This window comes from Enterobacter cloacae complex sp. P16RS2 (assembly GCF_014982155.1).
In the GTDB taxonomy this organism is placed as follows: Bacteria; Pseudomonadota; Gammaproteobacteria; order Enterobacterales; family Enterobacteriaceae; genus Enterobacter; species Enterobacter cloacae_M.
Genome location: NZ_JADCKW010000043.1, coordinates 1 through 49,342, shown reverse-complemented (window position 1 = coordinate 49,342; position 49,342 = coordinate 1). Strand labels below are relative to the sequence as shown.

Genomic DNA, 49,342 nt, shown 5'->3' with positions numbered 1-49,342 from the left:
ATATTTCGTTGATAAAACCAAAGATCTCATTACCTCAAATAACCTCAAGGACTTAGCTTTAGCTGCAAGATACTACGATTTCATCATAAGCCAAAACCGAAACAACAAAGCTCTGATTAAAGTATTCAAAAAAAATTTAGCAGATATATTCGATTATCATAATTTCATTACCAAAACCGTTGGCTACGATGCCTATGATTTATGTAGTGCATCTAAAACCAGAAGCTGCCCTTATTGCAATCAATCATACGCATTCACAATCAGGGCACAAAAAAAAGAATTTAGGCCAACATTAGACCATTTCTTCCCGAAAGAGAGTTATCCCCATCTGGCATTAAGTTTATATAATCTCGTACCATCTTGTTCTATTTGCAACTCTAGCTTAAAAGGTCGAATTAATTTCTCAAAAACACCTCACCTACATCCATTGTTTGACAACGAAAGCATTGAGTTCTCACTTGAAACAACAAAATCCCGAAAAGAAATTGTTGGATTGGTGGACATCAACACCAAGGACTTCAAAATTAAAATCGCACACAACAATGATGCCAAATCAATTAATTCCGTAAATACCTTCATAATAGCAGAGCGTTATGAAAGCTTTATTTTCGAAGCAGTAAACTTTGCACGATGCAAAATTTACTATGATGAACTGAAAGGTAATAACCAAATAGACATAGTTAATGATATTGATGAAAGTTCGGCATTGATGTTTAATCATCATGCCTATCAAAACCAACTTCTTGGCAAGCTACTTAAAGGTATTTACAAACAATATTCACAGCAAACTTAGTCAATTACCACCAGAGCTGAAAACCATTAAAATCAGCCTCCAAAATAACATGGAGGCTGACTTTCACATTCAGCCATCAATTTCATGCCACGACCACAAACATCTTGTGCAACTATTAAAATAATATTTACACCTGCACTAGATACTCAGCAATTAATCCTTCAATTAGCAGCTCATTCTTTCTATTAATGCCAAGTAACTGACGTTTAGGATATTGAATATCCTCACTATGCGGATTTGGCCTGTCCTTAAGCCCAAACTGATGCACCTGACCTGCTCCCCGTTCGTTAACACATAGCAACGTTAGTAACGCATCATGCGCGGTAATAACAATTGCGAGCTTCCGTTCCTCGCTCTGAGCAGACGCTCTAAGCATGACCAATGTGAGAAGCAAGACTAATCGTTCCGTAACATAACCAAAACTAAAAGCCCCGCATGTGCGGGGCTTCTCGTATCGATGTGGTCAATGTGTGGACGTGACCTGAAACAAATCCTTTTATTTCAGTACCTTGAAGACAAAAAATAAGCCCGCGTAAGGGAGATTACGCAGGCTAAGGAGGTGGTTCCTGGTACAGCTAGCATTTATGGGTTATGTTTTTCAGCGGGGGGATAATACCCGTATTGAACGAAGCGGTATGTGATCCGATTCTAAGAATTATCCCAGCGCGAAAAAATTTCCCTGATTAACTATTTGCCGTGTGGGTTTCGGGTGCTTTCACCGTTGAAGTTACGCATCAGCAGCGCAAACTTCAGCTCCACCTCTTCCGGAACCGGCAGCCAGACGGTATGACCATCACCCGGCGCCACGTCAATCGCCTCGCCTTTGCCGTTTTCCAGATGCTCCAGCGTGAAGTTCATGTTGCCCTGCGGGGTCATCAGCTCCAGGCTGTCGCCTTTGGTGAATTTGTTTTTCACCGCCACGGCCGCCAGCGCGCCTTTGCGCTCGCCGGTGAAGTCGCCAACAAACTGCTGGCGCTCGGAAACGGAGTAGCCGTGCTCGTAGTTCTGGTAGTCATCGTGGGTATGACGACGCAGGAAGCCTTCGGTATAGCCGCGGTGCGCCAGGCCTTCCAGAGTTTCCAGCAGGCTGGTATCGAACGGTTTACCGGCCGCCGCATCGTCGATGGCTTTGCGGTACACCTGCGCGGTGCGCGCGCAGTAGTAATAGGATTTGGTGCGGCCTTCAATCTTCAGGGAGTGCACGCCCATCTGGGTAAGACGCTCAACGTGGGCGATGGCGCGCAGATCTTTCGAGTTCATGATGTAGGTGCCGTGCTCGTCTTCAAAGGCGGTCATGTACTCGCCCGGGCGTTTGGCTTCTTCAATCATAAACACGCTGTCGGTTGGCGCGCCGATGCCCAGCGTCGGCTCAACGTTGGTTACCGGAATCGGCTCGTGCTTGTGGACGATGTTGCCGATGTCATCCTCTTTGCCTTCCTGAACGTTATATTCCCAGCGGCAGGCGTTGGTGCAGGTGCCCTGGTTCGGGTCGCGCTTGTTGATATAGCCTGAGAGCAGGCAGCGGCCGGAGTAGGCCATGCACAGCGCGCCGTGAACGAAGATTTCGATTTCCATATCCGGCACCTGGGTGCGGATCTCTTCGATCTCTTCCAGAGACAGTTCGCGGGACAGGATGACGCGAGTCAGCCCCATCTGCTTCCAGAACTTCACCGTCGCCCAGTTGACGGCGTTAGCCTGGACGGAGAGGTGAATATCCATCTCCGGGAAGTTCTCCCGAACCAGCATGATTAAACCCGGGTCCGACATGATCAGCGCGTCCGGCCCCATATCCACCACCGGCTTCAGGTCGCGGATGAACGTTTTCAGCTTGGCGTTGTGCGGCGCGATGTTCACGACCACGTAGAATTTCTTGCCCAGGGCATGCGCTTCGTTGATGCCGAGCTGCAGGTTCTCGTGGTTGAATTCGTTGTTACGCACGCGCAGCGAGTAGCGCGGCTGGCCCGCATAAACGGCGTCGGCACCATAGGCGAAAGCGTAACGCATATTTTGCAGCGTTCCCGCCGGGGAAAGGAGTTCCGGTTTAAACATGTTTGTTCTCGTTCTGATGACAGGTCAGATCCGCGTGCACAAGGTGCAGCGGTAAGGGGAGATCCCCCACTTTAAGGGCGGGCATTGTAGCGCTGCGGGGCAGGGAGGTAAAGTTATTGTGCCGGGTGGCGGCTTCGCCTTACCCGGCCTAAATTGACCCGCGGATAACTACGCAATCCTGCACGCATCCGCTTCCCAGCGATACCCCACGCCGTACACCGCGCGAATAAACGACTGTTCGGCGTCCAGCGCCTCCAGCTTGCGGCGCAGGTTTTTGATGTGGCTGTCGATGGTGCGGTCAGTCACGACGCGGTAATCGTCATACAGGTGGTTCAGCAGCTGCTCGCGGGAGAAGACTTTCCCCGGCTCGTGGGAGAGGGTTTTCAGCAGGCGGAACTCCGCAGGCGTCAGGTCCAGCAGCTTGCTGCGCCAGCTCGCCTGGAAGCGGCTTTCGTCGACAATCAGCGGGCTTTCGGCATCGAGCACCTGAAGCTCGCGCTGTGGCCTGCAGCGGCGCAGTATGGTTTTCACGCGGGCGACCACTTCACGCGGGCTATAGGGCTTGCAGATGTAATCGTCCGCGCCAATTTCGAGCCCCAGCAGGCGATCAATCTCTTCAATTTTGGCGGTGACCATGACGATCGGCACGTCGGAGAAGCGACGAATTTCCCGGCACAGGGTCAGACCGTCAACGCCTGGCAGCATTAAATCAAGCAGGATCAGATCCGGCGGGGTCTGGCGCACGTATGGCAGCACCTGGTCGCCGTGGCTGATTAGCGATGGAGCGTAGCTGGCCGCACGTAAATAGTCGATCAGCAGCTGCCCAAGCTTCGGCTCGTCTTCCACGATCAAAATGCGCGGCGTGTTTTCGTCAATCGGTAACTCGGTCATACTTCTCTCGATAAATCCCGTTCCAGAGGTAACTCTACTGTAATGCTAACCCCGCCAAAAGGCGAATGGGCGGCGCGGATCGTGCCATTATGCGCCTCAACGATGTTAACGCAAATCGCCAGCCCCAGGCCGGAACCGCCGCTGGCGCGGTTGCGGGAGCCTTCGGTACGGTAGAAACGTTCAAACAGTTTTTCCAGCTGCGCGTCCTGCACGCCGGGGGCGGAATCCGCGAAGGTGAGGGCAAAGCGTCCGTTTTCCTGCCTGCCGGAGATATGCAGCCCGCCGCCGCTGTCGGTGTAGCGCAGGCTGTTTTCCAGCAGGTTGTTGAACAGCTGCATCAGCCGGTCTTTGTCGCCAAACACCACCGCGCTGTCCGGCAGGGAGAGGTCGATTTTCAGGTTGCGGCTGGCAAACCGCTCGCGGAACGCGCCGCTGATCACTTCCAGAATGTTAATCACGTCTACCGGCGCCTTCTGGTAGGCCAGCGCGCCTTCGTCGGACATGGAGAGCTGGTGGAGATCGTCCACCAGCTTGGTGAGCGTGCCCACCTCCGCCTGCAGAGAGGCCACCGATTCGGGCGTAAACTGACGCACGCCGTCCTGAATGGCCTCCAGCTCGCCGCGCAGCACCGCCAGCGGAGTGCGCAGCTCGTGGGAGATATCGGCCATAAAGTCGCGGCGCATCTGCTGGTTCTTCTCCAGCGTGCTGGCGAGCTGGTTAAAATCCTGCGCCAGCTTGCCCAGTTCGTCCTGGCTGCGGGTATCGACGCGGGTGGTGAAATCCCCGGCGGCCAGCTTGTGCGTGCCTTCCACCAGCCGTTTCACCGGGGCGAGCAGGCCGCGCGCCAGCGGGAAGGTGGCGAGCGCGGCGAGCAGGGTGGAGAGGGCGACAATCAGCCAGCTTGTCCGGCGCTGCTGGCGGTCAAAGTTGATGTCGGTGTTGCGCGTCAGGCGCTCCACAGGAGAGGCGATAACCCAGCCGACTGTCGCATTGTTGACTTTGATCGCCCGACGGGTGCCGTCCGGCGGTATCGGCGCACGCGGACCCACCAGCGTGCGCATGTCCTGGTCAATCACCCAGAACTGGGTGCGCCAGCCGTGCGGCGGCATGCCCGGCCCCGGGCGATCGTCACCGGTATCGTGCTCCAGCGATCGCAGGATCTGGAAAATAAAGCGGTCGTTATTGCGCAGAAAACGCCAGTTGCCGTGCTGGGCGTACTGTTCACTCAGCGCATCGCTTAAGCCCTGTAAACGCTGTTCATTGCCATGCTTGATGTAATCAATAAAACCGCGCTCGAAGCTGATCCGCACCGCCCAGTGCATGGTGATCAGCAGGACGATACAGGTGGCAAATATCGCCACGAAGAGCTTGCCGGTAATGCCCGGACGCCAGAATTTCATGAACCACTCCTTTTACCGCGCCTAATCACGACGTTCTTGCTGGTATCATCCGGCACTCTGGCGAAGATGAAAGCGGGCAGGGCGATGATGACCGCCATGCTGAGATAGGTATACAAAAAGACCTGATGCGCCACCGGCGTGTCGACGCTGAGGTGGTGCTGGCCGTACATGCCGAGCAGTAAGCCCGCGATGGTCACCCCGACGCTCATCGAGAGCTGCATGATCATCGACAGCAGGCTGTTGCCGCTGCTCGCCAGATCGTCCGGCAGGTCCTTCAGCGTCAGGGTATTCATCGACGAGAAGCGCATGGAGTTGACGATCCCCTGGCAGAACAGCACCAGCGGCAGAACGTAGTACCAGCCCATCAGCGCCACGGCCATAAACAGAAGACTCACCAGCGCCAGCCCCAGCGTGGCGGTCACCAGCACGTGACGGTAGCCAAAGCGGTTCACCACCTGTACCACGATGCGCTTCATTCCCATGCTGCCGAGCACCATCGGGATCATCATCAGGCCCGCGTGGAACGGCGAAAATCCCATTCCGATTTGCAGGAAAACGGGCGTCATAAACGGCAGCATGCCGCTGCCGACGCGCCCGGCGAAGCTGCCGAACAGGCCAAGGCGATAGGTAGGGTTTTTAAACAAGTTCAGGCTGAACAGCGCCTTATCGTTACCTCTGGCATGCTGCAGATACCACAGTATGGCGGTAACGCCGAGCGCGATCGGGAGCCCAAGCGTCAGGGGCGAAATCCCCAGCCCTTTTTGCCCGTCGAGCGCCAGGGTAAGCGTGGCCATGCCCGCCGCCAGCAGGATAAAGCCGAAGAAATCAAAGCGCCGGGTCTGCATTTTGTAGTTCGGCATCAGCGTCAGGGTGGCGATGGCGCCGATGATGCCAACAGGAAGATTGATTAAGAAGATCCAGTGCCAGGAGGCGTACTCCACCAGAATGCCGCCGAGCGCCGGGCCCAGGAGCGGCCCCACCTGACCGGGCAGGGTCACAAAGGTCATCGCCGCCATGTACTGCTCGCGCGGCACGATCTTCATCACCGTTAGCCGCCCGACAGGGACCATCATCGCCCCGCCGACGCCCTGCAGCACGCGCGCCATCACCAGCTGGTCGAGCGTGTTGGCCTGGGCGCAAAACAGCGATCCGGTGGTAAACAGCACGATGGCGGTAAAGAAGATGTTCCGCACGCCCACTTTGTCCGCCAGCCAGCCGCTGGCAGGCAGCATGACGGCTACCGTCAGCACGTAGGAGACAATCACCATATGCATATGCAGCGGGCTCTCCCCCAGGCTTTTTGCCATGGAGGGGAGGGCGGTGTTGACGATGGTCGTATCCAGCGACTGCATAAAGAAGCCGAAAGCGACTATCCATAGCTGCCAGCGAACGTTAGCGGGGAGATCGGTCATTTACTCGGTCACCGTGGTTCTGTTTTTACGCGAGATGCGCAGCCGCAGGCGGTCGAAGAACAGATAGACCACCGGCGTGGTGTACAGCGTCAGCAGCTGGCTCATGACCAGGCCGCCGACAATGGTGATCCCAAGCGGCTGGCGCAGCTCTGAGCCGTCGCCGCCCGAGATAACCAGCGGCAGCGCGCCAAACAGCGCCGCCAGGGTGGTCATCATGATCGGACGAAAACGCAGCAGGCAGGCCTGGAAGATGGCCTCTTCCGGCGAGAGGTTGCCGTTGCGCTGGGCGTCCAGCGCGAAGTCCACCATCATGATGGCGTTTTTCTTCACGATGCCGATCAATAGCATGATCCCGATGAGCGCGATAAGGCTGAACGGCGCGCCAAAGAGCTCCAGCGCCAGCAGCGCCCCCACGCCCGCGGACGGCAGCGTCGAGAGGATGGTCAGCGGGTGCACGTAGCTCTCATACAGCACGCCCAGCACAATATAGACCGTGGCGATGGCGGCCAGAATCAAAATCACCTGCGAATTCATCGTCTCCTGGAATACCTGCGCGGTCCCGGCGAAGCTGCCGCGCACGGTGGACGGCACGCCAAGCTGGGTCATCGCGCGGTTGATTGCATCGCTGGCCTCAGACAGTGACGAACCGGCGGGCAGGTTAAAGGAGATGGTCGACGCCGCCGACAGCCCCTGATGGTTCACCGACAGCGGCGCGTTGGCTGGCTGCCAGCTGGCAAAGTACGAGAGCGGAATCGCCTTGCCGTCGTTGTTAATCACAAACATTTTGTCCAGGGCGCTGATGTCCTGGGTGTAGCGCGGGTCAACTTCCATCACCACCTTATACTGGTTCATCGGCTGGTAGATGGTGGAGATCTCGCGCTGGCCGAAGGCGTTGTTCAGCAGGCTATTGGCGGCTTCAACGTTAATGCCCAGCCGCGACATGGTTTCGCGGTCGTAGGTCAGGGCCATCTCGGCGCCGTTATCCTGCTGATCGGAGTTGACGTCCGCCAGCTGCGGCAGGGCGGCCAGCGCCTTGCGGATCTTCGGCTCCCACTCGCGCAGGGCGGCTAAATCGTCCGAGAGCAACGTGTACTGATAGCTGGCGTTCGCCTGACGGCCGCCGACGCGGATATCCTGAACGGCCATCAAAAACAGGTTTGCCCCCGGCTCTTTGGCGAGCTTCACCCGCAGGCGGTCAATCACCTGCTGGGCGGTTTCGTTGCGCTCGCCGCGCGGTTTCAGGGTAATAAACATCATCCCGCTGTTGACGCGTGACCCGCCGGTAAAGCCGGTGACGTTATCCACGGCTTTGTCTTCACGAATGATCTTCATGAAGTCCTGCAGCTTGCCGCGCATCGCCTGGAACGAAATGCTCTGGTCCGCCTGAATCCCCCCCATCAGCACGCCGGTGTCCTGCTCCGGGAAGAAAGTTTTCGGGATGGTGATGTACATCCAGACGTTGAGCCCAATGGTGGCGATAAGCACCAGCCCAACCAGCCGCGTATGGTTCAGCACCCACTTCAGCGATTTGCCGTAGCCTTCCTGCATCGCCATCAGGAAGCGACCAAAGCCTTTGCGGCGCGGCTGCGAATGGGGCTTGCTGCGCTTGAGCATCCAGCCGCACATCATCGGCGTCAGCGTTAGGGAGATAACCAGCGAAATCCCGATGGCGACGGAGAGGGTGACGGCAAACTCGCGCAGCAGCCGGCCCGGCAGCCCGCCCATCAGCAGCAGCGGCAGGAATACCGCCACCAGTGACAGGCTCATGGAGAGCACCGTAAAGCCCACCTCGCGCGTGCCCTGCAGGGCGGCCTGCAGCGGCTTCACGCCCGCTTCCAGGTGGCGGGAAATGTTTTCCAGCACCACGATGGCGTCATCCACCACGAAGCCCGTCGCTATCGTCAGGGCCATCAGCGACAGGTTGTTGAGGCTAAATCCGCACAGGTACATGGCGGCAAAGGTACCGATCAGCGAGACCGGCACGGCCACCGCCGGAATAAGCGTCGCGCGTCCGGATCGCAGGAACAGGAAGACCACCAGGATCACCAGCGCGACGGAGATAATCAGCGTTTGCTCCACCTCTTCAAGCGAGGCGCGAATGGTCGGGGAGCGATCCTGGGCAATTTGCAGATCGATTGCTGCCGGGATGGTCTCCTGCAGGTCCGGAAGACGGGCGCGAATGCTGTTCACCGTCTCAATAATATTCGCTTCCGGCAGCTTGCGGATCATCAGCAGAATGGCCGGTTTCGCGTTGGTCATCCCGGCGTTGCGCACGTCCTGCACCGAGTCGGTGACGCTGGCAACGTCGCTCAAGCGCACCGCGGCGCCGTTGTTGTAGTGAATAATGAGCGGCTGATATTCCGCGGCGGTTTTCAGCTCGTCGTTAGTGTGGATCTGCCAGCGGTGGCTGCCGTCCTCAATCGCCCCCTGCGGTTTGCGGACGTTGGCCGTGCTGATGGCGGAGCGCACGTCATCCAGCGACACGCCCTGGTTGAACAGCGCCTGCGGGTTTAGGCCGACGCGCACGGCGGGCAGGGAGCTCCCGCCGACGCTCACGTCACCGACGCCGTTAATTTGTGAGATTGTCTGCGCCAGCTGGGTAGACGCAAAGTCGTAAAGCTGCCCCTGCGAGTACGTATCCGAGGTCAGCGTCAGAATCATGATCGGCGCATCGGACGGGTTGGCCTTGCGGTAGGTTGGGCGGCTCGGCATCCCGCTCGGCAGCAGGCTTTGCGCGGCGTTGATGGCCGCCTGCACGTCGCGCGCCGCACCGTTAATATCCCGGTCGAAGCTGAACTCCAGAATGATGCGCGTGCTGCCCAGCGAGCTGCTGGAGGTCATCTCGTTGACCCCCGCAATCCGCCCAAGGGAACGCTCCAGCGGCGTGGCAACCGACGAGGCCATGGTCTCCGGAGATGCACCCGGCAGCGAGGCGCTGACCATGATCACCGGGAAATCCACCTGCGGCAGCGGCGCTACCGGCAGCAGCCGGAAGCCCAGCACGCCGCAGAGGGTAATGGCGAGCGAGATTAATATCGTCGCCACCGGGCGATAAATGAAGAGGGCGAAAAACTTCACTTATGCCTCCTCTTCACGTTTCGGGAAACGGCTTTTGGTCCACAGCGCCAGACGGTCAAACAGCAGGTAGATCACCGGCGTAGTGAAGAGGGTCAGCACCTGGCTCACCAGCAGACCGCCGACCATGCCGATACCCAGCGGACGGCGCAGCTCCGCGCCGACGCCCGTGCTGAGCATCAGCGGCAGCGCGCCCAGCAGGGCGGCCAGCGTGGTCATCAGGATCGGACGGAAGCGCAGCAGACAGGCCTGGAAGATGGCGTCGCGCGGCGACATGCCCTGCTCGCGCTCGGCGGCCAGGGCGAAGTCGATCATCATGATGGCGTTTTTCTTCACGATCCCGATAAGCAGGATAATGCCGATGATGGCAATGACGTCCAGCTCGCTGCCCGCCAGCATCAGCGCCAGCAGCGCTCCCACGCCCGCCGTCGGCAGGGTAGAGAGGATGGTGATCGGGTGGATAAAGCTTTCGTACAGCACGCCAAGCACGATGTACATCGCCACGACCGCCGCGACGATAAGCCAGATGGTGTTACCCAGCGCGGCCTGAAACGCCAGCGTGCTGCCCTGGAACTGGGTCTGAATATCGGACGGGAAGCTGAGCTCTTTTTCAGCCGCCTGAATGGCCTCCACCGCTTCGCCGAGAGAATAATTGTCCGGCACGTTGAAGGAAATGGTGGTGGACGGGAACTGATCCAGATGGTTGATCGACAGCGGGGTGTAGCGTTCTTCCACCGTGGCGATAGCGCTCAGCGGCACAATGCCGCCGTCTTTGCTGGTCAGGCGCACCGAGTCCAGCCCCGCCAGGCCAGGCGTGTTGTCCGTGTTGTGCTCCAGTACCACGCGATACTGGTTGGCCTGAGTGTAGATGGTGGAGATCAGGCGCTGACCGAAGGCGTTGTACAGGGCGTTGTCCACGTCCGACATGGTAATGCCCAGACGGCTGGCGGTATCGCGGTTGACGTTCACGTACGCCGCCAGCCCTTTGTCCTGCCAGTCGCTGCTGACGTCGGCGAGCTGCGGCAGGGTGTTAAGCTTGTTCACCAGCTGCGGCACCCAGGTGCTGAGCGCGTCCAGCGAGGTGGCCTGCAGCGTGAACTGGTACTGCGTGCGGCTGACCTGAGTATCAATGGTCAAATCCTGAATCGGCTGCAGGTAAAGTTCAACGCCCGGCACCCGCGCGACGGCGTTTTGCAGACGCTCAATGACGGCGTTGACGCGATCGTCGCGTTCATCCAGCGGCTTAAGGTTGATCTGCAGACGCGCGCTGTTGAGCGACGGGTTGGTGCCGTCGACGCCCACGTAGGAGGTCAGGCTCTCGACCGCCGGATCTTTCATAACGATCTCAGACACCTGCTGCTGGCGCTGGGCCATACTGGCGAAGGAGACCGACTGCGGGGCCTGAAGCGTGCCCTGAATAATGCCGTTGTCCTGGATCGGGAAGAAACCTTTCGGAATGAAAATCCACAGCATCACGCTGAGCGCCAGGGTTCCCAGCGCCACGCCGAGCGTGGCCCACGGATGGTTCAGAACTTTCGCCAGCACGCGGCCGTAGGCGGCAATAATCCGCTCGAACATGCGCTCGGAGGCGCGCGAGAAGCGGTTTTGCTTGCGCAGGGACTCGTGGCTCAGCATGCGGGCGCACATCATTGGCGTCAGGGTCAGCGACACCACGGCGGAGATCAAAATGGCGACCGCCAGCGTCACGGCAAACTCGCGGAACAGACGTCCGACGATATCGCCCATAAACAGCAGCGGGATCAGCACCGCAATCAGCGAGAAGGTCAGCGAGATAATGGTAAAGCCGATCTCACCCGCACCTTTTAGCGCGGCCGCCAGCGGTTTTTCCCCTTTCTCGATATAGCGCGAGATGTTCTCGATGACCACGATGGCATCATCCACCACGAACCCGGTGGCGATGGTGAGCGCCATCAGCGTCAGGTTATTGATCGAGAAATCAAGGAACACCATCACCGCAAAGGTCCCGACCAGCGAGAGCGGCACGGCGACGGCGGGAATAATGGTTGCCGGGACGTTACGCAGGAACAGATAGATGATCATGACCACCAGCGCAATCGCCAGCATCAGCTCGAACTGGGTGTCGGTGACCGACGCGCGAATATTCGTGGTACGGTCGGAAAGCACTTTTACGTTGACCGATTTCGGCAGGCTTTCGATCAGCTGTGGCAGCATGGTGCGAATACTGTCGGCGGTTTCAATGATGTTTGCGCCCGGCTGGCGCTGGACGTTCATCACGATCGCCTGCTGTTTGTTCGCCCAGGCACCGAGCCAGCTGTTTTCCGCCCCTTGTTCGACGGTCGCCACATCACCCAGACGCACCGGCGCACCGTTCTGGTAAGCAATAATCAGCTGACGGTATTCATCGGCGGACTGCATCTGATCGTTGGCAGAGAGCGTCACGGCGCGGGTAGGGCCGTCCAGCGAGCCTTTTGCCGAGTTAACGTTGGCGCTGCTGATGGCGGTGCGGATGGTTTCGCTGGTCAGGCCCAGCGCGGCAATCGCCTGCGCATTAAGCTTCACGCGCACGGCGGGGCGCTGGCCGCCCGCCAGCGTGACGAGGCCGACGCCGGAGACCTGTGAAATTTTCTGCGCCACGCGCGTTTCGACCATGTCTTCGACCTGGGTCATCGGCATGGCGGAGGAGGTGACGGCAAGCGTCATGATCGGCGGATCCGCCGGGTTCACCTTGCTGTAGACCGGCGGGTTAGGCAGGTCGGACGGCAGCAGATTGGTGGCGGCGTTGATGGCGGCCTGCACCTCCTGCTCGGCGACGTCCAGAGACAGCGTTAGCTGGAACTGCAGCGTCACGACGGATGCCCCGCCGGAACTCTGGGAGGACATCTGTTTTAACCCCGACATCTGGCCGAACTGGCGTTCCAGCGGGGCGGTAATGGCGGATGTCACCACGTCCGGGCTGGCGCCTGGATAGAGAGTGACAACCTGAATCGTTGGGTAATCCACCTCCGGCAGCGCCGACACGGGCAGGAAGCGATAGCCGATAATCCCGGCGAGCAGGATCGCGACCATCAGCAGCGTGGTAGCGACAGGACGGAGGATAAACAGGCGTGACGGCCCGCCTGTAGAGCCTGGGGGCATCACCTGCATCAGGATTTCTCTCCCTGTTTCGCAGGTTCAACTACTTCCACTTTGGCCCCTTCGGTCAGACGGTCAATGCCGTCGGTGACCACGCGGTCGCCTGCGGAAAGGCCGGCGGCGATGACCACCGTCTGGCTGTCCTGGATACCGGTTTTCACCAGGTGCTTGCTGACCTTATTGTCGCCGTTAAGTACCCAGACGAAATTACCTTCGTTACCCATCTGCAGCGCAGCTGTGGGGATCACTACCGCGTTCTCTTCGGTCGCGACCAGCATACGCGCGTTGACGAACTGGTTCGGGAAGAGGGCATCGTCCTGATTGTTAAAGCGCGCCTTCAGCTTGATGGTGCCGGTGGTGGTGTCGATCTGGTTATCCAGACTGAGCAGAGAACCTTCGCTCAGCTTCTGCTTGTTGCTGCGGTCCCAGGCTTCCACCACCAGCCCCTTCCCGGATTTTTGCGCCTGCACCACGGTCGCAATGTCGCTTTCCGGTAGGGTAAAGACTAAATCAATCGGGTGGGTCTGGGTGATGACCACGATGCCCGTGGTGTCGCCGCTGGAGATCTGGTTGCCGATATCGACCTGCTTCAGGCCCACGCGTCCGTCAATCGGCGCGGTGATGCGGCTCCAGTCCAGCTGCAGCTGGGCGCTGGCCACGGCGGCCTCGTCGGCTTTGATGGTGCCCTGCGTTTCGCTGACCAGCGACTGCTGGGTGTCCAGCTCCTGACGAGATACGAGGTTGGTTTTCACAAGCTGCTGGTAGCGGGCCAGATCGCGGCGGGCGTTGGCGAGCGTGGCTTTGTCTTTCGCGAGCTGCCCCTGCGCCTGGGCGAGGGCGACCTTAAACTGGCTCGGGTCTATTTCGGCCAGCAGATCGCCCGCTTTAACCTGCTGACCTTCCTGGAAGTGAATGGCCATCAGCTGGCCGTCGACGCGGCTGCGCACCGTCACGGTGTTGGCGGCGGTAATGGTCCCAAGGCCAGTAAGATAGCGAGGAACGGCTTTATTCACTGCCGTCGCCGCCTGTACCGGCGCCAGCGCGCCGCCGCGCATGCCGTGACGCCCTCCGCCTGCCGGGCGCTGTGCCTGACTATTTGCACCGGCGGGAGCAGCGGAGTTCGCGGATTGACTGTGCCAGTACCAGGCGGCGGCAAGGACCACCACAATGATGCCAGCGGCGATTGCCCAGCGGGATTTGTTACTGCCTTTCATCGTTATACGTTCTCATCCTGAAGACTTCGGGGAATGATACTAGTTTAGTCAGCTAACACAGCGGAAAAATGGAGGAAATATGGAAGACTGTCAGGAATGGTCTGAATGGAGGTAAACGCAAAACGGCAACATCCGTTGCCGTTTTTGGTGTTTTCGCCCTCTGCCTGTGGGAGAGGGCCGGGGTGAGGGCACCAGACCGCACCGCAACAATGCTAGCTAAACATCACCTGCGCCCAGCGTGCCAGGCCTGCGGTGACGGAGCCAAAGTCATCCCCACCGGCAATCGGAATGCCAGGCAGCTGTTCCGCCAGCGCTTTCTTGATCAGCGGCGAGCGGGCGCTTCCCCCGGTCAGGTAAATCACGTCCGGCTTATCTTTGCCGTTCTCCAGCGCCAGCTGTACCTGCTCCAGAATACGCTGCAGCGGCTGCGCGAGCGCCGTCTCCAGCCCGTCCTGCGAAATCGCGGTGGCCAGATCGTCGCTGATAAACGGCAAGGAGACCGCATGCTCAGCACGGTCGGAAAGGGCTATTTTGCTCTCTTCGGCAGTGCGCACCACGCGGTAGCTCAGGCGCTGACGCCACACTTTATACAGCAGGGCGACTTTTTCGGCGTCCTGCGCGTCGCGCACCAGATCGTTAAGGAAGCGGCCGTTGGCGGTGCTGTAAAAATCACTCTGCGCAGGCACGTCGTTAATGGCAATCGCGTTCCACCACGGCAGGATCGGCAGGGCGATGCCTTTTTCGGTTTGCCCGCCCATGCCGAGCAGCGGCATCAGGCTCTTGAATGCCAGCGCGATATCGAGATCGTTACCGCCTACGCGACAGCCGCTGTGCCCGAGCAGGCTATTTTCACGATCGCGTCGGTTATGCCACTGCGGCCCCATCAGCAGCAGCGAGCAGTCCGTTGTGCCCCCGCCGATATCCACGACTAATACGCGCTTCTCTTCCGTCAGCGTGGCTTCAAAATCCAGCCCCGCGGCAACCGGCTCGTACTGGAACACCACGTCGCGGAAGCCTGCGCGGTGCGCCGCGCGTTCAAGGATCCCCTGCGCCTGCTGGTTGGCCTCGTCGCCGCCCAGCCCCTGGAAGTTGATCGGGCGGCCAATGACCGCCTGGGTAATCGCATCGGAGACCTGCGTCTGCGCCTGATTGCGAATATGCAGCATCATCGCGCACACCAGGTCTTCGAACATCGCCACCTGCTGCGGCTTCAGTCCGCTGGCGCCGAGGAAGGATTTTGGCGACTTAACGAAGTAAACCTCTTCAGGATCTTCAATGTAGTGCCCGAGCGAAGAGAGGCCGAACTGCACGCTGGACGGCGTAACGTCAATATCTTCCTCACGGTTAAAGCTGACCGCCCGGCGCAGCAGCGCCTGGGTCTCCGCCGCCGTGGCCGGAACCTGATGGTGGCGGAACAGCCATTCGCTTACCGCTTCACGCGTCGGCGCACAAAGCATTGACGGCAGCAGCGTGCTCTCTTTTTCCATTTTCAGATGCTGTGGCTGTCCGTTTTGCATAATCGCAACCGAGCAGTTTGCCGTACCGTAGTCGAATCCAATAAACACGATGAATCCCCATGCCAGTGAGAAGGGGCGAGACTTTAACGAAATGTCTTCATGGCGACAACAGGAATATGAAAGCAAGGCGAAACTGGACCTTTCCGTTTATGCTGTGGAGAACCCAAAGGAGAGACGATGTACACCCTGAACTGGCAACCCCCTTACGACTGGCAGTGGATGTTTGGCTTTCTCGGCGCGCGTGCTGTGACGGGCATTGAAACCGTCACACGCGACTACTACGAGCGCAGTTTTGCCTGTGAAGGGCATCAGGGGATATTTCGCGTAACGCCGGATATCGCCACCCATACGCTGACCGTGACGCTCAGTCCGGAGTTAGTTCCGGTTGCGCAGACGTGCCTTGAACGCATAGAGCGCCTGTTCGATCTCGCCTGCAACCCGCAGCACATCGCGGATACGCTGGGCGATCTCGGTGCTGCCCGGCCAGGCTTGCGTTTGCCGGGGGCGATGGACGCGTACGAGCAGGGCGTACGGGCGATCCTCGGGCAGCTGGTGAGCGTGGCGATGGCGGCGAAACTGACGTCGCGCGTGGTGGCGCTGTGCGGTGAGCCGATCGCGGATTGTCCGGGGTATCTCTGTTTCCCCACGCCGGACGCGCTGGCAGCAGCGGACCCGCTGGCGCTGAAAGCGTTGGGCATGCCGGTAAAACGCGCGGAGTCGTTAATTCATCTGGCGCAGTCGGTCATCGACGGGACGTTTCCGCTTTTCCCGCCCGAGAATATTGAGGCCGGGATGAAGGCGCTACAGCAGCGGCCGGGGATAGGGCGCTGGACGGCAAACTACCTGGCCCTGCGCGGCTGGCAGGCGAAAGATGTCTTTCTGCCGGATGATTATCTGATTAAGCAACGCTTTGCCGGGATGACGCCCGCGCAAATTCGGCGTTATGCCGAGCGCTGGCAGCCGTGGCGCTCTTACGCGCTGCTGCACATCTGGTACACCGACGGCTGGGCACCGTCAGTTGATGGCGAAATAGCTGGTGTTGAGCAGTAGATCCAGCGGCTGCGGCTCGGCGATGGTGTCGCCATAGATAAAATCAATGCCGATGCCGGAGAGCGTATCCATCATGATGGGCTGATTGCACGGGCCCGCGATGGTTTTCATCCCCAGACGCTGGGCGTGGCCCTGCACAATGGTCACCATCATCTCATCCATCAGGTTGCCATACACGTTGCTTACCACCTCCGCGTCCAGCATCAGATAGTCGGCCATATTGGCGGTCAGGTGGGTGAAGACGTTCATGTCGCGACCCACCTGGCTGAAGATCACTCGGCAGCCCGCCTGGCGAAGCTTTTGCAGACTCCGCTGCAGGTTTTTATCCGGGCTGCACACCACGTCGGCAGAGATAACCAGATGCAGGAGACGGCCCGGCATCGGGCTTTTATCCAGCAGGTCGAGAAGTTCATCGACCAGCGTTACGCTGGCTAAACCGGCCTCAGAGAGCGGCAGCGCCACTCCCATGCCTTTACTGGCGATCTGGGCGGCTGAGGTGCGGAAAAACTCGCTAAAGATCCGTCTGTCGAGGGCATGTAAAAGCTCAGGCTCTGCCAGGCCCGAGCGGAAGGCATGCTCCTCCTGGACTTCGCCCTGGCTGGTCCACAGGCGTAACGAGAGCAGCCAGAAATTACTGCTTTCCGGGATGCGCGGGGAGGCGACGCTGCGGGCAATCATCATCAGGTGATTGTCTTTAATCATGTGCCACTGTTCATCAAGCGACATCATGCTGCGCGTGTTGTGATCCCGCTCCTGCTGGGGTTCGTAAACCGTCACCATGCCGCGCCCGCTGTTTTTCGAGGCATAACAGGCTATATCCGCCTGCGACATCACCTCCGACGCCTGATGGTTATTTTCATCAATCAGCGTGATGCCTGCGCTGGCGCCGATCCGATGCAGGCGGCCTTCCCACATAAAGTGATAGTCATTGACCGTGTGGATCAGGCGCCCGGCGATATAGCGCGCGCTTTCAATATTGCAGTCCGGCAGCAGTAATCCGAACTCATCCCCACCCAGACGCGCCAGCACGTCGCTGGAGCGGAGCATGGTCAACATCAGGGAAGAGAGTTCCCGCAGCAGGGCATCGCCCGCCGCATGGCCTGCCGTATCGTTGACGGCTTTGAAGCGATCGAGATCGATAAAGACCAGGGCATGGCGCTGGCGCGTTTCGCGAACGGTCTGCAGGAGTCGTTTAAGATGATTTTCGAAGCTGACCCGGTTTGCCAGGTGGGTCAGGGCGTCGTGGGAGGCGCTGTAGCTCAGCTGTCGCAGCATTTTGCGCGACTCGGTCACGTCCTGAATCACGATAACCGAGCCTATATTCTGCCCGTCCAGCGTGCTGAGCGGCGTAATACTGTAGTGAATATCAAAATTACCGCCGGTACGGCAGTTCAGCACCACGTCCTGATCGATATCGGAGCGGGACATATCGCCGCTGTGAATATTTTCCATCAGCGGCCCTTTTTCACCAAAGGTGATGTGCAACACCTTCAGGATCGGCTGGCCGATAGCCTCGGTCTGCAGCCAGCCGCTCATTTTCTCGGCCACCGGGTTCATAAAGGTGACGTTCATGTTGATATCGGTACACAGTACCGCTTCACCGATGGAGTCGAGGGTGATGTGCAGACGCTCTTTTTCCTGGAAGAGGGCCTCGTTGAGCTGCTTAACCTCGGTCATATCCATGTTGATCCCGAGCAGCCGTTCGACTTCACCCTGCTTATTGAGCACCCGGTTCGCCAGGGAGCGAATATGGCGCACGCCTTCCTTCACGCGGATGCGGAATTCCAGCTTAAACGGCAGGCGGGAAATCAGCGAGTCCCGCAGCACCTGCTCGGCGTGGGCACGATCTTCCGGCAGCATCGTGTCGTGCCAGAGCTGCCAGGTAGGCTTGATGTGCGGCGGGATTTCATATAGCTCAAACATCCGCTTGTCCCAGCTGATAATGTCTGGCTCCAGATCCCACTCCCAGATGCCGATGCCGCCCGCTTCGTTAGCCAGCGTAATGCGCTCCATCAGGCGTTTGTTGACCCACTCGGTCTGCTTCAGGTCGTTAATGTCTTCAATCTGGGCGATAAAATAGAGCGGCGATCCGTCGGCATGGCGCACGACGGAGACGGCAAGAAGCGCCCAGACTACTTCCCCGTTGCGGGTGTAATAGCGCTTCTCGAGGGTATAGGTATTGATGTCGCCGTTGACCAGCTGTTCGAGCTGTTCCAGGTCGGTGTGCAGATCTTCCGGCCAGGTGAGCTGCTGGAAGGTCAGCGACTGAAGCTCCGTCTGGCTGTAACCGAGGAAATTGCACAGCGCCTTATTAGCCTGCAGCCATTTGCCCTCAATGCTGACCAGCGCCATACCGATGGCGGAATACTCCATCGCATTGCGGAAACGCTCCTCGCTTTCGGTGATGTGTTTGCGCTCTGCGCGGAAGGCGTACATCACCATGGTCATGACGTTAGCTGGCAGGAGCAGCATCAGGAACGGCAGCCAGGGGGCGTTCAGCATCGCCCCGACGTGCTGGGTTGTCAGCGCCACCGGGTTTTGGGCAATCATCAGCGACACAACCATCACCGTGACCAGAAACACCAGGAACGCTTCCATTCGCGGCAGGCGCACGGCGCTCCACATAAGCAAAACGATAACGCAGGTGAAAGGCCACGGCAGCCAGGTGATGGCTGCCCAGCTGAGTGCCAGCGTTACGGCCAGCGTGGTCAGGGTTTCCAGGAGCAGTCTCGGGTCACGGTGGCGCAGCAGATAATGCGGTTTAAATAACAGCCCCAACGGTACCACCGCCAGTGCGCCAATGGCTTCGGACAACACCCAGACGAAGAAATTACGCAGGGGTTCAGGGCCGGGCGCTAGCAGAGACACCAGGACGCCGCCAACCAGCGGCGGTATCACGGCGCTGCCGATGGCCACGCGGATCCAGTCATTCAGATTCTGCAGCGGGTTGTACCACGGGAGCAATTTGCGAAGTAATAGCGCACCGGTAAAGGCTTCAACCACGTTAATTGAGGTGTAGGTGAGGCTTATCGATCCCCACGAAAACAGCATCCAGGTGGCCAGAATATTGCCAAACGAACAGGCCAGGGCGATTCCCGGCCACATTTTTCCTGCATGGCGGTAAAACGCCACCATCATAATGGCGGTGGGGAACCAGAGCGGGGCCAGCAGGGTGCCGAACCGGGTGAGCTCCAGGGAAAATAAGGTAAAGATAAAGGTGACCAGGCCCAGACAGACAAGTCGTATTAAAGGATGTGGGGTGGTAACCAAAACCCGCTGGTATTGTTTATTCATTACCGCTTTATCCAGAGACGCCATGCCGTCAGGGAAGATGTCCGAACGCGTGAATTAGATAATTTGGTTTATGCTAGTACAAACAATTTACAATTCATATGGTGACCGCTCAGAATTTGACACCACAGACTTATTAAATAGAGGCTCCGTGAAAAAAAACGGTTAAACGCTGAAAAAACGTTCATTTAAATTTCACTCAGGGAATAAAGCGCCACTTTTCGGCCAGTCTCGCAGAACCTGTGCTTTCGACTGGTATCACGCCCGCGAAATCCCTATAATTGCCGCGTTTGACGCTCCGGCGTCGTCCTTCCTTAACATCCAGGTTAATCAGGTCGCTAAATTTATGACTGATAAGTCTCATCAGTGCGTCATTATAGGCATCGCCGGCGCATCGGCTTCAGGTAAAAGTCTAATTGCCAGTACGCTTTATCGCGAACTGCGTGAACAAGTAGGTGATGAGCATATCGGCGTCATTCCCGAAGACAGCTATTACAAAGATCAATCCCATCTGTCGATGGAAGAGCGCGTTAAAACGAACTATGACCACCCAAATGCGATGGATCACAGCCTGCTGTTCCAGCATTTAGAAGCGCTTAAGAGCGGCCAGGCGATCGAGCTGCCCGTTTACAGTTACGTAGAACATACCCGCACCCAGGAAACGATCCGCATCGAGCCGAAAAAGGTCATTATCCTTGAAGGCATCCTGTTGCTGACCGACGCTCGCCTGCGTGAATCCATGAACTTCTCGATTTTCGTCGATACCCCGCTGGATATTTGCCTGATGCGCCGCATCAAGCGTGACGTTAATGAACGCGGCCGCTCAATGGACTCCGTGATGGCGCAATACCAGAAAACGGTCCGCCCGATGTTCCTGCAGTTTATTGAGCCCTCCAAACAATACGCCGATATCATCGTGCCCCGCGGGGGTAAAAACCGCATTGCTATTGATATCTTAAAAGCGAAAATCAGCCAGTTTTTTGAATAAGCCGCGCGAATTGTGTACCGTTCAGAGATAACCTGGTTTTACCCTGAGCGCTTAACGCCTCAGGGTACGATGCATGAAAGGAGAAAGTGCCATGCGTCTTTGTGATCGCGATATAGAAGCCTGGCTGGATGAAGGCCGTTTGTCTATTACCCCACGTCCACCCGTTGAGCGTATCAATGGCGTGACCGTTGATGTCCGGTTAGGTAATAAATTCCGTACCTTTAGCGGCCATACCGCACCGTTCATTGACCTTAGCGGGCCGAAGGACGAAGTCAGCGCCGCGCTCGATCGCGTGATGAGTGACGAAATCGTAATCGATGAAGGCGAAGCTTTTTATCTGCATCCGGGTGAACTGGCCCTGGCGGTGACGTTTGAATCCGTCACCCTGCCTCCGGATCTGGTTGGCTGGCTTGATGGCCGTTCTTCGCTGGCGCGACTGGGGCTGATGGTTCACGTGACCGCGCACCGTATCGATCCTGGCTGGTCGGGGCGTATCGTGCTGGAATTCTTCAATGCCGGTAAATTGCCGCTTGCGCTGCGCCCGGGCATGATGATCGGCGCGTTGAGTTTTGAACCGCTGTCGGGCCCGGCAGATCGTCCTTACAACCGTCGGCAGGACGCAAAATATCGCGACCAGCAGGGCGCGGTTGCCAGCCGTATTGATAAAGACTGAGCGTTAGCCCATTGAGGATGCCATGAGAAGAGTTCTGACAACGCTGATGATTTTGCTGGTGGTGCTGGTGGCTGGCCTTTCGGCGTTGGTTCTGCTGGTTAACCCCAACGATTTCCGCGCTTACATGGTGCGGCAGGTCGAGGCACGCAGTGGTTATCAACTGAAGCTTGACGGGCCGCTGCGCTGGCACGTCTGGCCGCAGCTCAGCATTCTCTCTGGCCGCATGTCGCTCACGGCGCCGGGGGCGGCCCAGCCGCTGGTGTCCGCAGACAACATGCGCCTTGATGTGGCGCTGTTCCCGCTCATTTCCCATCAGCTGCAGGTTAAGCAGGTGATGCTGAAAGGCGCGGTGATCCAGCTCACCCCGCAAACCGAAGCCGTGCGTGATGCCGGTGCGCCTGTTGCGCCGCGCGAAAATACTCTGCCTGATGACCCGTCCGATACCGGCTGGTCCTTTGATATCGGCAAGCTGAAAGTTGCCGATAGCGTGTTGGTTTTCCAGCATGAGCACCAGGAGCAGGTGACCATTCGCAACATTAACCTGCAGATGGAACAGGATGCTCATCATCTTGCGTCGCTGGAATTTAGCGGGCGCGTGAACCGCGATCAGCGTGATTTGACCCTGTCGCTGAATGCTAATGTGAACGCCTCAGACTATCCGCACCAGCTTACGGCCGACATCCAGCAGCTGAACTGGCAGCTGACGGGTGCCGATCTTCCCCCCCAGGGGGTCACCGGGCAGGGAACGCTGCAGGCCGTGTGGCGCGAAGAGCAAAAGCAGCTGGAGCTGGATAATCTCAACCTGCAGGCAAATGACAGTAGCCTGAAGGGGCAAGCGAGCGTCACGCTCGAAGAGAAGCCGAAGTGGGTGCTGAATCTGCAGTTTGACAAGCTCAACCTGGAAAATCTGCTGCCGCCTCTGCCCGCCAGCGCCACGGACAGCGATGCCACGCAGACGGGGCAAAGCCAGGCACCGGTATCACGTCCGGTAATCTCGTCTAATCTCGATCAGCCTGACTATAACGCCCTGCGCGGGTTCACGGCGGATATTCTGCTGAAAGCCAATAGCCTGCGCTGGCGCGGCATTGATTTTACCGACGTGAGCAGCCAGATGTTTAACCATAACGGTTTGCTGGTGATCTCCGAGCTTAGCGGAAAGATGGGCGCAGGGAGCCTCTCGCTGCCCGGCACGCTGGACGTCCGTAAAGACGAAGCCAGCGCCGAATTCCAGCCGCGTCTCGACAACGTTGAGATAGGCACCATCCTGAACGCGTTTAACTATCCGATATCCCTGACGGGGCAGTTGACGCTCGCGGGTGACTTCTCAGGCACGAAAATTGATGCCGATGCTTTCCGCCGCGAGTGGCAGGGGCAGGCGCATCTTGATCTGAAAAATTCCCGTATGGAAGGGCTTAACTTCCAGCAGCTGGTGCAGCAGGCGGTCGAGCGCAGCAGCGATGTGAAGGCCCAGGATAACTACGACAGCGCCACGCGCCTCGACAGCTTCACCACGGACCTGACGCTGGACAACGGACAACTTACTCTCGACGGAATGCAGGGTACTTCTTCACTCTTATCAATGACCGGTGAAGGTAAGCTGGATCTGGTGAAAGAAACCGCGGACACGCGCTTTAACGTGCGCGTACTTTCCGGCTGGCAGGGTGAAAGCAAGCTCATCGACTTCCTGAAAGAGACGCCGGTCCCGCTGACCGTATACGGCAAATGGCAGGCCCTGAATTACCGTCTGGAGGTGGATCAGCTCCTGCGTAAGCATCTGCAGGATGAAGCGAAACGTCGGCTTAGCGGCTGGGCGGAACGCAATAAAGATTCACAGGACGGTAAGGACGTTAAGAAGCTGCTGGATAAGCTTTGATGTCCGTTGCGCCGGGTGGCGTTGCGGCCTGATGCCCTCACCCCGGCCCTCTCCCACGGGAGAGGGAGCAAACACTAAAAACGGCAACCGGGTTGCCGTTTTGTTTTACCTAAACCTCAAAATCCAGTTCTTCCTCATCCCGCAGCGGAATGAGCTGAACCTTCTGCACGCGATGGTTTTCAATCTGCAGCGTTTTGAGCAGATAGTCGCCCACCTGAACTTCTTCCCCCGGCTGCGGGATACGCTGCAAATATTCCATCAGCAGGCCGGCAATAGTGTGGTACTCCCGTTTTTCATCCAGCGGCAGCGGCACGTATTGCACCAGGTCTTCCAGCGGCATATGGCCGTTAGCGGTCCACGAACCGTTTGCGTTTTTCTGAATATCATGGCGGGCGTCAATCTCATCCACCTCGTTAGGCAAATTACCGGCGATGGTTTCCATGACGTCGCTGAGCGTGACCAGCCCTTCCACCGAACCAAACTCATCCACCACAAAGGCAAAGTGCGTGCGCGCGTTACGGAATTGCTCAAGGGCTGAAAGCAGCGGTAGCCCCTCAGGGAAGACCAGCGGCTGGCGTACCAGTACGCGCAGGTTGAGCGCCTCGCCGTGAAGCTGCTGCTGGAGCAGGTCAATAACGTGCACCACGCCCAGCAGCTCCTCTTCCTCTTCACCGCCGGTTACCACCACGCGGGTGTGCTGGTTTTTATCCAGCAGGGCGCGAATGTGCTCTTCCGGTGCCGTCAGGTCAATATGCTCAATGTCATGCCGCGAGGTCATGATGCTGCTGACCGTCCGCTGATTCAGATTAAGCACCCGCTCGATCATCCGTCGTTCCTGCGGGTCGAAGATCAGCCCGTCGCTGTGATCGGCCAGCATGGCGGAGGATTCGGCATCCAGCTCCGCATCCTCTTTCTTACCGCTTAGCAGGCGCATAACCGTGTCGGCCGTGCGCTGACGCAGGGTCTGATTCGCGGACAGGAAGCGGCGGCGGTTAAATATCGCCAGCTGGTTGAGCGCTTCAATCATGACGGAGAAGCCGATGGCGGCGTACAGGTAGCCTTTCGGAATATGGAAGCCAAAACCGTCGGCCACCAGGCTAAAGCCAATCATCAGCAGGAAGCTCAGGCAGAGGATCACGATGGTCGGGTGACTGTTCACAAAGCGGGTCAGCGACTTGCTGGCCATGACCATCAGCGTGATGGCAATAATCACCGCAGCCATCATCACCGCAAGGTGGTCCACCATCCCGACGGCGGTGATCACCGAGTCGAGGGAGAAGACCGCATCCAGCACCACGATTTGCGCCACTACCGGCCAGAATTTCGCCCCGCGGCGCTGGGTTGGGTTCTCGCTGTCTTTGCCTTCCAGCCGCTCGTTGAGCTCCACCGTGGCTTTGAACAGCAGGAACAACCCGCCGAAAAGCATGATCAGATCGCGGGCGCTAAAACTCAGACCGTGGATGGAGAACAGAGGCTGTGTGAGCGTCACCAGCCAGGAGATAGAGGCCAGCAGCAGTAACCGCATCACCATCGCCAGCAGCAGGCCCGTCACGCGCGCGCGGTCGCGCTGGGAAGGGGGCAGTTTTTCAGCGAGGATGGCGATAAAGACCAGATTATCAATCCCGAGCACGAGCTCGATGACGACCAGCGTAACCAGCCCGGCCCAGATTGAGGGATCGGCAATCCATTCCATAGTAATAGCAATACCTTCTGTTATATGACGAATGTCACACTTCGATCATGGATAAAGCTGGGGGAAATTGCAATGCCGGGCTGAGATTTCTCTTAATACGATGGGTGAAAAAGAGAGCATTCTCAATAGGGTGTAAATAAGCGAAATACGTATATTTAATTACAAGGAATGCATTTTAGGATATATCGCAGGGACTGATTTTTACTCTTATTTTGTCAATATAAAGAAAATCCTAAAAGTTCAAAAATTTGCTCTTAATATTAATCTTAAAAACCAATATTAGGACAGTTGTCTCCTTGCCTGCTATTAGGTTAGCTGCAACAATTCTCCCAGCATCAAATGTTAAATCTCGGTGTTGCTATTTATGTTCGGTCTTCAGGGATGGTTATTCATTATCCGTCGGGTTTCTCAAGCGACTGATATATTTCCAGAAGACCTTGCTCAAGAGGGTGTCTATCCATAACACATTGTTTAGTCAGTGGATTGGTAACTGAAAGCCAAGGGCGGTAGCGTGCCTGAAAGCGTGTGAATCAGCCTCGATTATTCTGTCAATAGCCAATGGATGAATAAGCTTTTTTTAGGACTGATGCCAGTTATATTTCTATTTGATTAACTGCATGCTGAAACCCAATACGACTCGAGCTTATTTAAATTGCACAGGATAATTACTCTGCCAAAGTGATAAATAATCAATGATGAAATCCAAAATGAAATTGATGCCATTATTGGTGTCTGTGACCTTGATGAGTGGTTGCACGGTCTTTCCCGGCAGCAATATGTCAACAATGGGTAAGGATGTGATTAAGCAACAGGATGCCGATTTTGATCTCGACAAAATGGTGAATGTTTATCCACTTACGCCTCGTCTGGTCGAACAATTACGTCCACGTCCGAATGTTGCCCAGCCGAATATGTCGCTGGACCAGGAAATTGCGTCCTACCAGTACCGAGTGGGGCCGGGTGACGTGATCAACGTGACCGTCTGGGACCACCCTGAACTGACCACGCCAGCGGGCCAGTACCGTAGCTCAAGCGACACCGGTAACTGGGTGCAGTCAGATGGCACAATGTTCTATCCCTACATTGGTAAAGTCCATGTTGCAGGGAAAACGCTTGCCGAGATACGTAGTGATATTACCGGCCGCTTAGCGCAGTACATCGCCGATCCGCAGGTGGACGTTAATATCGCCGCATTCCGCTCGCAAAAAGCCTATATCTCCGGCCAGGTGAACAAATCCGGCCAGCAGGCCATCACCAACGTTCCTCTGACCGTACTGGATGCCATCAACGCCGCGGGCGGGTTAACCGACGGCGCCGACTGGCGCAACGTCGTGCTCACCCACAACGGGAAGGAGCAGCGTATTTCGCTGCAGGCGCTGATGCAAAACGGCGATCTGACCCAGAACCGCCTGCTCTATCCGGGCGACATTCTCTACGTGCCGCGCAATGACGATCTGAAAGTCTTCGTGATGGGTGAAGTGAAGAAACAGAGCACCCTCAAAATGGACTTCAGCGGTATGACGCTGACCGAAGCGCTGGGCAATGCTGAGGGTATCGATCTGACGACCTCTAACGCGACCGGTATCTTCGTTATCCGTCCGCTGAAAGGTGAGGGCAGTGCGAAAGGCAAGATTGCCAACATCTACCAGCTGGATATGTCCGATGCGACCTCTCTGGTGATGGCAACGGAGTTCCGTCTCCAGCCATACGATGTGGTGTATGTCACCACCGCGCCGGTTGCCCGCTGGAACCGTCTGATCAACCAGTTGCTGCCAACCATCAGTGGCGTTCGCTACATGACGGATACGGCGCGCGACATTCATACCTGGTAATCCGCGATGTTTAACAAAATTCTGGTGGTATGCGTGGGGAACATTTGCCGTTCCCCTACGGCTGAACGGTTGTTGAAACACTACCAGCCCGAACTGACCGTTGATTCGGCAGGGCTGGGTGCACTGGTCGGTAAAGGTGCCGATGAGCGCGCAACGAGCGTGGCGCGGGATCATCACCTCTCTCTCGACGGCCACGTGGCCCGCCAGGTCACTGGCCGCATGTGCCGGGAGTATGACCTGATCCTGACGATGGAAAAACGCCATATTCATGCGCTGTGCGATATCGCTCCGGAGATGCGCGGCAAGGTGATGCTGTTTGGTCACTGGGACAATGAACGTGAAATCCCCGATCCGTATCGCAAAAGCCATGAGGCCTTTGAGGCGGTTTACACCTTACTTGACCAGTCTGCCCAACAGTGGGCGCAGGCACTGAAAGTTCAGCAGGGATAACAATGACAGAAAAAACAAGACCTTCTGCCGCCCCGACTTCGGGCAGTGATGAAATTGATATTGGGCGCCTGGTCGGCACTGTTGTAGAGGCAAAGTGGTGGGTGCTGGGCATTACCGCCGTGTTCGCTGCGGCGGCCGTCGTCTATACGCTGTTTGCCACCCCTATCTACAGCGCCGACGCGCTGGTGCAGATCGAACAGAATACCGGCAACTCGCTGGTGCAGGACATCGGTTCCGCGCTGGCGAACAAGCCGCCGGCATCCGACGCCGAAATTCAGCTCATCCAGTCACGCCTGGTGCTGGGTAAAACGGTTCACGACCTCGGGCTCGATATCTCCGTCACCAAAAATACCTTCCCAATCTTTGGTGCCGGCTGGGATCGTCTGATGGGGCGAAACAACGACACGGTGAAAGTCACTGACTTCGTGCTGCCGAAAGGGGCAGGCGATCAGACGTTTACCCTGACGGTGCTTGGCCCGAAACAGTACCAGCTAACCAGCGACGCAGGTTTTAGCGCGCGCGGCGAAGTGGGGCAGATGCTGACCAAAGACGGTGTCAGCATGATGGTTAGCGCCATCAACGCCCAGGAGGGCGGCGAATTCACCGTCACTAAATTCTCCACCCTGGGGATGATCAACAATCTGCAAAACAACCTGACCGTCACCGAAAACGGTAAGGACACCGGCGTGCTGAGCATGACCTTTACCGGTGAAGATAAGGATCAAATCCGCGACATCCTGAACAGCATTACCCGCAACTATCTTGAGCAGAACGTTGAGCGTAAGTCGGCGGAAGCAGCGAAAAGCCTGGCCTTCCTCGCGAAACAGCTCCCGGAAGTGCGCGCCCATCTGGATGATGCCGAGAACAAGCTGAACGCCTATCGTCAGGATAAAGACTCCGTTGACCTGCCGCTGGAGGCGAAATCGGTCCTCGATTCGATGGTCAACATTGATGCGCAGCTCAACGAGCTGACCTTCAAAGAGGCGGAGATTTCCAAGCTTTATACCAAACGTCACCCGGCCTACCGCACGCTGCTGGAGAAACGCCGCACGCTGGAAGAGGAGAAGGCGAAGCTCAATGACCGCGTGACCGCGATGCCGAAAACGCAGCAGGAGATCGTGCGTCTGACCCGCGACGTGGAGTCCGGACAGCAGGTTTACATGCAGCTGCTGAACAAGCAGCAGGAGCTGAAGATCACCGAAGCCAGTACCGTCGGTGACGTGCGCATCGTCGACCCGGCCATTACCCAGCCTGGCGTGCTGAAGCCGAAGAAAGCGCTGATAATTCTCGGCAGCATTATTCTCGGCCTGATGCTCTCCATCGTCGGTGTACTGCTGCGTTCGCTGTTCAACCGCGGAATCGAAAGCCCGCAGGTGCTGGAAGAGAGCGGTATCAACGTCTATGCCAGCATTCCGCTGTCTGAGTGGCAAAAATCCCGTGATAGCGTGAAAACCATCAAGGGCGTTAAGCGTTACAAACAGAGCCAGCTTCTGGCGGTGGGTAACCCAACCGACCTCGCTATCGAAGCGATCCGCAGCCTGCGCACCAGCCTGCACTTCGCGATGATGCAGGCCAAAAACAACGTCCTGATGTTAACCGGCGTTAGCCCGTCGATTGGTAAAACCTTCGTCTGCGCCAACCTGGCGGCCGTTGTCAGCCAGACCAACAAGCGCGTGCTGCTGATCGACTGCGATATGCGTAAGGGCTACACCCACGAACTACTGGGCACCAATAACGTGAACGGTCTGTCGGAAATCCTGCTCGGTAAAGGTGACATCAGCCAGAGCGCGAAACCTACAACGGTGCCGAAATTCGATCTGATCCCACGCGGTCAGGTGCCGCCTAACCCGTCCGAACTGCTGATGAGCGAACGCTTCACCGAACTGGTGGAGTGGGCGAGCAAAAACTACGACCTGGTGCTGATCGATACGCCGCCGATTCTGGCCGTGACCGACGCTGCCGTTGTGGGTCGCCATGCGGGTACGACGCTGATGGTGGCGCGTTACGCGGTGAATACCCTCAAAGAGGTGGAAACCAGCCTGAGCCGCTTCGAGCAGAACGGGATTGAGGTGAAAGGGGTGATCCTGAACTCCATCTTCCGCCGCGCGACCGGGTACCAGGATTACGGGTATTACGAGTACGAATATAAGTCTGACAGCAAATAACAATCCCCCTCACCCTAACCCTCTCCCGAGGGGAGAGGGGCGGGGTGAGGGATCAGGGGAAGATCATGACCACACAACGCCCTTTAGTTTCAATCTATATGCCGACATGGAATCGTCAGCAGCTGGCGATCCGCGCAATCAAATCCGTCCTGCGACAGGATTACGATAACTGGGAGCTGATCATCGTTGATGACTGCTCTTCCTCGTATGAACAGCTGCAAAAGTTTGTGACTGACCTCAACGACCCGCGGGTGGTCTATACGCATAACGCCATTAACTCCGGCGCATGCGCGGTGCGTAATCAGGCGATTATGCAGGCCAAAGGGCAGTATCTGACCGGGATCGACGACGATGACGAATGGACGCCGAACCGCCTGTCTATCTTCCTGTCGCATAAAGAACAGCTGGTCACGCACGCTTTCCTGTATGCCAACGACTATGTTTGCCAGGGCGAGGTTTATTCGCAGCCCGCGAGTCTGCCGCTGTACCCGAAATCGCCGTATTCTCGCCGCCTGTTCTACAAGCGCAACATTATTGGTAACCAGGTCTTCACCTGGGCGTGGCGTTTCAAAGAGTGCCTGTTCGATACCGAACTCAAGGCCGCGCAGGATTACGATATCTTCCTGCGCATGGTGGTGGAGTACGGCGAGCCGTGGAAGGTGGAAGAGGCCACGCAGATCCTGCATATCAACCACGGGGAGATGCAAATCACCTCCTCGCCGAAGAAGTTCTCCGGCTACTTCCATTTTTACCGCAAGCACAAGGACAAGTTTGACCGTGCCAGCCGTAAATATCAGCTCTTTACCCTCTATCAGATCCGCAATAAGCGCATGAACTGGCGCACGCTGCTGACGCTGCTGTCCGTGCGTAACGGCAAACGCCTGGCTGATGGACTTCGGGGGAAATAATGTTTCTGGAAGATTGCCGCGCTAACAGCTGGAGCCTGCGTCCGTGCTGCATGGTTCTGGCGTACCGCATCGCGCACTTTTGCTCGGTGTGGCGTAAGAAAAACGTGCTGAACAATATCTGGGCGGCGCCCGTGCTGGTGCTGTACCGCATCATTACCGAATGCTTTTTTGGCTATGAAATTCAGGCTGCTGCCACTATTGGCCGCCGCTTTACCATCCATCACGGCTATGCGGTGGTGATCAACAAGTTTGTGGTCGCCGGGGATGATTTCACCATTCGTCATGCGGTCACCATTGGCAACCGCGGGCCTGACAGCCTGGCCTGCCCGGTCATCGGCAATAACGTCGAGCTGGGCGCGAACGTGGTAATCATCGGTGACATTACGATTGGTAATAACGTCACGATTGGTGCTGGCAGCGTAGTGCTGGACAGCATTCCGGATAACGCGCTGGTGGTGGGAGAAAAGGCCCGCGTGAAGGTGATTAAATGAACATTCTGCAATTTAACGTACGCCTCGCAGAAGGCGGAGCGGCAGGCGTGGCGCTGGATCTGCACCAGCGCGCGCTGCAAAAAGGACTTCAGTCTCGGTTTATTTACGGCTACGGCAAAGGCGGCAAGAAAAGCGTCAGCCACGATAACTTCCCGCAGGTGCACAAGCACACGCCGCGTCTGACCTCAATTGCCAACATTGCGCTGTTCCGTCTGTTTAACCGCGACCTGTTTGGCAACCTGAACAACCTTTACCGCACCGTGACGCGCACGACCGGCCCGGTTGTGCTGCATTTTCACGTGCTGCACAGCTACTGGCTGAATCTGGAAGAGGTGGTGGCGTTTTGCCAGAAGGTGCAGGCCCACAAGCCCGATACCCGCTTTGTCTGGACGCTGCACGATCACTGGAGCGTGACCGGACGCTGCGCGTTTACCGACGGCTGCGAAGGCTGGAAAGATAACTGCCAGAAGTGCCCGACGTTAAGCAACTACCCGCCGGTGAAGGTGGATCGCGCGCATCAGCTGGTGGCCGGAAAGCGTCAGCTGTTCCGCGACATGCTCTCGCTCGGCTGTACGTTTATCTCCCCGAGCCAGCACGTGGCCGATGCCTTCAACAGCCTGTACGGGGCAGGGCGCTGTCAGATTATCAACAACGGCATCGACGTAGCGACGGAAGCCATTCTTGCCGAGCTGACCCCGGTGGCCGAAACCGCGGGCAAATCGAAAATCGCTATCGTTGCGCATGACCTGCGTTACGACGGTAAAACCAACCAGCAGCTGGTGCGTGACATGATGGCGCTGGGTGACAAGATAGAGCTTCACACCTTCGGCAAGTTTTCACCGTTCGAAGGGGCCAACGTGGTGAACCACGGGTTTGAGACCGACAAGCGCAAGCTGATGAGCGCGCTGAATGAAATGGACGCGCTGGTGTTCAGCTCCCGCGTGGATAACTACCCGCTGATCCTCTGCGAAGCGCTCTCTATCGGCGTGCCGGTGATCGCCACCCACAGCGATGCGGCGCGCGAAGTGCTGGAAAAGTCCGGCGGGAAAACCTTCACGGAGCAGGAGGTCCTGCCGCTGGTACAGCTGCCGAAGGCGCAGATTGCTGAGATCGTTTTTGGCACAGACCTGGAATCGTTCCGCAACCGCAGCCGCAAGGCCTACAGTGGACAACAGATGCTGGAGGAATATGTCTCGTTCTATCAGAATCTGTAGTTATCTGCTGCTGCCGCTGATCTACCTGCTGGTCAACGTCAAAATTGCCCAGCTCGGCGAAAGCTTCCCGATAACCATCGTAACCTTCCTGCCCGTTCTGCTTCTGCTGTATGTCGATAAAATCAACCTCAAGAAGCTGATGATTGCCTTAGGTCTGGGCACGGGCCTGACGCTGTTTAACTACATCTTTGGCCAGTCGCTGGATGCGAGTAAATACGTCACGTCGACCATGCTGTTTGTTTATATTGTTATTATTATCGGAATGGTCTGGAGTATTCGGTTTAAAACTATTTCTCCGCACAATTATCGGAAAATCCTTAGGTTCTTTTATATTGCCGTTGCGTTAATTGTTATGCTTGCCGCACTGGAGATGGCGCAAATTATTCTCACCGGCGGCAGCAGCCTGATGGAGATAATTTCGAAATATCTCATTTACAGTAACAGCTATGTATTGAACTTCATCAAGTTTGGCGGGAAGCGTACTACAGCCCTTTATTTTGAACCGGCGTTTTTCGCTCTGGCGTTAATCTCAATTTGGCTCAGCATCAAACAGTTTGGTATCAAAACGACTAAGACCGATGCTATGATTCTTGCAGGAATTGTTCTGTCTGGATCGTTCTCAGGGGTAATGACATTTATCCTGTTTTACCTGCTGGAGTGGGCGTTCCAGTACCTGAACAAAGATGCGATTAAGAAAAAACTGCCGCTGGCGATTATCTCCCTGACGGTATTTATGGTAGGCGTGATATTTGCCTTCCCGTACATCTCAGAACGTCTTGGTGATTTGGGAACGGAAGGGTCTTCGTCCTATTATCGCATCATTGGGCCACTGGTGATGGTGGGTTATTCCTTAACCCATATTGATGGGGTGGTAAGATTCGGCTCACTTTACGAATATGTTGCATCATTCGGAATCTTTAACGGTGCGGATGTCGGTAAAACCATAGACAATGGTCTGTATCTGTTAATTATTTATTTTTCGTGGTTCGCCGTACTGTTGACCCTGTGGTATCTGTTTAAAGTTTTCAAAATGATGATTAACGCGTTTGGTGATAACCAGAACTTTCGCGTTCAGCTTTATCTGTTTACTCCGGTGTCGCTGTTTTTTACCGGGTCAATATTTAGCCCGGAATATGCTTTCTTGATTGTCTGTCCGTTTATTCTGCGCAAGGCGCTTAATATTACGAACGTATGACGAAATGAGGTGATTTATGTTTCTTAGCGTCATTACTGTCGCTTTTCGTAATTACGAAGGGGTGGTAAAAACCTGGCGCTCGCTGCGCAACCTGGCGCGCGATCCAAGCCTCACCTTTGAGTGGATTGTGGTCGACGGCGGCTCGAACGATGGCACTGCGGAGTTTCTGGAAAAACTCAACGGTGAGTTCAACTTACGCTACATCAGCGAGAAAGATAAAGGCATCTATGATGCGATGAATAAAGGCATCAACATGGCGCAAGGCCGTTATGCCATCTTCCTGAACTCGGGCGATATTTTCCATGAAGACGTGGCGCTGTTTGCCCGTCAGCTGGCTCGCCAGAAAGAGGACGCCATGTATATTGGCGATGCGCTGCTCGATTTTGGCGACGGACATAAAGTGTGCCGCAGCGCGAAGCCAGGCTGGTATATCTATCACAGCTTGCCCGCCAGCCATCAGGCCATTTTCTTCCCGGTAAAGGGTCTGAAAAAACAGCCTTACGATTTGCAGTATAAAGTGTCTTCCGATTATGCGCTGGCAGCCAGCCTGTATAAATCAGGTTACCCGTTCCGTCGAATTAAAGGGCTGGTGTCTGAATTCTCAATGGGCGGTGTGTCAACGTCTAATAATCTGGAATTGTGCCAGGATGCCAAAAACGTGCAGCGTAAAATATTACGCGTGCCGGGGTTCTGGGCGGAATTGTCTTATTTATTACGCCTGCGCACCACAGGCAAAACGAAAACCTTATATAACAAAGCCTGAATATAAGGAAACGCAATGCAGGATTTAAAAGGTTTTTCCGTGCCGAAAGGTTTTCGGGGCGGGAACGGTATTAAGGTACAGCTGTGGTGGGCCGTTCAGGCAACCTTATTTGCCTGGTCGCCGCAAATAATGTACCGCTGGCGAGCTTTTTTATTGCGCCTGTTTGGCGCAAAAATCGGAAAAAACGTAGTCATCCGACCTTCTGTGAAAATTACCTATCCGTGGAAATTAACGCTGGGGGATTACGCATGGGTTGGGGATGACGCGGTGTTATATACCCTTGGCGAAATTACGATTGGCGCAAATTCGGTGGTTTCACAGAAATGTTATTTGTGCACCGGCAGCCACGACTTTATGAGTCAGCATTTTGATATTACCGCTTCGCCTGTTGCGATTGGCGAAAAATGCTGGCTGGCAACGGATGTTTTTGTTGCACCGGGTGTTTCTGTTGGCGATGGCACGGTAGTCGGTGCCCGCAGCAGCGTTTTTAAATCGCTACCGGCAAATAAAATTTGCCGTGGCAACCCCGCAGTGGTGATACGCGAACGCGTTGAAACTGATTAAATTCATAAGTAGAGGAATATAAACATGTCTAAAGTCGCTCTCATCACCGGCGTTACCGGGCAGGATGGTTCTTACCTGGCAGAGTTCCTGCTGGAAAAAGGGTATGAAGTGCACGGTATTAAACGTCGTGCGTCTTCTTTCAACACCGAACGTGTGGATCATATTTATCAGGATCCTCACGCGGCGAACCCGAAATTCCATCTGCACTACGGCGACCTGACCGATACCTCCAACCTGACCCGTATCCTGCAGGAAGTACAGCCGGATGAAGTCTACAACCTGGGCGCGATGAGCCACGTAGCGGTTTCCTTCGAGTCTCCGGAATACACCGCTGACGTTGATGCCATGGGTACCCTGCGTCTGCTGGAAGCCATCCGCTTCCTCGGCCTTGAGAAGAAAACCCGCTTCTACCAGGCATCCACCTCCGAGCTGTACGGTCTGGTACAGGAAATCCCGCAGAAAGAGACCACGCCGTTCTACCCGCGCTCTCCGTATGCGGTAGCAAAACTGTACGCCTACTGGATCACCGTGAACTACCGTGAATCCTACGGCATGTACGCCTGTAACGGCATTCTGTTCAACCACGAATCTCCGCGTCGCGGCGAAACCTTCGTAACCCGCAAAATCACTCGCGCTATCGCCAACATCGCGCAGGGTCTGGAGTCTTGCCTGCACCTCGGCAACATGGATTCCCTGCGTGACTGGGGCCATGCCAAAGACTACGTGAAAATGCAGTGGATGATGCTGCAGCAGGAACAGCCAGAAGACTTCGTGATTGCGACCGGCGTGCAGTACTCCGTGCGTCAGTTCGTTGAAATGGCGGCGGCACAGCTGGGCATCAAACTGCGCTTCGAAGGTACCGGCGTGGAAGAGAAAGGTATCGTTGTTTCTGTGACCGGCCACGACGCGCCGGGCGTGAAGCCAGGCGATGTCATTGTGCAGGTTGACCCGCGCTACTTCCGTCCTGCTGAAGTGGAAACCCTGCTGGGCGACCCAACCAAAGCGCACGAGAAGCTGGGCTGGAAACCAGAAATCACTCTGCAAGAGATGGTTTCCGAGATGGTAGCCAAAGATCTTGAAGCAGCGAAAAAACACTCTCTGCTCAAATCTCATGGCTACGAGGTTGCCATCGCGCTGGAGTCCTGAGAATGACAAAACAACGTATTTTTGTCGCCGGTCATCGCGGAATGGTGGGTTCCGCGATTGTTCGCCAGCTGGAACAGCGCGGTGACGTCGAAGTGGTCGTCCGTTCGCGCGACGAGCTGAACCTGCTCGACAGCCGTGCGGTTCAGGACTTCTTTGCTAACGAACGCATTGATCAGGTGTATCTGGCGGCGGCGAAGGTGGGCGGCATTGTCGCTAACAACACCTACCCGGCGGATTTCATCTACGAAAACATGATGATCGAGAGCAACATCATTCACGCGGCGCATCTGCACAACGTGAATAAGCTGCTGTTCCTCGGGTCGTCCTGTATTTACCCGAAAATGGCGAAGCAGCCGATCGCCGAAAGCGAGCTGCTGCAGGGCACGCTGGAGGCGACCAACGAGCCGTACGCGATTGCCAAGATTGCCGGGATCAAGCTGTGCGAGTCCTACAACCGTCAGTACAACCGCGACTATCGTTCGGTGATGCCGACCAACCTGTACGGACCGCACGACAACTTCCACCCGAGCAACTCGCACGTGATCCCAGCGCTGCTGCGCCGCTTCCACGAGGCGACCGCCGAGAACGCGCCGGACGTGGTGGTGTGGGGCAGCGGTACGCCGATGCGCGAGTTCCTGCACGTGGACGACATGGCTGCCGCCAGCATTCACGTGATGGAGCTGGATCGCGAGGTGTGGCAGGAAAACACCGAGCCGATGCTGTCGCACATCAACGTGGGTACCGGCGTGGACTGCACCATTCGCGAGCTGGCGCAAACCATCGCGCAGGTAGTGGGCTACAAAGGCCGCGTGGTGTTTGACGCGACGAAACCGGACGGCACGCCGCGCAAGCTGCTGGACGTGACCCGTCTGCATCAGCTGGGCTGGTATCACGAGGTGTCACTGGAGCAGGGTCTGGCCAGTACCTACCAGTGGTTCCTGGAAAACCAGCACCGCTTCCGGGGGTAACGATGTTTTTAAGTCAGGAAGATTTTGCCACGGTAGTGCGTTCCACTCCGCTCATCTCAATTGATTTGATCGTGGAGAACGAACGCGGCGAGTTCTTGCTGGGGAAACGAACCAACCGTCCTGCACAGGGCTTCTGGTTCGTGCCCGGCGGGCGCGTGCAGAAGGATGAGCGGCTCAGCGATGCGTTTGAGCGTCTCACTCTGGCGGAACTGGGCCTGCAGCTGCCGATGGCAGCGGGCCAGTTTTACGGGGTCTGGCAGCACTTCTATGACGATAACTTTTCAGGCACCGGGTTCACCACGCACTACATCGTGCTGGGGTTCCGCCTGAAGGTGAGTGAGGCAGACCTGCGTCTGCCTGATTCTCAGCATGACGACTACCGCTGGCAGACGCCAGAGGCGCTGCTTGCCAGCGATAATGTGCATGACAACAGTCGTGCCTATTTCCTGGCTGAACGTCAGGCCGAGGTGCCGGGCATATGAAGATCCTCGTATACGGAATCAACTACTCGCCGGAATTAACCGGCATCGGGAAATACACCGGCGAGATGGTTGAGTGGATGTCGAGCCAGGGACATGACGTGCGGGTCATTACCGCGCCGCCGTACTACCCGGAGTGGAAAGTCGGGGAGCGCTACTCAAGCTGGCGCTACCGTCGCGAAGAGGGCGCAGCGACCGTCTGGCGCTGCCCGCTGTATGTGCCTAAGCAGCCCTCAACGCTGAAACGGTTACTTCATCTGGGCAGCTTTGCCCTGAGCAGCTTCTTCCCGCTGATGGCGCAGCGTCGCTGGAAGCCGGATCGCATCATCGGCGTGGTGCCAACGCTGTTTTGCACGCCGGGCATGCGCCTGCTGGGCAAACTCTCCGGCGCGCGCACTCTGCTGCACATACAGGATTACGAAGTTGACGCCATGCTGGGCCTGGGGATGGCAGGCAAAAGTAAAGGCGGCAAGGTCGCGAAGCTCGCCAGCGCGTTTGAGCGCAGCGGCCTGCACAACGTTGATTACGTCTCGACTATCTCGCGCTCGATGATGAACAAGGCGCAGGAGAAGGGCGTCCCGGCGGAGAAAGTCATTTTCTTCCCGAACTGGTCAGAAGTGGCGCGTTTTCGCGATGTAACTGAGCAGGATGCTCATGCCCTGCGCGCGCAGCTCGGTTTGCCTGAAGATCAAAAAATCATTCTTTACTCAGGGAACATCGGCGAAAAGCAGGGGCTGGAAAGCGTGATTGAAGCAGCCGAGCTGCTGAGTGAACATCCGTGGACGTTTGTGATTGTCGGGCAGGGCGGTGGAAAGGCGCGGCTGGAAAAAATGGTCGGTGAACGCGGCCTGACCAACGTGAAATTTTTCCCGCTTCAGTCTTACGAGGCACTGCCTGCGCTGCTGAAGATGGGCGACTGCCATCTGGTGGTGCAAAAACGCGGCGCGGCCGACGCGGTGCTGCCGTCCAAGCTGACCAACATTCTGGCAGTGGGCGGTAACGCGGTGATCACGGCAGAAGCCGAAACAGAATTAGGCCAGCTGTGTGACAGCTATCCGGGGATTGCCGTGTGCGTGGAGCCGGAATCGGTCCCGGCGCTGGTAACCGGAATTGAGCAAGCGCTTGCCATGCCAAAAGTGAACACGGTGGCACGTGAATATGCCGAACGCACGCTCGAAAAAGAGAACGTGCTGAGCCAATTTATTGCAGATATACGGGGATAAATCATGAGTCAAACCACTTTGTATCCGGTTGTGATGGCTGGTGGCTCTGGTAGCCGGTTGTGGCCGCTGTCCCGCGTGCTCTATCCAAAACAGTTCCTCTGCCTGAAAGGGGATCTCACCATGCTGCAGACGACGGTAAACCGTCTGCACGGCGTGGAGTGTGAAAGCCCGGTGGTGATTTGTAACGAACAGCACCGCTTTATTGTTGCCGAGCAGCTGCGCCAGCTGAATAAGCTCACCGAAAACATCATCCTGGAGCCTGCCGGACGCAATACCGCGCCTGCGATCGCCCTGGCGGCGCTGGCGGCAAAACGCAGCAGCCCGGACTGTGACCCGCTGATGCTGGTCCTGGCGGCAGACCACGTTATCCAGCAGGAAGACGCCTTCCGCGACGCGGTGCGTGCGGCGATCCCTTACGCCGAGAGCGGCAAGCTAGTGACCTTCGGCATCGTGCCGGATCTGCCGGAAACCGGATATGGCTATATTCGTCGCGGCAGCGTGACGCCGGGTGAAGGCGACAGCGTGGCGTTTGACGTGGCGCAGTTTGTTGAAAAACCGAATCTGGAAACCGCGCAGGCGTATGTCGCCAGCGGTGAATATTACTGGAACAGCGGGATGTTCCTGTTCCGCGCCGGACGCTACCTGGAAGAGCTGCGCAAATACCGCCCGGATATTCTGAACGCCTGCGAGAAGGCGATGGCGGTGGTGGACCCGGATCTCGACTTCATCCGCGTGGATGAAGAGGCGTTCCTCGCCTGCCCGGAAGAGTCCATTGACTATGCGGTGATGGAACGTACGGCGGACGCCGTCGTGGTACCGATGGATGCGGGCTGGAGCGATGTCGGCTCCTGGTCCTCCCTGTGGGAGATCAGCGCCCATACCCCGGAGGGTAACGTCCACCACGGCGATGTTATTAGCCACAAAACGGAAAACAGCTACGTCTACGCCGAATCCGGCCTGGTGACCACGGTCGGGGTGAAGGATCTGGTGGTTGTCCAGACAAAGGACGCCGTGCTGATTGCCGACCGTAACGCCGTGCAGGACGTTAAAAAAGTGGTTGAACAAATTAAGGCCGATGGCCGTCACGAGCACCATATTCACCGCGAAGTCTACCGTCCGTGGGGGAAATATGACTCCATTGACTCCGGTGACCGCTACCAGGTGAAACGCATCACCGTGAAGCCGGGCGAGGGGCTGTCGGTGCAGATGCACCATCACCGCGCCGAGCACTGGGTGGTGGTTGCGGGTACCGCTAAAGTCACTATCGACGGTGAAGTCAAACTGCTGGGTGAAAACGAGTCCATTTATATTCCGCTGGGGGCCACGCACTGTCTGGAGAACCCGGGGAAAATTCCTCTCGACTTAATTGAGGTGCGCTCCGGCTCGTATCTGGAAGAGGACGATATCGTGCGCTTCCAGGACCGCTACGGGCGGGTGTAGCACTCTGCATTATGCCCGGTGGCGCTGCGCTTACCGGGCCTGCGAATGACAAAAAAATCAATTTGGCCATTAAGTGGTCAGGGCCGACTGTTGCCTGAAAAAGGGGTCATCATGGAAAAATTAACCTGTTTTAAAGCCTACGATATTCGCGGCAAGCTGGGCGAAGAGCTGAATGAAGACATCGCGTGGCGCATTGGCCGCGCGTACGGCGAATATTTAAAACCGCAGACCATCGTGCTGGGCGGCGACGTGCGTCTGACCAGTGAATCCCTCAAGCTGGCCCTGGCGAAAGGGCTGCAGGACGCGGGCGTGGACGTGCTGGATATCGGCCTTTCCGGGACCGAGGAGATTTACTTTGCCACCTTCCACCTGGGCGTGGACGGCGGTATCGAAGTGACCGCCAGCCACAACCCGATGGACTACAACGGGATGAAGCTGGTGCGCAAGGGCGCGCGCCCTATCAGCGGCGACACCGGCCTGCGCGACGTGCAGCGTCTGGCGGAAGCCAACGACTTCCCGCCGGTGAACGAGGCTAAGCGCGGCAGCTACAAAAAAATCAACCTGCAGAAAGAGTACATCGACCACCTGCTGGGCTACATCAACGTGGCGAACCTCAAGCCGCTGAAGCTGGTCATCAACTCCGGTAACGGCGCGGCCGGCCCGGTGGTGGACGCGCTGGAAGCCCGCTTTAAGGCGCTGAACGTGCCGGTAACCTTCGTCAAGGTGCACAACACCCCGGACGGCAACTTCCCGAACGGTATTCCTAACCCGCTGCTGCCGGAGTGCCGCGACGACACCCGCAACGCGGTGATTGAGCACGGCGCGGACATGGGGATCGCCTTTGACGGTGACTTCGACCGCTGCTTCCTGTTCGACGAGAAAGGGCAGTTCATCGAGGGCTACTACATTGTCGGCCTGCTGGCAGAAGCGTTCCTCGAGAAAAACCCGGGTGCGAAAATCATCCATGACCCGCGCCTTTCCTGGAACACCGTCGACGTGGTCTCCGCGGCGGGCGGCACGCCGGTGATGTCCAAAACCGGCCACGCCTTCATCAAAGAGCGCATGCGCGAAGAAGACGCCATTTACGGCGGCGAGATGAGCGCCCACCACTACTTCCGTGATTTTGCCTACTGCGACAGCGGGATGATCCCGTGGCTGCTGGTGACCGAGCTGCTGTGCCTGAAGGGGCAGACGCTGGGCGAGCTGGTGCGCGACCGCATGGCGGCGTTCCCGGCGAGCGGGGAGATCAACAGCAAGCTGGCGCAGCCGGCCGAGGCCATTGCCCGCGTGGAGCAGCACTTTGCGATCCACGCGCTGGAAATTGACCGTACGGACGGCATCAGCATGGCGTTCCCGCAGTGGCGCTTTAACCTGCGCTCGTCCAATACCGAGCCGGTGGTGCGCCTGAACGTGGAGTCCCGTGCTGACACGGCGCTGATGGAAGCCCGAACGAAGGACATTCTGGCGCTGTTGAATCAGTAACAATTGCCCCTCCCGGCGGGAGGGGGAACCGAATACAGGAACAACGATGACGAATCTAAAAAAACGCGAACGAGCGAGAACGAATGCATCGTTAATCTCTATGGTGCAGCGTTTTTCTGATATCACCATCATGGTCGGTGGGTTATGGGCGGTGTGTCGGATCGGCGGGCTGCCGTTCTTATATATGCATCTGCTGATGGCACTCATTGCGCTGGTCGTGTTTCAGATGATCGGCGGGATGACCGATTTCTACCGCTCGTGGCGCGGCGTGAAAATGACCACCGAACTGATGCTGCTGCTGCAGAACTGGACCCTGAGCCTGATCTTCAGCGCAGGCCTGGTGGCCTTCAGCCATGATTTTGATAATCGCCTCGTGACCTATCTGAGCTGGTATCTGTTAACCAGCGTCGGCATGGTGGTGTGCCGTTCCCTGATCCGCTTTGGGGCGGGCTGGCTGCGCAACCGGGGCTATAACCGTCGCTTCGTTGCGGTAGCGGGCGATCTTCCGGTTGGTAAGGTTCTGCTCGACAGCTTCCGCAAAGAGCCGTGGTTAGGGTTTGAAGTGGTCGGGATTTATCACGACGCGAAGCCGGGCGGCGTGCCGTCGGACTGGGCGGGCAATTACGAACAGCTTATTGAAGACGCGAAAGCCGGCAAAATTCACAACGTCTACATCGCCATGCAGATGAGAGACGAATCCCGCATTAAGCAAATGATGCGCGAGCTGGCGGACACCACCTGTTCGGTGATCCTGATCCCGGACGTCTTTACCTTTAACATCCTTCATTCACGCATTGAAGAAGTGAACGGCGTGCCGGTGGTACCGCTGTACGACACCCCGCTGTCGGGCATTAACCGCGTGCTGAAGCGCGCGGAAGATATAGTGCTCTCTTCGCTGATTTTACTGCTCATCTCCCCGGTGCTGTGCTGCATTGCCCTGGCGGTGAAGCTGAGCTCTCCCGGCCCGGTTATTTTCCGCCAGACCCGCTACGGTATGGACGGTAAGCCGATTATGGTGTGGAAATTCCGCTCCATGAAGGTGATGGAAAATGACAAGGTGGTGACCCAGGCGACGCAGAACGATCCGCGCGTCACCCGCGTGGGGAACTTCCTGCGCCGTACCTCGCTGGATGAACTCCCGCAGTTTATCAACGTCTTTACCGGCGGCATGTCGATTGTTGGCCCGCGTCCGCACGCGGTGGCGCACAACGAGCAGTACCGCTCGCTGATTGAAGGCTACATGCTGCGCCATAAGGTGAAGCCGGGCATTACCGGCTGGGCGCAGATCAACGGCTGGCGCGGCGAAACCGACACGCTGGAAAAAATGGAAAAACGCATCGAATTCGATCTGGAGTACATCCGTGAATGGAGTATCTGGTTCGATATCAAGATTGTTTTTCTGACCATCTTCAAAGGTTTCGTGAACAAAGCGGCGTACTAAGATGAGCTTACGTGAAAAAACCATCAGCGGGGCGAAGTGGTCAGCGATGGCGACCATCGTCATCATTGGCCTCGGTCTGGTGCAGATGACCGTGCTGGCGCGCATTATTGATAATCACCAGTTCGGCCTTTTGACCGTCTCGCTGGTGATTATCGCGCTGGCCGATACGCTGTCTGATTTTGGTATCGCCAATTCGATTATCCAGCGCAAAGAGATCAGCCATCTGGAGCTAACCACGCTCTACTGGCTGAACGTGGGGCTGGGGATTTTCGTGTTCGTGCTGGTGTTCCTGCTGAGCGACACCATCGCCAGCGTGCTGCACAACCCGGATCTGGCTCCGCTGATGCGCACGCTGTCGTTTGCTTTCGTGGTGATCCCGCACGGGCAGCAGTTCCGCGCGCTGATGCAGAAAGAGCTGGAGTTCAACAAGATCGGCATGATCGAGACCAGCGCGGTGCTGGCGGGCTTTACCTTCACCGTGGTGAGCGCCCATTTCTGGCCGCTGGCGATGACCGCAATTCTCGGATACCTGGTTAACTCTGCCGTGCGTACGCTGCTGTTCGGCTACTTTGGCCGCAAGATCTACCGTCCCGGGCTGCATTTCTCTCTCGCATCCGTCTCGTCCAACCTGCGCTTTGGCGCGTGGCTGACGGCGGACAGCATCATCAACTATGTGAATACCAACCTGTCGACGCTGGTGCTGGCGCGTATTCTTGGCGCGAGCGTGGCGGGGGGCTACAACCTGGCCTACAACGTCGCGGTGGTGCCGCCGATGAAGCTGAACCCGATCATCACCCGCGTGCTGTTCCCGGCCTTCGCCAAGATCCAGGACGACACCGAGAAGCTGCGCGTTAACTTCTACAAGCTGCTTTCCGTGGTGGGGATCATTAACTTCCCGGTGCTGCTGGGGCTGATGGTGGTTTCCAGCAACTTCGTGCCGCTGGTGTTTGGCGAGAAGTGGAACGGCATCATCCCGATCCTGCAGCTGCTGTGCGTGGTGGGGCTCCTGCGCTCCGTGGGGAATCCGATTGGTTCCCTGCTGATGGCAAAAGCGCGCGTCGACATTAGCTTTAAGTTCAACGTGTTCAAAACCTTCCTGTTTATTCCGGCAATTATCGTCGGCGGGCATATGGCGGGCGCCATCGGCGTCACGCTGGGCTTCCTGCTGGTGCAGGTAGTCAATACCGTTCTGAGCTACTTCATCATGATCAAGCCGGTGCTGGGCTCCAGCTACCGTCAGTACATCCTGAGCCTGTGGCTGCCGTTCTATCTCTCCTTGCCGACCCTGGCGGTGAGCTACGGCCTGGGCATCATCCTCAGCGGTCACCTGCCGCTGGCCGCGCTGCTGGCGGTGCAGGTTGCCGCGGGGGCGCTGGCATTTGGCGTGATGATTGTGCTGTCACGCAATGCGCTGGTGGTGGAGATGAAGCGCCAGTTTTGCCGTAACGAAAAAATGAAAACGCTGCTTCGCGCAGGCTAGTTATTTAAGAGGCCATTATGAAATTATTAATTCTTGGCAACCATACCTGCGGCAACCGTGGCGACAGCGCCATCCTGCGCGGTTTACTGGATGCAATTAACACCCTTAAGCCTGAGACCGAAGTGGACGTGATGAGCCGTTATCCGGTCAGCTCATCCTGGTTACTGAACCGCCCGGTGATGGGCGACCCGCTTTACAGCCAGATGAAACAGCACAATAACGCCGCGGGCGTGATGGGCCGCGTGAAGAAAGTACTGCGTCGTCGCTACCAGCACCAGGTGCTGCTTTCCCGCGTGACCGATACCGGCAAGCTGCGCAACATCGCGATCGCGCAGGGCTTTACCGATTTTGTCCGTCTGCTTTCCGGTTATGACGCCATTATTCAGGTCGGCGGTTCGTTCTTCGTCGATCTCTACGGCGTGCCGCAGTTTGAGCATGCGCTCTGTACCTTTATGGCGAAAAAGCCGCTGTTTATGATTGGCCACAGCGTCGGGCCATTCCAGGATCCGCAGTTTAACCAGCTCGCAAACTACGTCTTCGGCCACTGCGACGCGCTGATCCTGCGCGAGTCGGTCAGCCTCGACATGATGAAGCGCAGCGAAATTGACACCTCAAAAGTTGAGCACGGCGTGGACACCGCGTGGCTGGTGGATCATCAGGACGACGGCTTCCAGCCGAGCTACGCGGTGCAGCACTGGCTCGACGTGGCGGCGAAACAGAAAACCGTCGCCATAACCCTGCGCGAGCTGGCGCCCTTCGATAAGCGTTTAGGTACGACCCAGGCGGCGTATGAGAAAGCCTTCGCCGACGTGGTGAACCGCGTGCTGGATAGCGGGTACCAGGTGCTGGCGCTCTCAACCTGCACCGGCATCGACAGCTACAACAAAGACGACCGTATGGTGGCGCTGAAACTGCGCAATCTGGTTAACGATCCGTCCCGCTATCACGTGGTGATGGACGAACTGAACGACCTGGAGATGGGCAAGCTTCTCTCCGCCTGCGACCTGACCGTCGGCACGCGTCTGCACTCCGCCATTATCTCCATGAACTTTGGCACGCCGGCCATTGCCATTAACTACGAACACAAATCAGCAGGCATCATGCAGCAGCTCGGTATGCCGGAAATGGCCGTGGATATCCGTCATCTGCTGGATGGTTCGCTGGGTGCGATGGTGGGGGACACCCTGGGTCAACTGCCCGCCATCAATGAACGCCTGGCCGTGGCGGTGAAAACCGAGCGCGAGAAGGGCATTGGGATGGTGAAATCGGTACTTGACCGCGTGCGGGAGGGGAAATGAAGGTCGGTTTCTTCTTACTGAAATTTCCGCTGTCGTCTGAAACGTTTGTCCTGAACCAAATCACCGCGTTTATCGATATGGGATATGACGTGGAGATTATCGCCCTGCAAAAGGGCGATACCAAAAATACCCATGCGGCGTATACCCAGTATGGGCTGGAGGCGAAAACCCGCTGGCTGCAGGATGAGCCTTCCGGGAGGCTGAGCAAGCTGCGCCACCGGGCCAGCCAGACGCTACGCGGGATCCACCGCGCGTCGACGTGGCGGGCGCTGAATGTTTCCCGCTATGGGGCGGAATCCCGCAATCTGATCCTGTCGGCCATCTGCGGGCAAACCGCGCAGCCGTATCGTGCCGACGTGTTTATCGCCCACTTTGGCCCGGCGGGCGTCACCGCCGCGAAGCTGCGCGAGCTGGGCGTGATTGACGGTAAAATTGCGACCATCTTCCACGGTATCGACATCTCCAGCCGCGAAGTGCTGAACCACTACACGCCGGAGTATCAGCAGCTGTTCAGACGCGGCGACATGATGCTGCCTATCAGCGACCTGTGGGCCGGGCGCCTGAAAAACATGGGCTGCCCGGGAGAGAAAATTGCCGTTTCGCGTATGGGCGTGGATTTAACGCGCTTCACACGCCGTCCTGTCAAGGTGCCGGGAAAACCGCTGCAGATCATCTCCGTTGCTCGCCTGACCGAGAAGAAAGGCCTCCATGTGGCCATTGAAGCCTGCCGCCAGCTGAAAGCGCGCGGGGTGGATTTCCACTATCGCATTCTCGGCATTGGGCCGTGGGAGCGTCGTCTGCGCACGCTTATCGAACAGTATCAGCTGGAAGATGTCGTAGAGATGCCGGGCTTCAAGCCGAGCCACGAGGTTAAGGCCATGCTCGACGAGGCGGATGTGTTTCTGCTGCCCTCGGTGACGGGCGCCGATGGCGATATGGAAGGCATTCCGGTTGCGCTGATGGAGGCGATGGCCGTAGGTATTCCGGTGGTATCAACCCTGCACAGCGGGATCCCGGAGCTGATTAAGTCTGACCATTCCGGCTGGCTGGTGCCGGAGAATAACGCGATGGCCCTTGCGGACCGATTAGCAGCCTTCAGCGATATTGACCAGCAGGCGCTGGAGCCCGTGCTCCAGAACGCCCGACAAAAAGTGGAAACCGATTTTAACCAGCAGGTGATTAACCGCCAGTTAGCGAGCCTGCTGCAAACGTTGTAACGCCGAGGATGTATGCTGAAAAAGATTACCCGACGCACCTTTGTTTCTTCTCTCTCCGTTCTGGCGGCCACGCCGCTGCTGTCGTCACGCATCGCGCGGGCGGCAAGCGGCAGAACGGTCTCTGTTAATCAGTACAATAACAACGACTGGATCGCCGCCTTTAAGCAGGCGTTCAATGACGGCGACACCGTCGTGGTCCCAGCCGGGCTCACCTGCGAAAACATCAATACGGGCATTTTCATTCCCGACGGTAAAACCCTGCTGATCCGCGGGGCGTTAACCGGCAACGGGCGCGGCCGCTTTGTTCTGCAGGAAGGTAGCAAAGTGATAGGCGAAGGTGCTGGCCGCACGGAGAACATCACGCTCGACGTTCGCGGCTCTGAATGCGTCATCAAAGGGCTGGCCATGAGCGGTTTTGGCCCGGTGACGCAGATCTACATCGGCGGCAAGAAACCGAGCGTGATGCGTAATTTGCTGATTGATAACATCAGCGTGAGTCAGGCCAACTACGCCATCCTGCGCCAGGGGTTCCACAACCAGGTGGACGGTGCCCGCATCACCAACAGTAAATTTAGCCATCTCCAGGGGGATGCGATCGAGTGGAACGTCGCCATCAACGATCGCAATATCCTGATCTCCGATCATGTCATCGATAACATTAACTGCACCAACGGCAAGATCAACTGGGGCATCGGCATTGGCCTCGCCGGCAGCACCTACGATAACGACTATCCGGAGAAGCAAACCGTCAAGAACTTCGTGGTCGCAAACATCACCGGCAGCAACTGTCGCCAGCTGGTGCACGTTGAAAACGGTAAACATTTTGTTATTCGCAATATTAAGGCCAAAAATATAACTCCCGACTTCAGTAAAAAGGCGGGAATAGACAACGCCACGGTGGCCATTTATGGCTGTGATAATTTCATTATTGATAATGTCGACATGGTTAACAGCGCCGGAATGTTAATCGGCTATGGGGTGATAAAAGGCGATTATTTGTCCATCCCACAGAACTTCAAGCTCAATAATATTCACCTCGATAATCGACAGCTTGCGTATAAATTGCGCGGAATACAGATTTCATCCGGTAACGCCACCTCGTTTGTGGCGATAACCAATGTGGAAATGCAGCGTGCTACGCTTGAACTGCACAACAAGCCGCAGCATCTTTTTTTACGCAACATCAATGTGATGCAGGAAGCCGCTGTGGGTCCCGCCCTGAAGATCAACTTCGACCTGCGCAAGGATGTGCGGGGTAAATTTATGGCGAAAGATGAGACCTTGCTTTCGCTGGCGAACATTAAAGCGGTGAATGAGAAGGGGCAAAGCTCGGTGGATATTGACCGAGTCGACCAGCAGGTGGTGAATGTGGAAAAGCTTAACTTTGCGCTTCCGCACAGATAATCGACAATTAGCTGTTTTGAGACTATTCCTGGGAAAGGGGCGTGATCTATTCAGATTACAACTACAGAAATTTGTAGGGCTAAGGCGTAACATTACCTGCGGATCACGGCAAATCATGCTGGCGAAAACAGGTTTAAGAGCTATAATTCGTCAACCATTTTAAGGTGGAAGAAATAATGATTAATTTGAAAGCAGTCATTCCGGTAGCAGGCCTGGGCATGCATATGCTGCCAGCCACAAAAGCCATTCCTAAAGAGATGCTGCCGATCGTCGACAAGCCAATGATTCAGTACATTGTCGACGAGATTGTTGCTGCAGGGATCAAAGAAATCGTCCTGGTTACGCACTCCTCCAAGAATGCGGTAGAAAACCACTTCGACACCTCTTACGAACTCGAAGCGCTGCTTGAGCAGCGCGTTAAGCGCCAGTTGCTGGCGGAAGTGCAGTCTATTTGTCCGCCAGGCGTGACCATCATGAACGTGCGCCAGGCGCAGCCGCTGGGTCTGGGCCACTCTATTCTGTGTGCCCGTCCGGTTGTGGGCGATAACCCATTCATCGTCGTGCTGCCGGATATCATCATTGATACTGCTTCTGCCGATCCGCTGCGTTATAACCTGGCGGCAATGGTGGCACGTTTCAATGAAACCGGCCGGAGCCAGGTGCTGGCGAAACGCATGAAGGGCGATCTCTCCGAGTACTCTGTGATCCAGACTAAAGAACCGCTGGAGACGGAAGGGCAGGTGAGCCGCATCGTTGAGTTCATCGAAAAACCGGATCAGCCACAGACGCTGGATTCAGACCTGATGGCTGTAGGTCGCTATGTTCTGAACGCAGATATCTGGGCCGAGCTGGAAAAAACCGAGCCAGGCGCCTGGGATCGTATTCAGCTGACCGACGCGATTGCCGAGCTTGCGAAGAAACAGTCCGTAGACGCTATGCTGATGACCGGCGACAGCTATGACTGCGGTAAGAAAATGGGGTATATGCAGGCGTTCGTGAATTATGGGCTGCGTAACCTGAAGGAAGGGGCGAAGTTCAGAACCCGTATTGAGAAGTTGCTCGCAAACGACTGATATTCCAGCCACGAGTTGAACAAGCGGCAGTCATTATTTTGGTTAGATTTCATCACACCAAAATAATGACTGCCGC

Annotated in this window: 37 protein-coding genes; 26 read left to right on the top strand and 11 right to left on the bottom strand. The window is 56.9% G+C overall.

Translation table 11 applies throughout. The annotated features are described in order from the left end of the window. On the top strand, positions 1–793 hold a 793-nt coding region (locus INF68_RS21265), incomplete at its 5' end, for a hypothetical protein (protein WP_193525417.1). A 127-nt stretch (positions 794–920) separates the two neighbouring features. On the opposite strand, the gene INF68_RS21260 is transcribed toward INF68_RS21265, so the two are convergent. The 9 genes from INF68_RS21260 to yegD all read right to left on the bottom strand — a co-directional run bounded on the left by INF68_RS21260 (position 921) and on the right by yegD (position 15,513). Next, positions 921–1,169, bottom strand: coding sequence for a phage virion morphogenesis protein (locus tag INF68_RS21260; RefSeq protein ID WP_126787427.1), 249 nt, complete (start codon positions 1,167–1,169; stop codon positions 921–923). Positions 1,170–1,480: 311 nt separating this feature from the next. After that, entirely contained in the window at positions 1,481–2,842 is a 1,362-nt protein-coding gene (gene yegQ / locus INF68_RS21255) for a tRNA 5-hydroxyuridine modification protein YegQ (protein WP_032652696.1), read from the bottom strand. Positions 2,843–3,010: 168 nt separating this feature from the next. Continuing rightward, positions 3,011–3,733, bottom strand: coding sequence for a two-component system response regulator BaeR (gene baeR, locus INF68_RS21250; protein ID WP_032642850.1), 723 nt, complete (start codon positions 3,731–3,733; stop codon positions 3,011–3,013). Then, positions 3,730–5,133, bottom strand: coding sequence for a two-component system sensor histidine kinase BaeS (gene baeS, locus INF68_RS21245; RefSeq protein WP_023312417.1), 1,404 nt, complete (start codon positions 5,131–5,133; stop codon positions 3,730–3,732). The genes baeR and baeS overlap by 4 nt, the downstream gene beginning before the upstream one ends. Continuing rightward, entirely contained in the window at positions 5,130–6,545 is a 1,416-nt protein-coding gene (locus INF68_RS21240; protein WP_193525416.1) for an MFS transporter, read from the bottom strand. Before INF68_RS21240 ends, baeS begins: the two co-directional genes overlap by 4 nt. Then, positions 6,546–9,623: a multidrug efflux RND transporter permease subunit MdtC gene (gene mdtC / locus INF68_RS21235; RefSeq protein WP_109845292.1), complete on the bottom strand. Its 3,078-nt coding sequence runs from the start codon at positions 9,621–9,623 to the stop codon at positions 6,546–6,548. It abuts the gene before it with no gap. Then, on the bottom strand, positions 9,624–12,746 hold the full coding sequence (locus tag INF68_RS21230) for an MdtB/MuxB family multidrug efflux RND transporter permease subunit (RefSeq protein WP_109845291.1): 3,123 nt from the start codon (positions 12,744–12,746) through the stop codon (positions 9,624–9,626). After that, positions 12,746–13,948 (bottom strand): MdtA/MuxA family multidrug efflux RND transporter periplasmic adaptor subunit, encoded by a 1,203-nt coding sequence (locus tag INF68_RS21225; RefSeq protein WP_045402981.1) that lies wholly within the window; start codon positions 13,946–13,948, stop codon positions 12,746–12,748. Before INF68_RS21225 ends, INF68_RS21230 begins: the two co-directional genes overlap by 1 nt. A gap of 212 nt (positions 13,949–14,160) precedes the next feature. Further along, positions 14,161–15,513 (bottom strand): molecular chaperone, encoded by a 1,353-nt coding sequence (gene yegD, locus INF68_RS21220; RefSeq protein WP_126787421.1) that lies wholly within the window; start codon positions 15,511–15,513, stop codon positions 14,161–14,163. A 129-nt stretch (positions 15,514–15,642) separates the two neighbouring features. On the opposite strand from yegD, the gene alkA reads away from it, so the two are divergent. Beyond that, on the top strand, positions 15,643–16,515 hold the full coding sequence (alkA, locus tag INF68_RS21215) for a DNA-3-methyladenine glycosylase 2 (RefSeq protein WP_126787420.1): 873 nt from the start codon (positions 15,643–15,645) through the stop codon (positions 16,513–16,515). Here alkA and INF68_RS21210 read toward each other — a convergent pair. Further along, positions 16,480–19,809 (bottom strand): diguanylate cyclase, encoded by a 3,330-nt coding sequence (locus INF68_RS21210; protein WP_126787419.1) that lies wholly within the window; start codon positions 19,807–19,809, stop codon positions 16,480–16,482. The two genes, alkA and INF68_RS21210, sit on opposite strands and share 36 nt — an antisense overlap. 343 nt (positions 19,810–20,152) lie before the next feature. On the opposite strand from INF68_RS21210, the gene udk reads away from it, so the two are divergent. From udk to asmA, 3 genes are all read left to right on the top strand, one after another. Further along, positions 20,153–20,794, top strand: a complete 642-nt coding sequence (udk, locus tag INF68_RS21205) for a uridine kinase (RefSeq protein WP_008500855.1) — start codon at positions 20,153–20,155, stop codon at positions 20,792–20,794. A gap of 91 nt (positions 20,795–20,885) precedes the next feature. Then, positions 20,886–21,467: a dCTP deaminase gene (gene dcd, locus INF68_RS21200; RefSeq protein WP_023312408.1), complete on the top strand. Its 582-nt coding sequence runs from the start codon at positions 20,886–20,888 to the stop codon at positions 21,465–21,467. Positions 21,468–21,489: 22 nt separating this feature from the next. After that, on the top strand, positions 21,490–23,340 hold the full coding sequence (gene asmA, locus INF68_RS21195; protein ID WP_126787418.1) for an outer membrane assembly protein AsmA: 1,851 nt from the start codon (positions 21,490–21,492) through the stop codon (positions 23,338–23,340). A gap of 109 nt (positions 23,341–23,449) precedes the next feature. Here asmA and INF68_RS21190 read toward each other — a convergent pair whose 3' ends face one another. Next, a complete protein-coding gene (locus tag INF68_RS21190; RefSeq protein ID WP_193525415.1) occupies positions 23,450–25,033 on the bottom strand; it encodes a TerC family protein in 1,584 nt (527 codons plus the stop codon). Between the two features lie 692 nt (positions 25,034–25,725). Here INF68_RS21190 and INF68_RS21185 point away from each other — a divergent pair. From INF68_RS21185 to galF, 21 genes are all read left to right on the top strand, one after another. Beyond that, positions 25,726–26,865 carry a polysaccharide export protein gene (locus INF68_RS21185; RefSeq protein ID WP_014170829.1) on the top strand — a complete coding sequence of 380 codons (1,140 nt, stop codon included), beginning with the start codon at positions 25,726–25,728 and terminating at the stop codon, positions 26,863–26,865. Between the two features lie 6 nt (positions 26,866–26,871). Beyond that, a complete protein-coding gene (gene wzb, locus INF68_RS21180) occupies positions 26,872–27,315 on the top strand; it encodes a low molecular weight protein-tyrosine-phosphatase Wzb (protein WP_023312405.1) in 444 nt (147 codons plus the stop codon). A gap of 2 nt (positions 27,316–27,317) precedes the next feature. After that, positions 27,318–29,480, top strand: coding sequence for a tyrosine-protein kinase Wzc (wzc, locus tag INF68_RS21175; RefSeq protein ID WP_126787416.1), 2,163 nt, complete (start codon positions 27,318–27,320; stop codon positions 29,478–29,480). A gap of 65 nt (positions 29,481–29,545) precedes the next feature. Beyond that, complete coding sequence (gene wcaA, locus INF68_RS21170) at positions 29,546–30,388, top strand: colanic acid biosynthesis glycosyltransferase WcaA (RefSeq protein WP_023312403.1); 843 nt, start codon at positions 29,546–29,548, stop codon at positions 30,386–30,388. After that, entirely contained in the window at positions 30,388–30,879 is a 492-nt protein-coding gene (wcaB, locus tag INF68_RS21165) for a colanic acid biosynthesis acetyltransferase WcaB (RefSeq protein WP_023312402.1), read from the top strand. The genes wcaA and wcaB overlap by 1 nt, the downstream gene beginning before the upstream one ends. After that, positions 30,876–32,093 (top strand): colanic acid biosynthesis glycosyltransferase WcaC, encoded by a 1,218-nt coding sequence (gene wcaC / locus INF68_RS21160; protein ID WP_193525414.1) that lies wholly within the window; start codon positions 30,876–30,878, stop codon positions 32,091–32,093. The genes wcaB and wcaC overlap by 4 nt, the downstream gene beginning before the upstream one ends. After that, positions 32,068–33,288 carry a colanic acid polymerase WcaD gene (wcaD, locus tag INF68_RS21155; RefSeq protein WP_126787415.1) on the top strand — a complete coding sequence of 407 codons (1,221 nt, stop codon included), beginning with the start codon at positions 32,068–32,070 and terminating at the stop codon, positions 33,286–33,288. Before wcaC ends, wcaD begins: the two co-directional genes overlap by 26 nt. Positions 33,289–33,304: 16 nt before the next feature. Then, positions 33,305–34,051 (top strand): colanic acid biosynthesis glycosyltransferase WcaE, encoded by a 747-nt coding sequence (gene wcaE / locus INF68_RS21150; protein ID WP_033145980.1) that lies wholly within the window; start codon positions 33,305–33,307, stop codon positions 34,049–34,051. Positions 34,052–34,066: 15 nt separating this feature from the next. Beyond that, positions 34,067–34,615, top strand: coding sequence for a colanic acid biosynthesis acetyltransferase WcaF (gene wcaF, locus INF68_RS21145; RefSeq protein ID WP_023312399.1), 549 nt, complete (start codon positions 34,067–34,069; stop codon positions 34,613–34,615). Between the two features lie 24 nt (positions 34,616–34,639). Continuing rightward, positions 34,640–35,761 (top strand): GDP-mannose 4,6-dehydratase, encoded by a 1,122-nt coding sequence (gmd, locus tag INF68_RS21140; protein WP_014884502.1) that lies wholly within the window; start codon positions 34,640–34,642, stop codon positions 35,759–35,761. Positions 35,762–35,763: 2 nt separating this feature from the next. Continuing rightward, positions 35,764–36,729 (top strand): GDP-L-fucose synthase, encoded by a 966-nt coding sequence (locus tag INF68_RS21135; protein ID WP_032642824.1) that lies wholly within the window; start codon positions 35,764–35,766, stop codon positions 36,727–36,729. 2 nt (positions 36,730–36,731) lie between these two features. Further along, on the top strand, positions 36,732–37,211 hold the full coding sequence (locus tag INF68_RS21130; RefSeq protein ID WP_039263102.1) for a GDP-mannose mannosyl hydrolase: 480 nt from the start codon (positions 36,732–36,734) through the stop codon (positions 37,209–37,211). Continuing rightward, entirely contained in the window at positions 37,208–38,431 is a 1,224-nt protein-coding gene (gene wcaI / locus INF68_RS21125; RefSeq protein ID WP_126787414.1) for a colanic acid biosynthesis fucosyltransferase WcaI, read from the top strand. The genes INF68_RS21130 and wcaI overlap by 4 nt, the downstream gene beginning before the upstream one ends. A 3-nt stretch (positions 38,432–38,434) precedes the next feature. Further along, the gene (cpsB, locus tag INF68_RS21120) at positions 38,435–39,871 is read left to right on the top strand and encodes a mannose-1-phosphate guanyltransferase (protein ID WP_023336268.1); all 1,437 of its coding nucleotides are present in this window, start codon (positions 38,435–38,437) and stop codon (positions 39,869–39,871) included. A gap of 111 nt (positions 39,872–39,982) precedes the next feature. Next, positions 39,983–41,353 carry a colanic acid biosynthesis phosphomannomutase CpsG gene (cpsG, locus tag INF68_RS21115; protein ID WP_029742028.1) on the top strand — a complete coding sequence of 457 codons (1,371 nt, stop codon included), beginning with the start codon at positions 39,983–39,985 and terminating at the stop codon, positions 41,351–41,353. 46 nt (positions 41,354–41,399) lie between these two features. Next, positions 41,400–42,794 (top strand): undecaprenyl-phosphate glucose phosphotransferase, encoded by a 1,395-nt coding sequence (gene wcaJ, locus INF68_RS21110; protein ID WP_126787413.1) that lies wholly within the window; start codon positions 41,400–41,402, stop codon positions 42,792–42,794. Between the two features lies 1 nt (position 42,795). Continuing rightward, complete coding sequence (gene wzxC / locus INF68_RS21105) at positions 42,796–44,274, top strand: colanic acid undecaprenyl disphosphate flippase WzxC (protein ID WP_023312393.1); 1,479 nt, start codon at positions 42,796–42,798, stop codon at positions 44,272–44,274. Between the two features lie 17 nt (positions 44,275–44,291). After that, on the top strand, positions 44,292–45,572 hold the full coding sequence (wcaK, locus tag INF68_RS21100; RefSeq protein WP_126787412.1) for a colanic acid biosynthesis pyruvyl transferase WcaK: 1,281 nt from the start codon (positions 44,292–44,294) through the stop codon (positions 45,570–45,572). Then, a complete protein-coding gene (gene wcaL / locus INF68_RS21095) occupies positions 45,569–46,789 on the top strand; it encodes a colanic acid biosynthesis glycosyltransferase WcaL (RefSeq protein WP_126787411.1) in 1,221 nt (406 codons plus the stop codon). Before wcaK ends, wcaL begins: the two co-directional genes overlap by 4 nt. Before the next feature lie 12 nt (positions 46,790–46,801). After that, on the top strand, positions 46,802–48,193 hold the full coding sequence (wcaM, locus tag INF68_RS21090) for a colanic acid biosynthesis protein WcaM (protein ID WP_109845276.1): 1,392 nt from the start codon (positions 46,802–46,804) through the stop codon (positions 48,191–48,193). A gap of 176 nt (positions 48,194–48,369) precedes the next feature. After that, positions 48,370–49,266, top strand: coding sequence for a GalU regulator GalF (galF, locus tag INF68_RS21085; RefSeq protein ID WP_029742022.1), 897 nt, complete (start codon positions 48,370–48,372; stop codon positions 49,264–49,266). The last annotated feature ends 76 nt before the right edge of the window (positions 49,267–49,342 follow it).

Bases quoted from the DNA above. Each gene is read 5' to 3' on its own strand.
- INF68_RS21210 (WP_126787419.1), bottom strand. From the start codon at position 19,809: ATGAATAAACAATACCAGCGGGTTTTGGTTACCACCCCACATCCTTTA.
- cpsB (WP_023336268.1), top strand. From the start codon at position 38,435: ATGAGTCAAACCACTTTGTATCCGGTTGTGATGGCTGGTGGCTCTGGT.
- INF68_RS21185 (WP_014170829.1), top strand. From the start codon at position 25,726: ATGATGAAATCCAAAATGAAATTGATGCCATTATTGGTGTCTGTGACC.
- INF68_RS21225 (WP_045402981.1), bottom strand. From the start codon at position 13,948: ATGAAAGGCAGTAACAAATCCCGCTGGGCAATCGCCGCTGGCATCATT.
- wcaA (WP_023312403.1), top strand. From the start codon at position 29,546: ATGACCACACAACGCCCTTTAGTTTCAATCTATATGCCGACATGGAAT.
- INF68_RS21260 (WP_126787427.1), bottom strand. From the start codon at position 1,169: ATGCTTAGAGCGTCTGCTCAGAGCGAGGAACGGAAGCTCGCAATTGTT.
- wcaD (WP_126787415.1), top strand. From the start codon at position 32,068: ATGTCTCGTTCTATCAGAATCTGTAGTTATCTGCTGCTGCCGCTGATC.
- wcaF (WP_023312399.1), top strand. From the start codon at position 34,067: ATGCAGGATTTAAAAGGTTTTTCCGTGCCGAAAGGTTTTCGGGGCGGG.
- gmd (WP_014884502.1), top strand. From the start codon at position 34,640: ATGTCTAAAGTCGCTCTCATCACCGGCGTTACCGGGCAGGATGGTTCT.
- wcaI (WP_126787414.1), top strand. From the start codon at position 37,208: ATGAAGATCCTCGTATACGGAATCAACTACTCGCCGGAATTAACCGGC.
- wcaK (WP_126787412.1), top strand. From the start codon at position 44,292: ATGAAATTATTAATTCTTGGCAACCATACCTGCGGCAACCGTGGCGAC.
- INF68_RS21190 (WP_193525415.1), bottom strand. From the start codon at position 25,033: ATGGAATGGATTGCCGATCCCTCAATCTGGGCCGGGCTGGTTACGCTG.
- INF68_RS21240 (WP_193525416.1), bottom strand. From the start codon at position 6,545: ATGACCGATCTCCCCGCTAACGTTCGCTGGCAGCTATGGATAGTCGCT.
- wcaB (WP_023312402.1), top strand. From the start codon at position 30,388: ATGTTTCTGGAAGATTGCCGCGCTAACAGCTGGAGCCTGCGTCCGTGC.
- yegQ (WP_032652696.1), bottom strand. From the start codon at position 2,842: ATGTTTAAACCGGAACTCCTTTCCCCGGCGGGAACGCTGCAAAATATG.
- wcaC (WP_193525414.1), top strand. From the start codon at position 30,876: ATGAACATTCTGCAATTTAACGTACGCCTCGCAGAAGGCGGAGCGGCA.
- INF68_RS21135 (WP_032642824.1), top strand. From the start codon at position 35,764: ATGACAAAACAACGTATTTTTGTCGCCGGTCATCGCGGAATGGTGGGT.
- wcaE (WP_033145980.1), top strand. From the start codon at position 33,305: ATGTTTCTTAGCGTCATTACTGTCGCTTTTCGTAATTACGAAGGGGTG.
- baeS (WP_023312417.1), bottom strand. From the start codon at position 5,133: ATGAAATTCTGGCGTCCGGGCATTACCGGCAAGCTCTTCGTGGCGATA.
- galF (WP_029742022.1), top strand. From the start codon at position 48,370: ATGATTAATTTGAAAGCAGTCATTCCGGTAGCAGGCCTGGGCATGCAT.
- dcd (WP_023312408.1), top strand. From the start codon at position 20,886: ATGCGTCTTTGTGATCGCGATATAGAAGCCTGGCTGGATGAAGGCCGT.
- wcaL (WP_126787411.1), top strand. From the start codon at position 45,569: ATGAAGGTCGGTTTCTTCTTACTGAAATTTCCGCTGTCGTCTGAAACG.
- wzc (WP_126787416.1), top strand. From the start codon at position 27,318: ATGACAGAAAAAACAAGACCTTCTGCCGCCCCGACTTCGGGCAGTGAT.
- wcaJ (WP_126787413.1), top strand. From the start codon at position 41,400: ATGACGAATCTAAAAAAACGCGAACGAGCGAGAACGAATGCATCGTTA.
- wzxC (WP_023312393.1), top strand. From the start codon at position 42,796: ATGAGCTTACGTGAAAAAACCATCAGCGGGGCGAAGTGGTCAGCGATG.
- wcaM (WP_109845276.1), top strand. From the start codon at position 46,802: ATGCTGAAAAAGATTACCCGACGCACCTTTGTTTCTTCTCTCTCCGTT.
- baeR (WP_032642850.1), bottom strand. From the start codon at position 3,733: ATGACCGAGTTACCGATTGACGAAAACACGCCGCGCATTTTGATCGTG.
- cpsG (WP_029742028.1), top strand. From the start codon at position 39,983: ATGGAAAAATTAACCTGTTTTAAAGCCTACGATATTCGCGGCAAGCTG.
- alkA (WP_126787420.1), top strand. From the start codon at position 15,643: ATGTACACCCTGAACTGGCAACCCCCTTACGACTGGCAGTGGATGTTT.
- wzb (WP_023312405.1), top strand. From the start codon at position 26,872: ATGTTTAACAAAATTCTGGTGGTATGCGTGGGGAACATTTGCCGTTCC.
- INF68_RS21230 (WP_109845291.1), bottom strand. From the start codon at position 12,746: ATGCAGGTGATGCCCCCAGGCTCTACAGGCGGGCCGTCACGCCTGTTT.
- asmA (WP_126787418.1), top strand. From the start codon at position 21,490: ATGAGAAGAGTTCTGACAACGCTGATGATTTTGCTGGTGGTGCTGGTG.
- INF68_RS21130 (WP_039263102.1), top strand. From the start codon at position 36,732: ATGTTTTTAAGTCAGGAAGATTTTGCCACGGTAGTGCGTTCCACTCCG.
- udk (WP_008500855.1), top strand. From the start codon at position 20,153: ATGACTGATAAGTCTCATCAGTGCGTCATTATAGGCATCGCCGGCGCA.